Here is a 57671-nt window from a genome sequence, read left to right as displayed (position 1 = left end):
CTAGCAATATCAAGAATGTCACCAATGAGATCAAGCAGACTATGTGCCGAGTTCGACGCCACCTCCAGCGCTTTGCGATCAATTATGCCTTGATCTGACTTCTTTTGTGCCAATTCAAGCATTCCGAGGATAGCGTTCATCGGTGTGCGGATTTCATGGCTCATCGTCGCGAGGAACGTCGTCTTGGCCCGATTGGCACTCTCTGCCGCGTCGCGCGCTTCCTGCTCAGCCTCGAGCAGATTTTTGCGTTCACTAATATCAATCCAGCCACAAATGATGCCCTCCATCACGCCGTCTGAACTACGGTAGGGCAATACCCATTGGTAGATGGTCAAGACTTCACCTTTGGACAGAGTCAATTGACGATCCCCTACATCTGGCTCACCGCTAGACATCACCCTTTGATAGATAGACTCGTAGTTTCTCGCCTCGTCAAGAGACGCCAATACGCCGTCACCTACATTATGACCAATCACATCTTCCCTACGTACATTGAGTCGCTCTAGATAGCTGGTATTGCATGACACTAGCCGTCCTTGGCGATCACGTACGTAAATGGGATGGGGCGTGCCATCAACCAAAACACGCATAAATTCCATCTGGTCACTCAAGGCCTGCTCGGCCTGGATACGGCTACGAATTTGACGACGTAGCCAATATACCCACACAAGTACTGTTCCTAGTGCTATGCCACCACCGACTAATCCTTTGAAAATCAGGGCGCCATGGCGCGCCCAGTAGCTCTCAGAAATCACGACCTCGCCATTCCAGCGTCGGGTCAGATCGGCCATCTCAGAAGGAGAAATACTCAATAACGCCTTATCTAGAATTGTAATCAACTCCAAAGAGCCTCGCGCAGTAGCAAATGCAGCTTGGCCAGGAACAGTTCCTATGGTAGCAGTGATACGTAATTTCCCTGAATAACGCTGAGAGATTAAATAGCGAGCACCAATTAACGTGTTAATCGTCGCATCGGCACGATCTTCTGCAACCATCTCCATGGCTTCAGCAGCACCGGCAACCTCAACAATCTTTATATGTGGAAAGTTTTTGCGAAGATATTCATATAGGTAGCTGCCACGAACTAGCGCCAAAGTCTTCCCCGCCAGATCATTAAGGGTTACCTGACCAGACGAAGTACGGCAGACCAACACGAATGCGGAGGTAAAGTAAGGGCGAGTGAGGCTTAGTTTCCCCTCATTTTCTATACTGGAGGTGAAGGCTGGTAGCAAATCTGACTCTCCCCGAGCAACATGGGAGGCTATCTCCTGCAGCGTGCCAACTCGGTTGACTTCAAAATGAATCCCTGTGCGCTGGCTAATCCGTTCTAATACATCCGCGCTGATTCCACGTAAGTTACCGTCTTCATCAAAAAATGTGAAAGGCAGAGCAGTTTCGTTGATTGCCATCGTCACTACCGGATGCTGGTCAATCCAATTTTGCTCAATACGGGTCAATTGTATCCGGTTGCCCGGGATGCTGGATCGGTCAGCATCCCAACGTCGCAAGATAAGCATCCGCTCACGCTCAGGAATAGCCTCTAACGCCTGGTTCACTACTCGCAACAATTGCGTATTGTCTCTATTCAGCGCGAAAGCGAAGGGCGCAGTATTGATGCTCGCAAAATTCACCAAACGAATATTGTTTAGGTAGCTGCGGTTTATCAGGTAATCGGTGGCAATGGCATCTCCCAAGTAAACATCTGCCTGACCGAACGCTACCGCTCCCATCGCAGCTAGCGTTGATGGGTAGAGTTGCAGTCGAGCCTTAGGGTAGTGAGTCCGCACAGACGCTTCGGATAGATAGTGGTAAGCCATTGCCAAACGTACACCGCTTAATTCTGGAACCTGTGCGGATTCATCGCCCGACCTCGCGGCCAGTACTGGCTGATCTGTAGCATAGGGCAGCGAAAGTACAACACCTTCAGAGGTATCGTATTCATTGGCAGTGGACAGGAGATCTATGCTCTGCTCTTTCAGGGCTTGAAGGGCCTCCTTACGCCCTTCAAAAAGCCTCAACTCTATACGTACATGTAGCAATTCGCCAAGCAACTGAGCGTAGTCGGCTGTTATACCTTCATAATCACTCTGGTTGCTCAGTACATCCAATGGTGGATAGTCTGGTGTCGTGATACCAAGGCGCAATACTCGACGTTCGCGCAACCAACTCCAATCTTCGCTACTGAGCTCTGCGCGATAGCCATCGACTGAGGAACGACCAAATAAGCGCAGCTCTTCACCACGTGCTGTGGCAAGTGTAAGAATCAATATGCAACCGAGCAATAACAGGTTGCAGAAGCGCTGAATCAGAGAGAGCACCAAGAGCGACCCCATTTGGCTATTCAAATCAAACCGTTGCGTCTTGCTAAGTCCACCAGATCTACCAGGGTTTTGACATTGAGCTTCTCAATTACTCGAGCCTTATAGGTGCTTATGGTTTTATTACTCAACAAGATAGCATCGCCAATTTCCTTATTACTAAGGCCTCGAGTCAGATACTGCAGGATCATCAGTTCTCGATCAGATAGCAAGGCGATGCGGTCTGCCTCGCTAGAGTTCATATCGGTACGGCGTACAGAATTGACGGCAACCGCTGGAAAATAGGTATATCCCGCCATAACCGCCTTGGCTGCTCGAACTAGCTCACTAAGATCACCGGATTTCGAGACGAAACCCGACGCACCGGCTTTCAAGCAGCGAGGCGCGAAGCACTCGGCTGACTGAGAGGTCAGCGCCAGCACTTTGATGCAAGAAGTAACACCGTTAAGCCGACCAATTACCTCCAAACCATCCAGGCGCGGAATAGAAATGTCCAAAATGATAAGATCCGGCAACAACTCTCGAGCCATCCGCACGGCAGAAGTACCATCGTCCGCCTCACCCACCACCTCAAAGCCTTCCTGGTTCAGAACCAACCTCACCCCAGCACGTATGAAAGGGTGGTCATCAACGATCAGAACTCTTGACATTATACTTCTGCTCCGTATGCAGATATCGACGACGTACTTACAAGGTGTCATCACAACAAATTTATCAGTCAAAGTCCTCCCGGGTGACCGCCATACAGACCTGCCGACACAAAATGCGCTGCATTCTCAGTGAATGACGCCGAAGATCCCATAGCCTTTTTCTCTATAACCCGTAGGAAAATTCCTAGAGATTTTAGTCGCTAACGCCGCAAGGACGCTGCGAAGACATCGCCATACGTCCGATATTAAAGCATCCCTACCCGAGCTTTAAGACTGGCTATCGTAGCCACGAATGATTGATATCCTATTTGACGCTGGCTAGTAATTACAGGGGCTTTTCGTTTCGCCCAGCGGTCTGGGTAATGATCATTGCCAAGTGTTGTAGGTTCGCATGATGCACACTGTCCAGAGTAGTTTAAGTTATTGTCCGCCGAGATTTGCACAAAGGTACGGCAAGCGAGCTCATCCTGTACCCAAGCGTGCTTCAGCCGCAAGGTCCGATTCGGCGCAGAGCGACCTGGTAATGAGTCGAAGCGCGGTGCCTTGCAGACGAGCGCCTCAATTGACTTGGCTTGATGGTGAGCCAAATGGGATCAATGCGGATCATCGCGGCAGGTTTCGAACAAAGGTTCGCCCATTTTTGGTTGGACAGCTCACTTGACGAGGTCAAGCAGGGCTGGATATCAACGTAGACTTTTTATGTAGCTGCGGGTGAAATTGCTTAGACCAATGGATGGGTAATAGGTGAATACTGATTGCAGCGTCGTGCTTCTCTGCGATTCCCCTAGGGAAACTCTGAAGAAGACTTCCTGATTTTGGCAAAATACCCAGACGTCACCCGACGAGTTTTCGATGAAGCAAATGACTTTTGCCGACGCCGAGTACGCCGGCAAATGCGAGCAGATCTGTAAAGAGTTGCTCCTGATCGAGATGGATCGGGTGGTGCCGTGGTAGGTTTTGATTACTCTGATCGAGCGGCACTACCCGAAGGATGATGGTGGCCGTCCGCCCTATCCGCTAATAGCGATACTAAGTGTCCATCTGATGCAAAACTAGTTCGACTACAGCGATCCAACGATGGAAGAGGCACTGTATGAGACGACTATTCTGCGCTAGTTTGCTGGGCTGAGCCTGGAGCGCATTCCCGACGAAACCACCATCCTCAACTTCCGTCGTATGTTGAAAAAGCACGAGTGCCGGCAGGGTTCTGGGCGTGATCAATGGGCTACCTGGGTGATCGCGCCCTGTCGTTGCGCCAGGGCACCATCGTCGATGCCACACTGATTCATGCGCTGAGTTTCGACCAAGAACGAGGACCGCAAGCGCGCCCCATAAATGCACCAGGCCAAGAAGGGCAATCAATGGTACTTCGGCATGAAAGCCCATATCGGTGTGGATGTCGAGCCGGGCCTGGTGGATAGCTTGGTGGACGCGGCGCCCAATATGGCAGATGTTACGCAGATCGATAGGATACTGCACAGCGACGAAACGTGGTCTGTGCCGATGCCGGCTATACAGGAGTGGAGAAACACTCCGAGCATGAAGCTCGCGAGTTCATCTGGCAGATTGCCGCCCGGCGCAGCACCTACCAAATACTAGGCAAACACCGCATCCTGTACAAAGCCAAACGCAAGATCGAAAAGCTAAGGCGCAGGTAAGGGTGAAGGTCGAGCAGCCGTTTCGGGTTGTCAAGCGCCAGTTCGGTTGTGTGAAGACGCGCTTCCTTGGTCTAGCCAAGAACACGGCACAGTTGGTGACGCTATTTGCGCTGTCGCCCCTGCTGGGTTGAGTAAATGGCTTGGTCCGACGTATACGGCAGACGTTTCACCTATGGCGTGAGGAACAACCCTACAACTTTTAGAGACGTTTCCTCCTGACTGTTTGAGTTGGTACTCGCACAATTCAAGTGATTTTTGAGGCAGTCCCTTTGCAGTTTCTTTCTTTTCTAAAAGGGGGGCTTAACCGCTGAATGCACCTTCATAGGCGGTCTGTGCTAGGAGCGTTCGACGTAAATGCTGTAGATAGGACGGAGATGAACGTGCCAAAAGTTCTGGTTGTGGATGACCATCCCTTCATGCGGGCCGGTATTAGGATTATGCTGAATCAGGAAGGATTTGACGTTGTAGGAGAGGCGGAAAATGGATTGGCTGTGGTGGAGATGGCACATGAATTGTTACCTGATCTGATTATATTGGACCTCTTGATCCCTGGTCTAGGTGGCTTGGAAGTGCTTGAACAGCTGAATATCCCAGCCTCAGGTCGCAAGGTACTAGTAGTGACTGAATTGTCGGCCGAAGGTTTTGCAAATCGGTGTATGTGTGCTGGCGCTTTGGGTTTTGTCGCCAAAAGTGGTGGCCTAAGTGATCTGACTGATGCTGTTTTAGCTGTAATGAATGGATATACCTATTTTCCATTTATTGCCTTCAATCCTACCCTGGATGCTGCCGCGGAAGTCAGTGAGGCTCGACGTATTGCATCGCTCTCTGTTCAGGAGCAGATGGTTTTTCAGCAATTGCTTAAAGGTCTTTCTTATAAGGAGATCAGCGAGACTGCAAAGCTGAACTGCAAGACTATCGGCACCTACAAATCTCGAATTTTCTCGAAATTGGGAGTAGGGTCGTTAGCTGCCATGATGAGTATGGCGCATCGTAATGGTATGTTCTAATCGTTACCATTTCGATTTTTTCGATTAATGACATTTAATGGTTTGCAGGTGAGTCGGAGATTCACTCGATGAATTACAGATGTGTTCGAAGCTGCTGGGCTACGGAGACCGTTATTACGGCGGCGTACCCTGATATGACTGGAGTCCCCCTCTCTCCTACCTCGCCCATATCCTGATGGAGGACATTTAATTAGTGATCCTTGTATGACTTGCATTGAACGAGGGGTGGGTTAAGCAAATAGAGTGCACCGTACGGCCTCGCTAGTGGGATCTAGTGTGTTTTGAGCTAAGAATGATAGACCCTCTTGAACCCGACGCCGCGCACCACGATGATATCGATCCCGTCCTGCTCTGGCAGACGCCCATTGTGGATGTCTTTATAGATCCTTTTGAGAATCAACTCATCAGAGGGGCCTTCTACCAATACCACCTTCCTGGAGAGCGCAACACGCAGCGTGTCGTAGCTTGGCAGCCGCTTCAGCGTCTTTACCACCCCCTTGTCCAGGAGATGCAGTCGCTTGTATGTGTCATGCAGCAAGCAGATTTTATCTGTGCTCAGTTTGTTAAGCACATAAGAACTGTGGGTGGTCAGAATAGCTGCTTGCCGTCTCGCTGGTCCCCAATGTCCTGCACCAACTTGCTCAGTTCGACATGCGACAGGTGATTTTCCGGCTCCTCCATCATTACCAGGTCGATGTCTTTTGACTTGTTGTACAGGGCCAGCTTGATTTGCACCTTGCTCTGCTCATCCTTACCGTTCATGTGGAACGGCACGGCATTTACTTCAAGTTGCAGACCATTCTGGCGCCGGCGGGCATGGTGTTGGCGGCGATGGTCAGCTTCTTTTCCGTGATCCTGTTATCGGAATCCAAATCCTTATTGACGGTGGTGACTTCATCGGTATTGTTGAAGGATTGGAGGGTCTCACGGTAGTGCAGGCTCAGACGGTACTCTTCGTCCTTTCTGAGTGCGGTGCTCAGCACATTCGAGATTTACTGATTTTTTCCGAAAGTTGGATGAATACGAGTGGGGTCAATGTAGAGCGCTCTAAATTGCTTGGTCATCGGCTTAATAACATCTCAGGCAAAATCCATCCATTCGACTTAGTAGAATTCCACTGGGATGCTGGCTATCGCGGCACCGGATACTAGGTAATCGTTGCAGGCATCAGTAAAATCTGGATCAAAGCTGGCTTTGATCTGCCCCCCCCTGAGCATCTTTCTTCAGGCTGTTGTTCGCACCGCGGTAGTCGGGCACGTTCTTCATATACGCCTTGATCACGAGGATCGGTAAATCTGCAGGCACTTTTGGCGAGGCGCGGAACGCAGCGACTGCCTCTGCGTTGAATAGATCAGGGGAAAATTCGCTATTGAATGGCCGACCGCGATGCTGAAAATTGAGCACGATCTCCAAAGCTTCCAGGATCATGCTTTTGCCTGCGTTGTTATCACCCACGAAAATATTCACATCTTCGTTGAAGTCAAAAGTCTGATCCTTGAACTTTTTGAAGTTGATCAGGCGTAGCGAATCTATGAGCACGTTTCAAATCCTTATGAAGTTGCGGCGACCAGTGTGGCGTAAGGCCATTGCGGTTCACGCTATAGGGACGTGGGCACCCTGTCCAGTGAGAAGACGAAGCAGCGACGGCGGCCTTGCGAGGCAGAGTAAGAGGGTCCCCCTTCAGTAGCGCCAGCGATCGGCAGCGCAGCATCAATGAGATGCTCTTCGGAATCTCGTTCGGCCACGTCGATCAAGCTGCAGCGGCCAGTGACCTGGTGGTCGGTCGTATTCCGGTTTCGGGTACCGATACTCGCCTGTAAGCTCCTGAATACCAATACCACTTTGTAAATAGGAAAACCTTATGACGATGCCTCACGAGCGTACTAGGGCGGTGATTGCCGCCGGATTGTTTTTGCGAGAAATTTCGCAAGACATTACTCTGAATTCTGAGTTGCGTGATATGGCAGATCAAATACTTCGCCACTACCCCAGCAGGAGCGAGGTTTTGATGCAAGGACAATTCGAAGCAGGCTATCCAGAGACATTTAGGGTATCGCCATTCTTCAGCCCAGCGTAAGGCTGAAATAGCTACCTAGACGTCTTTCACGAGCCTTCGAAAATGAACATTCGGGGCGTGAGTGTCGGTTGATGACTATAGACAATAAGGGCATTCCGGCCATTAACAGGCATTGGCGAACGGCAGCAATGGGCCGATTCTGTTGAAAAAGTCGGATCTTCCAGACTGCAAGCCTGCTGACGGCTGAAAACGCCTTTTTTGCGTGCCGCTACGCGAAATCTGAGCTCGGAGTCTTCTGCTCAAAGCGAAGATTTCAAACTCAAGCGCGTACTTTTCTGCCGTGGAAGCTATGGTCGACTTTTTCAACAGAATCGGCCGTTTTCTGCCGGACACATCAGAAAGAAAAGTGGCGGCATCTGCCCGTCGTTGCCTGATGGAGATCCAGATCTCCTCCACCGCCGTAGTGCATTCGGCTTCTGACGTTCTGTGCAGTCGTCTTCTGAAAATGACATCAGAAGAGCGTGAGGATGGTTACACGAGCTTCAGACGGGAAGTATTTCAGCCCACAAAGCACGCGTGACCGACCGACTTCTTCAACGACGACATTGAACTTCAACGTGCCATCCTCTTTGGAGCGCCCCATGCTGTAAATATAGCCAGCACGAAGCTTTTTATTGACCTTTATGGCCAGTTCATCGGCTGTAATTTCGGCTAATCCAGCATGTATTAGGGCGGGTGCGTGTTGATCGCGAAGGTAAGTCAACTTTTTCTCGTCTATATCCAGTATGCAGTTTTTGATGTGTGCGGGATAAGGCGTTATCGAGTTTAGAGACATTGCCACGTCATGTTCATGCTGTAAAACGGGTCGCTCGATTTTGTAGGACAGAAACATACGGTATAGCGAGCTTTCTATGCTCTTCACTGTGAATCCGAACGCTTTGAAGTCCCAAGGTAAATAGCCTTCGTTGTGGTGTGTGCCGAGGCCATCGTCATGGGTATCGATGATGATGTTCTTATGCTGAACGAAAGCTCTTATCAACATCGTGGAAATCATTGCTTTCATGAGCGTTGTATAGGTTAGATCCAAGGCCCCCATGTACGCGGGATGATTTGAAAAGGACTGCACGAGTGCCTGCTTGCTCGTAGGCGTCAAATTGTTTACATAGTAGAGAGCCACAGTATCCCTGAGCCAAGCGTTCGGAAACCGAGCCTCCAAGTCCGTTTCGCCATAGCACTTCTCGTATACGCGAGCAAACGAACCTGTTGCTCCTATCCAGTCTCCATACAGGAGGCTCCGAGCACCGCCTCGATCAAGTTTGGGCAAAAGCATGTCCATGACCTCGTGGCCATAGAAGTCACTGCTGAATTTTGTCCAGTCGAAAAGAAAAGCCGTTTCTATCTTTTTTCTAGTCAACGGAATGAGTGCATTCTTCAGGTCTTTGTAGTCGATTCCCTTTGCATCGAGTTCAGCACGTAACGCCAAATAGGAGCCCCAAATAGTTCGATGCATCTGTTCGGTATCCAGCTGCAAAACGCTCTCAAGGATCTCCAGCGTGGAATCGCTGCGAGCCTCCAAGGTATGAATGTAATCAAATTCGTGTGCCATGCCTGCTAGCCAATAGGGACTGTCCTTATGATCATAGCCGCATAGAACGTCATGGCCGGCAGCTATGGGTCCAGGCTGTGTGAAAACGCACTAAATACGTCGAAAGCTGAGAGCTACGGGCGTTGCCTGCGAAACCAGCAGATGGGAGCGCGAATTGCCCTAGTCAGCTACATAGGCGTTCGTAAATGCTGTTTGGGCCGCGCGAGCGGCCCAAACAGTTGCACACGGACGATCCAGCGACCGGATTCACGCCCTGATCGCTTCAAGCAACCCTGCGATGCCGAAGATGCTCATCATTCGTTTGAGGTTGTAGGCGAGCACGTGAAGGCTCATTTCGGTGCTTACCCTTGGTAGGGTTTTGGTCAGGAAGTGGGTACTTCCCATCCATTATTTGAGCGTTCCAAAAGGATGTTCAACGGTCTGTCGGCGACGCCTCATCATCGTTGGATCATGTTCCAGCCGAGCCTGCATCGCATCGACGGCGATTTCATGTTCCCAGCGCTTTACCCGGCGCTCCTTACCGGTCGTACATTGCTTGTGCATTGAGCAGGATTGGCACCCCGAGAAGTAGTAACAATGCAATAACATGCCGTCTTCCACTGAAGAATGCCGCCGGGTCAGCAACTGTCCCGCTGGGCATCGATACGCGTCCGATGCAGCAACGTAGATGAAGTCCTGCTTACCAAATCGGCCTTCGGCTTTGCTGCCTGATGTCAGGGGTTTCGGTACGAAGGTGGTGATGCCTGCCTGCTCGCAGGCAAGGATTTCCAACCCCTTGTAATAGCCTCGGTCGGCCACCACCGTCAGCGACTCAGCGCCAACCTCTTCACGCGCCTGGTTCGCCATATTGCTGAGCTGCGTCCGGTCATTGCCAACGTAGGTCACCTCATGGGCAATGATCAGATGGTGCTTGTCGTCAACGGCTGTTTGTACGTTATAGCCAACCGTTCCGGTGCCTCGGCCACTCGTGGCCATTGAGCGTGCATCTGGATCGGTAAGAGAGATTTGTTGGTCTGGACTATCGTGAAGCTGCGCCTCGATTTCCTTGAGTTTCTGCATCTGTTTTTTCAATGTTTCGATTTTGTCTTTCAGGCGCTCAGCCTTGGCTTCGACTACTTCGGGCGTTGCCCGATCCGCCGAATCCATCGCCGCTAGATAACGGTCAATGCTCTGCTCGATCTGTTGCTGCGCGCCTTCACTTTGCCCTGGGTGAAGTTACGGTCGCGGTTGTTGACGGCTTTGAATTTGCTGCCGTCGATGGCGATGATCGATTGAGAGAAGAGATTAAGGTTGCGACAAAGCACTACGAATTGCCGGCAGACGCTGCGAATGGCTTTGCCGTTGTCCTTGCGAAAGTCGGAGATGGTTTTGAAGTCAGGAGCCAAACGGCCCGTCAGCCACATCAACTCGACGTTGCGCTCGGCCTCACGTTCAAGCCGGCGACTGGACTGAATCCGATAAAGATAGACGTAGATATAGATCTTCAGCAAGACCGCTGGATGGTAGGTCGGACGGCCCTTTGCAGCAGGATCAACACCTTCAAACTCAAGTGCACCCAGGTCGAGTTCATCGACGAAAACGTCGACCACTCGCACTGGATTTTCCTCAGTAACATAATCGTCCAGGCACTCCGGCAGCAACGTGACTTGCGTCCGAGCTTCACCTTCAATGAATCGCTTCATGATCGTCCCCGCCACGATCTAGACGATCAGAAGATTAGACAATCGCAGGCGTTTTCACACAGCCTGGGTCGAAAGTGGACGGTTTCCGGGGATCATCTGAAGCGCTTCAAAGCAAGCCTGGCAGTGAGCCGCGCATAATATATGCTTTAACCGCGCAGCACTCCAGACTCTATCGAATATGCAATACTATATCTACGATGCGTAGATTCTCGCCCCCTCGAAAAAATACTCTCGTTATCGCTTACAGAAATCTGACGCCTGAAAAACAAACGCCATAAACCCTTCACGTTGCCGCAGGTTATTACTACCATAACTTCGGAAACAAATATTCAATTATATTTGGTGAAATGAAGGCCTTGTAGTGACCCTTATCATTAAGCTTTATCAGTCTTTCAACCTCCAACTGCTTCAAAGTCGCCCGTAGGGACTGCTCCGACTTTCCGAGGTAGGCACAGATGCTTGATTTACTCTGCGGCCCTCGATCCAGAAGATGCTTATAAATATCTCTCGCTGCTAATTTAAGAAGAGGAAGTTCTTCTCCTGGAGCCCCGGGAAGCGCACCTTTTTCGCGCATCTGAAAATAGATATCTATACGCAAGTTAAGCTTTTTGGGCTCCAAAAGCTCAGAAAAATATGAAATTTGATCCAATGCAGTATCAATAAAAAATTTTGTAAAGTGGGCTAGCCCAGCATCTGAAAGAACCCCGCGCCCATCAGTCAATCCTTGACGTGGTTTATCAGCCTGAGCAAGTGCTTCGTAATAAGCACTAGTATCTCTTCCGAAGCCACGAGTAATGGACCAAAGTCCATAACCTCCGAATCCTGAATGGCGCATATAGCAGTCGGTCAGCAGCCTAATCACGCGTCCGTTACCATCAAGGAATGGGTGAATCCATGCAAGCCGGTGATGCAAGGCTGCAGCGGCAATGACTCGATTAGTTCCATATATCTTATCTAAAGCAAAGCTTTTCTGTAACCAATTCATGTAAGAGTTAAGCTCAGACGCCGGCGGCGGTTCATGGCTACCCACAATCACAGGGTGAATTCTGTACTCACCAGGTACGATAAGAAGCGGTTTGCCATCAACGTCAAGCACATCGTGATCAGCTTGATTTTTCACATGCAACTGGTCTACAGGCAGGCCTTGATAGAAAGACCTGTGCAACCCTTTGATAAAGTCTTGACTCGAAATATCAGCCGCCGCAGTTTTTCGATGTTCCAGTCTCAATTGCACTTCTAGGTGGGCAAGCATTTCTTGCACTGCACGAGACCTAGTAGCTGTAATATTGCTACTAATTCCAGTTTGAGGATTTTGCGCTCTAAGCAACTCTTTTGGATGAGTTGGATTCCCCTCAATACGGTTGCTGTAATAGCAATTAACCTGCCTCAAAAGCCACTCGACAGAATTTCGTATGGAGTCTGGAACACTTTGATTAAGATGCGAATCGATTTGGTAAAGATGAACTAGCTTGTCTTGATATTCACCAAGCTTTATTCCGTCAAGATAAGGAGTGATCTGAATCATGCGAATTCTCTACCGAATATTATAGGGTAGTATAGCGTGGACAAATGACCGCTTACCATGGGTATAAAAAAACTGGATCAGTTGTGCTGCACTAAAACGCGTACACCTGTTTGTGGCATGGAGCATCGGGATGTAGCCCGACTCAGGATTTCTCGGTGCGACTTTTTTGGGTATAGGGCACCCTTTTATGGCTCGTTTACCAAATAGATCCGGAAGGTGTTTGGCATACTCCCCAGTAAGGACTCACCATTTAATCGCGGATGAGGCGAACATTCGTAGAAATCGGCACACGTAAGAGCGACTTCGAACGGACAGCGGACAGCGGACAGCGGACAGCGGACAGCGCATTCAGGCACAATGTGCTATGGACATGCCTAGCTCAAATCCAATCTAAAACCCATTCAAACCATAGACATCGCGCCCTTCCATATTAACATTGAAAATCAGGTAGTTAGGTGGATGTCCATGGCTAATTATTGGTAGGTACGGCTTCAACGTGTAAGCCATACGCACAAGAAAAAGCCGCGTTTGATACGCGGCTTTTTTGTGAGAATTTCAAAAGATCGCAGCCTTCGGCAGCTCCTACAGATGATCGGCGTAGGAGCTGCCGAAGGCTGCGTTCTTTTAGCTCTATGCCTTTTTGGTACGGGGCAGGAAGATCGCCAACACCCCGAACAACGGCAGGAAGGAACACAGGTAATACACGTACTCGATGCCGTGAATGTCCGCCAGATGCCCGAGCAACGCCGCGCCAATCCCGCCAAAACCGAACATCAAACCGAAGAACACCCCGGCGATCATCCCGACATTGCCCGGCACCAATTCCTGGGCATACACCACGATGGCCGAGAACGCCGAGGCGAGGATGAAGCCGATGACAACGCTGAGGATGCTGGTCCAGAACAGGTCGACATGGGGCAGCAGCAATGTGAAGGGTGCAACACCGAGGATCGAGAACCAGATCACCGCCTTGCGCCCGATCTTGTCGCCGATCGGCCCGCCGAAGAATGTCCCCGCCGCGACCGCGCCGAGAAACAGGAACAGGTGCAACTGCGAACTGGCCACCGACAGGTCGAACTTCTCGATCAGGTAAAAGGTGAAGTAGCTGGTGAGGCTCGACATGTAGAAATACTTGGAGAACACCAGCAACCCGAGTACCACCAGCGCACTGGTGACTCGGCCCTTGGACAGGCCGTGAGTCGCAGCCTGGCCCTGCTTGAGCTTGAACAGGTTCAAGTGGTTGGCGTACCAGCGGCTGATCCGGTAGAGCACGAACAGCGCAAACACCGCGAACAGGCCGAACCAGGCTACGTGCCCTTGACCGTAGGGAATGATGATCGCCGCCGCCAGCAACGGGCCGAACGCAGAGCCTGCATTACCGCCGACCTGGAAGGTCGATTGCGCCAGCCCGAAGCGTCCGCCCGAAGCCAGGCGCGCCACGCGGGACGCTTCCGGGTGGAAGGTGGAAGAACCGATGCCGATCAGCCCCGCCGCCAACAGGATTAACGGGAAACTGGCAACCACCGACATCATCAGAATGCCTACCAGGGTGCAGACCGTCCCCGCCGGCAACAACCACGGCTTGGGATGGCGGTCGGTGTAGTAACCGACCCATGGCTGCAGCAGCGAGGCCGTCAACTGGAATGTCAGGGTGATCAGGCCGACCTGGGTGAAGGTCAGGCCATAGTTGGCCTTGAGCATCGGATAGATCGACGGCAGCACCGACTGGATCAGGTCGTTGATCAAGTGCGCCAGCGCTACGGCGCCGATGATGCGCATCACCAGGGGACTGCTTTGGGGCGTTGCGGACGCCGGCACTGAGCCGGACTGGGCGTTGCTGATAGCCATGGGAATTTCCAGACAACAGGAGGTACAAACGTGCAGGTGCGTCAATGTGCCATTTTTCAGTGCAGCAACGCCATCCCCTTAGCCTGCTAACGACTTCGATTTTTCATTTCCACCTCCTTGATGGCGCAAAGCCATGGTCTGAATCTTGCCTTCCTTGTCTGCTTGAACGCGGCCTCCTTACAAAGGAGACCGACAATGGGAAGTTTCGCTACAGAGTCGGCCTACAGAGCGGACAAGGGTGAACTTTCGAGGCCTTTTTAGAGGGCACGAGTCGGAGTCCACAACCTCCGACGCACGCCAATAGTGCGTGGTGTCCAGAGGAGTCTTGGGGCATGCAGGCTTTTTTATCACCGGGGATCGGGCTGCTGGGGCGTTTTGGCTTCGCACGTAAATTCCAGCTGTTGTTTCTGCTATTTATCCTGCCGCTGGCCGGTAGCCTGTGGATGATCGGCCAGGACTATCGCGACAAACTCAACCTGATCTCAGGCGAACGCGCCGGGGTGCGGCAACTGCTTGCGCTCGATGCGCTGGATGACCTGCTCGCCGCCCAGCGTGATCGCGCCGCCCGGTGGCGCGCCACGGAAACCAATCGCCAGCCAACGCCGGCCACCCTCGCCGCGATGGCCGCCTTCGATGCCGTTCAGCCCGCCGTCAGCCAAGCCACTGCCGAGCTGGGCAATGCCCTGCAAAAAGAAAACGCCGAGGGCGAAACCCTGTCGCGTTACCAGGCCCTGCAAACCGCCCTCGATGGCCTCGACTCAAAAAGCCTGAGCAATGTCGGCTGGTGGCCGGATGGTTATGATCGCTTCACCAACGCCTTGAGCGCCCTGCAAGCCTTGCGCGAGCAGATCGCCATGGACAATCGCCTGACGCTGGCACCGTGGCTGGAAACCTACTTGCTGACGCAGATCTCCACCCAGCATGCGCCAGACCTGATCGAACGGGTCGGTCGTCTGGCGGCGGTAGGCCAGGCCTCGGTGGTGTCCGGGCAGTTCACCCTGCAAAGCCGCTTGCAACTGCGCGATTTGCGCAGTCGCATCGGCGATGCGCGCGAGCAGCTGGTGAAGACCGCAGGCCTGCTCGAAGCGCGCTTGCCCAGCGCCCTGCAAACCTGGGCCGGGCAGTACCACGACAGCCTCAAGCGCCTCGATGCGGGCCTGAAGGTGCTGGATGACGGCGTGTTCGGCGGCAGCATCAACCTCAAGCCGGAGGATTTCGAACGCAGTCTCGATGCCCTGCTCTCCGACCTCGCTTCGTTGCGCCAGCAGTCGCTGGTGTCGCTGGATCAGCGCCTGGATTACTACCACGACTCGGCGATCCGCCAGTTCGTTATGGTGGCCGCCGTGTTGGGCTGCCTGCTGTTGGCGGCACTGTATCTGTTCATCTGTTTGCAGGCCTCGATCCGCCGCAGCGCCAGCGGCATCACGGTGCTGGCCGAGGCCTTGCGCGATGGCAATCTGAGTCTGCAAGTGCCGGTTCAGGGCCGGGACGAACTGGCGGTCATCAGCACCGCGCTGAACGTCGCCGTGGTGCAACTGCGCAGCAGCCTGCAAGGGGTGGATCACGAAACCCTGCAACTGAGCAACGCGGTGCAAACCCTCAACCATCACTCCAGCGATGCCCTGGGCGAAGTCGAAGCCCAGCAGTTGCAGATCAGCCAGATTGCCGCTGCGGCGACACAACTGGCCGCCACCTCACAAGGGGTGGCCCACAGTTGCGAACAGGCGTCCGGCAGTGCCCAGCACACCCGACGCATTGCCGCCGACAGCAGCCGTGACAGCCTGCGCACCACCGCGAGCATCCAGCAACTCAATCAACGCCTGAACGAGACCGCTGCGGCGCTGGGCCGGGTCAGCGAGCAGGGGCAGCAGATTCAACTGGTGGTCGACACCATTCGCGGCGTCGCCGAGCAGACCAACCTGCTGGCGCTCAATGCCGCCATCGAGGCGGCTCGGGCGGGCGAGCAAGGGCGTGGCTTCGCGGTGGTAGCCGATGAAGTGCGCAGCCTGTCGCAACGCACGCAATCGTCGACCGCGCAGATTGCCGGCACGGTCGACAGCCTGCGCAGCACCGTGAATGAGGCCGTCAGCCTGATGCAAGCCGCCTGCAGTCAGGCAGAGAGCGATGCACAAGCGGTCACCGGCCTCGGTGAACGGCTCGGTGAAATCGCCAGTGCGGTGCAGAGCGTCACCGATACCCTGGCGCAAATCGCCACGGCGGTTGAAGAACAGGCCAGTACCGCCGACGAGGTCAGCGGCAATATCCAGCAGGTCGATCAAGCGGCGGTGCGCCTTCTTGAAGGTGCCCGCGCGGTGAACCAGGCAGCGGACACCCTGAGCCACGGCAGCAAGGCCCTCAGCGCCAACACCGGGCGTTTCCGCTTGAGTTGAATCCGCCAGGACTTCTCAGGCGCGGATCACCGCCTCCGGGAAGTCCTGCTCCAGTTCGCTCTTTAGCCAGTCGATAAACCACGCCACGTCCGCCGAGAGTTCGGCGGACGGCGTCAGCACCCGATAGCTTTCCAGCTTCACTTGCGCGTCCACCACCCGCACCAGCTTGCCGCTATGGAGCTCTTCGCGCACCAGCACTTCGTTGGCCAGCGCAATGCCCTGCCCGCTCTCGGCCACCGACAAGGCGTGGTCGTTGTTGACGTAGAGCATGTCCGAATTGAGGTGGATGTCGAGGTCATTGGCGGCGAACCACAGGTTCCACCACTCGCCGTCATCGACGTGGATCAGGTTGTGCTTCACCAGGTCCGCGGGACTGTCGATGGGCTCGACGCTGGCCAGATAATCGGGGGAACAGATCGGAAACACCCGAGGACAAATCAGGCTGGTGCGCGAGTGGGCATATTGGCCGTCCAACCCGTAGACGATGCCCAGGTCAGCGCTTTTGCCATCCACCTCGGTGAAGGTCGAATTGGGTTCGATGGCGAATTTCAAGCCCGGACGCAGGTGCCGCATAGCCTCGATGCGCGGCATCAGCCAGCGCTTGGCAAACCCCGGCACCACCATGATGCGCAGCCAGCGTTCGGCGTGCTTGGGTTGCGCCTCTTTTCCGGCCTCGATGATCAACTGCAAGGCGGCGGTGATCTTGCGGTGGTACTTCTCCCCCGCCGTCGTCAGGTTGACCCCGCGAGAGGTGCGCTCGAACAGTTGGATGCCTAGCCAGTCTTCCAGCAGTTTCACGTGGCGGCCGATGGCCGGCTGGGTCACGTGCAGGGCCTTGGAGGCTTCGACATAGCTGCCCAACCGGGCCGCGGCATCAAAGGCACGCACTGCGTTGAGCGGCGGCAAACGGTGGTCAGGCATGGTATTAGGGCGCCTTCTGCTGTTAAATTTTTTAACAGCCCCTATGTTAAAATTGAAGTTTCGCCCCCGCAACCCCTCGCTGATAATCGATCCACAGCAAAACAAAAAACAGCTGGTTACAACACCCGAACGCAATCTCGATCCTGCCCAGAAAAATAATATCCATGGCCCGACGACACAGCTGTTTTCAGCACGTGCGCAGGCGATGGGGGAATCGGAGGTAACGCATGAATGCCCTGCATTCGCTGCAAACGCTGGCGGTGTCCATCCGCTCAGTGCGCAAAGTCTACGGTGATCCAAAGACTGGCCCGGTGGCGCTCAAAAGCATCGACCTGGACATTCGCGACAACGAGTTCTTCACCCTTCTCGGCCCATCGGGCTGCGGCAAAACCACGCTCCTGCGGATGATCGCCGGGTTCGAATTCCCTACCGAAGGCGAGATTCTGCTCTACGGCGAAAACATCGCCGACCGCCCGCCCTTCCAGCGCCCGGTCAACACGGTGTTCCAGCATTACGCGTTGTTCCCGCATATGACCATCGCCGAGAACCTGGCCTTCGGCCTTGAGTCCCACCCGATGGGCAAAGTCCTGAACAAAACGCAATTGGCCGAACGGGTGCGCGAGATGCTCGCCCTGGTGCAGATGGAACGCTTTGCCAACCGCAAGCCGGCGCAACTTTCCGGCGGTCAGCAACAGCGTGTCGCCCTGGCTCGTGCATTGGCGCCGCACCCCAAAGTCTTGCTGCTCGACGAACCGCTCTCGGCGCTGGACCTCAAGTTGCGCCAGGCCATGCGCGAAGAGCTGAAAACCATTCAGGCCCGCACCGGCATCACCTTCATCTTTGTCACCCATGACCAGGAAGAAGCCTTGACCATGTCCGACCGCATCGCCGTGTTGTCCGAAGGCGAGGTGCAGCAGGTCGGCCGTCCGGAAGACATCTACGAACGCCCGCGCAATCGCTTCGTGGCGGATTTCATCGGTGAAACCAACTTCATCGAAGGCACGGTCACCCGCATCGAAGACGGCCTGGCCTGGTTCGCCGGCCCCGCCGGTCATCCATTGCCTGCACAGCCGTGCAGCGATGTTCGAGTCGGGGCCAACGTCGCACTGTCCGTACGCCCCGAGCGTTTGCATCTGGTGCCGGGCAATACCGAATGTGCCTTGCCATGCCGAATCGAAGCGCAGATCTACCTCGGCACCGACCTGCAATACCAGGTCAGCCTGAGCGACGGTTCGCGCCTCACCGTGCGCACCCCCAACTGCGTCGACCAGAGCAAACGCTTCGCCGTCGGCACCCAGGCCGGTCTGTTGTTCGACCAGGGCAGCGCCAGCGTCCTGCACGATTGAGCACGAGGAATCGCCATGCACGCTTTACCGATTGCCAATACCCTGGAACGTCGGCGGGCCTTCCAGAGCTTTCTCGGGGTCAGCCCGGCGCTGATCGCCATCGGCCTGTTCCTGATCGTGCCGATCCTGATCGTCATCGGTTACTCGTTGATGGAGGCCAACCCCTACGGTGGGGTGAACAAGGTATTGAGCAGTGACGCCTACACCTCGTTGCTGTTCGAACGACAACTGGATGACAGCCTGGCCTTCGCCGACTCCTACCTGATCATTGCCCTGCGCTCCATCGGCATCGCCGGGCTGACCACCCTCATCACTTTGCTGATCGGTTTTCCGGTGGCGGTGTGGCTGGCCATGCAGCCGCCCCATCGTCGTGGTCTGCTGATCTTTCTGATCACCGTGCCGTTCTGGGCCAACCTGTTGATCCGCACCTATGCGTGGATTCTGCTGCTGCGCAATACCGGGGTGATCAACAACAGCCTGATGGGCCTCGGAGTGATCGACCAGCCGCTGCAACTTCTCTACACCGACGGCGCGGTGCTGCTGGGGCTGGTTTACACCTACGCGCCCTTCGTCGTACTGCCGATCTACGCCACCCTGGAAAAAATGGACATCCGCCTGCTCGAAGCGGCTCAGGACCTCTACGCCGGACGCATTCGAACCTTGCGCAAGGTGGTGTTTCCGATCGCCAGGCCGGGGATTCTCGCCGGCGCCATTCTCACTTTCGTGCCTTGCCTGGGCGCGATGATCGCCCCGGAACTGCTCGGTGGCGGCACGCGGATGATGCTCGGCAACCTGATCTTCCGGCAGTTCAGCGATGCGCGTAACTGGCCATTCGGCGCGGCCCTGTCGCTGGTGCTGATGGCGGCGGTGATGTTGGTACTGACGGTTTATGCCCTGCGTGCCGAGCGCCAGCGCATCGCCAAAGGAGGTGCGTGATGATCAGCCTGTTCAAACGCAACACGCTGGGTGTGCAGGATTTCCCGGGCTTCGGCGGTTTCAGTTTTCTGTTCTACCTGTACCTCTACGCGCCGATCGTGGTGCTGGTGGTGTTCTCGTTCAACGCCAACCAGTCGGCCACGGTGTGGACCGGTTTCAGCCTCGACTGGTATCGCGCGGCCTTCGCCAACCAGGCCCTGCGCCAGGCGGCCGGCAACAGCCTGTTGATCGCGGTCTGCGCCAGCATGGTCGCCACGGCCATCGCCACCCTCGCCGCCCTCGGCACTTCACGGGGTGCGAAGTTCAAGGGCCTGCAACTGTCCATGGGCGCGATCATGTTGCCCCTGGTGCTGCCGGAAATCGTGGTCGGCGTCGCCACCCTCGCGCTGTTCTCCACCATCGGCCTGTCCCTGGGCTACGGCAACCTGATCATCGCGCACACCGTGTTCTGCATTCCGTTTGCCTTTCTGCCGATACGGGCACGCCTGAACGACATGGACCTGTCCCTGGAACAGGCCTCGGCCGACCTGTATGCCGGCCCGTGGCGGACCTTCCGCAAGGTCACCCTGCCGCTGCTGATGCCGGGGATTTTCTCCGGGCTGATGCTGGCCTTCATCGTGTCGCTGGATAACTTCGTGATCTCGATGATGGTCTCCCAGGCCGGCACCACGACCTTGCCGATCTTCATCTTCGGCCTGTTGCGCATGGGCGTGACACCGGACGTCAACGCCGTCTCGACCCTGATCCTGGGCGTCTCGGTGCTGTTCGTCACGCTCTCTTATCTGCTGGGCAAAAAGAAAACCTGAACCTTCTACGTACTGTGGGGAAATAGCATGAGCAAGTTGATTGCAAGCATCGGCACTTCGTTGTTCCTGACTTTACCGCTGACCATGGCCGGCAGCGTTCAGGCCTCGGAAAAACTCAACGTGGTGAGTTGGAGCGGTTACTTTTCGCCGGAGATTCTCGCCAAATTCCAGAAGCAGACCGGCATCGAAGTCACCGTTGACTCCTACGATTCCAACGAAACCCTGCTGGCCAAATTGAAGCAGGGGGGTGCCGGTTATGACGTGGCGATCCCGTCGCACCAGTTCGTGCCGATCCTGATCAAGGAAAAACTGCTGGAGCGTTTCGACCCGGTCAACCAGCCCTACTACGCCAGCGTCGTCGACAACCTGAAAAAACCCACCTGGGACCCGGAAGGCGCCTACTCCGTGCCGTTCATCTGGGGTACCACCAGCGTGGTGCTCAACACCGAGCGCTACAAGGGCCCCACCGACAGCCTCAAGGTGCTTTACGAGCCACCGGCCGAACTGCAAGGGCGGATCAACATGTTCGACTCGGTCAGCGACGTGGTGGACATGGCCAGCCTGTACCTGAACATTCCGCTGTGCAGCGAAGACCCGAAGCAGATGCAGCAGGTTCTGACCCTGCTCAAGGCGCAGAAACCCTTCGTCAAGACCTATAGCTCAAAGGCCGGCTCGATCCGCGAAAACCTCGCCTCGGGTGAAATCGACATGTCGACCTTCTGGGGCGGCTCGTCGATGCGCGCCCGGGAGATGAAACCGAGCCTGAAATACCTGTACCCGAAAGAAGGTGTGCTGGCCTGGGTCGACAACATGGTCATCCCGACCGGCAGCAAGAACCCGGCGAACGCCAAGGCCTTCATCGCGTTCCTCAGCCAGCCTGAAAACGCGGCGATGACCCAGAACTTCCTCAAGCACCAGAGCCCGATCAAGGGTGTGGAGCCGTTCCTTGATGCGAGCCTCAAGGACGCGCCGGAACTGCACATTCCCGAAGGCACCAACGTGGTGTTCAGCAAGACTTGCGGCGAAGGCGCGATCCGCCTGGCCGACCGTCTCTGGACCAACCTGATGCGTTGATCTCTACCGCCCCGACGCGATGGCGGGGCGTTTTTCCAGCCGTCTGAAAGGCCGCTTGCAATGAACTCTAATAACATCAGCGAACTGGTCCTGTTGCAGGCCCACGAGCTCGCCGAACGCATCCGCCTGCGCCAGGTTTCCTGCCGGGAAGTGATGCAGACTTATCTTGCCCACATCGAACGCTTCAACCCGCAGGTCAATGCGCTGGTGAGCCTGCAAGCGCCAGAAGACCTGCTGGCCCGGGCCGATATCCGCGATGCCGAACTGGCGAAAGGCCAATACCGTGGCTGGATGCACGGCCTGCCCCACGCCATCAAGGACTTGTCCCTGACCCGTGGCATCCGCACCACCCTGGGTTCGCCGCTGTACAAGGACTTCATCCCCGAGCGCGACGGCATCATGGTCGAGCGGATCAAGGCCGCCGGCGCGATCATCATCGGCAAGAGCAACACCCCGGAATTCGGCCTCGGCTCGCAAAGCTATAACCCGCTGTTCGGCGCGACCGGTTGTGCCTACGACCCGAGCAAGACCGCAGGCGGAAGCAGCGGTGGCGCGGCGGCGGCGCTGGCCATGCACCTGGTGCCGGTGGCCGACGGCAGCGACATGATGGGCTCACTGCGCAACCCGGCGGCCTTCAACAACATCTTCGGGTTCCGTCCGTCCCAGGGCCGCGTGCCCTTCGATGACAGTGCCGACCTGTTTATCGACCAACTCGGCTACGAAGGCCCCATGGCTCGCAGCGTGCGCGATGCGGCGTTGCTGTTGTCGGTGCAGGCCGGGGCCGATGCGCGGGCGCCACTGTCCATTGCCCAGCCCGGCAGCGTCTTTGCGGCACCGCTGGATCGAGACTTCAAAGGCACGCGTCTGGGCTGGCTCGGCGACTTCAACGGCTACCTGCCGATGGAGCAAGGCATCCTCTCGCTGTGCGAGAAGGCCTTTGTCGACTTCGAAAGCCTGGGTTGCCACATTGAACCGGTTCAGTCCGAATTCGCGCCAGAGAAGCTGTGGAGCAGTTGGCGGACGTTGCGTCACTGGATGGTCGCCGGTTCGTTGGGTGCGACTTATGCCGACCCGCAAAAACGTGCGCTGTTGAAACCGGAGGCCTGCTGGGAAGTGGAAAACGGCCTGAAACTCTCGGCCACCGACGTGTTTGCCGCCTCGGTGACGCGCAGCGACTGGTATCGGGCGATCTCCAGGCTGTTCGAAAAATACGACTACCTGCTGCTGCCCAGCGCCCAGGTGTTCCCGTTCGATAAAACCCAACCGTGGCCCGCCGCCATCGAAGGCGTGACCATGGACACTTATCACCGCTGGATGGAGGTGGTGATTCCCGGCACCTTGTCCGGCTGCCCGGTGGCCAACGTCCAGGTCGGCTTCAACGCCAGCGGCCTGCCCATGGGCCTGCAAATCATCGGCCGGCACCAGGCCGACTTCGCCGTCCTGCAACTGGCGCACGCGTACGAACAGGCCAGTCGCTGGTTCCAGCGCTGCCCTTCACCCCTGCTCAAAGGATAGATTTTGATAAACGGTTGAAAGCGCAGAGAAATATTTTAGATTTATGCTTGACGCATCCCCGTTACCGGTGAATAATGCGCGCCACTTGGCTACATAGCTCAGTTGGTTAGAGCATAGCATTCATAATGCTGGGGTCCGGGGTTCAAGTCCCTGTGTAGCCACCAAGTACTAAAAACGGCTTACCGCAAGGTAAGCCGTTTTTTTATGCCTCGAGAAAAGTACGCTACGGCGACAGGAAATCCTGTGCCGCCGTATTGAAGTTGTCGCATCGGATTTCGAATGGCTGCCAAGGCAGACAGGGGCAGGCCCCTACGCCCGTTGGCCGCAGAAACGTCATTGTCCGCGAAGGCGCTCGATGAAACCTGCGATTCGGCCGCACGCATCACTGAGCGCTGCGTCGGAGACCGTGAACGAGATGCGTACGAAGCCCGTGGTACTGGCGCCAAAAGCGCTGGCATCGAGTACGGCAACACCGGTTTCACGGAACAGTTGCCAGGCAAAGTCCGTGCTCGACAAGCCCGTCTCCCGCACATCCACCAGCATGAACATGCCCGCCTCAGGCACCTTGCACTTGAGCAGCGGCACGTGGCGCAATCCTTCGACCACCAGGTCTCGGCGCCGACGGTAAAGAGCCCGCCCTTCCCCGACCACTTGCTCATCCAGCTCCAGTGCCTTGAGCGCGGCGGCCTGAATGAACCCCGGCAAGCCGTAGAGCATGCACAGCAACAGGTTATCGAGGTGGCCGATCAGCTCTTGCGGTCCCACCACCCAGCCTACCCGCCAGCCGGTCATGGCATGGGATTTGGACAGACTGTTAAGCACCACGGTGCGCTCGGCCATGCCCTCAAGGGTGGCCACACTCTGGTGCGGACGGTCATAGGTCAGCTGACCGTAAACCTCGTCGCTGATGACCCACAGGTTATGGCGTTGAGCAATCAGCGCAACGGCCTCCAGCTCCTCGCGGGTGTAGACGTTGCCGGTGGGATTGTTCGGCGTGGCCAAGGCGATGCCACGGGTCTTGTCGGTCACCACCGCTTCCAGCGCGGCCAGGGTCAGGCGGAAGTCTTCTTCGGCCGGCTGGGCAATCGGCACCAGGCATGCACCTGAAGCCTGGATGCTCGCCGCGTACGTCAGGTACATGGGTTCCGGCACCAGCACTTCATCGCCTTGTTCGAACAGGCACATGGCCGTGGCATACAAACCGTTCTGTGCGCCGGCCACCAGCGCCACGTTGTCGGCGGACACCGGCTGGCCGAGCAACGCCGACTGCTTGGCGGCAATCGCTTCGCGCAGGGCCGGGCGACCGATCACGTGGGTGTAATGGGTGTCGCCCTCATTGATTGCCTGAACCGCTGCCGCGCATATTTCATCGGCAGTGGCGAAATCCGGATCGCCGATGCTCAACACGATCGCATCTTCACCGCGAGCCTGTGCATCACAGGCTGCGTAGTGAATGTCCCAGGCGGTGACGGTTTCGCCACTGATGCGTTTGACCATGGACGAATATTTCATATGACACTCCTTATGAGCCCTTGGGCCGATGTGTCCATCGACCTTGAAGTCAGGCCTGACGTTGCGGCGTTTTGCCTATCCGGGCAAAACCTTGCTCAATGACAATCGCCAGGATGATGTAGATCACCGCCACCACCAGCAGCGGCTCATAGACACGTAATGTTTGCGAACGTACCAGGTTTGCCGCGCCCAGCAAGTCGGTAACCGCCACGGTCGAGGCCAGCGCCGTGGCCTTGAGCAGCATCACGCTTTCCCCGGCCAATGTCGGGCGCAGCATCTGCAAGGCGCGCGGCATCCACACCCGGCGCAACACCAGCCAGGGGCGCATGCCATAGGCCCGCGCGGCTTCCAGTTCGCCACGCGGTACAGCGCGCAAGCCACCGCGCAACACTTCACCGACGTACGCGGAAACGCTCAAGGTCAGCGCGAACGCCACGTACCAGAAGCCTTCTCGCAAGTACGGCCAGAACATGCTGCCGCGAATCAGCGGGAAGGTCGCAAAAACACTGCCCACGCCGTAGTACAACACGTAAATCTGCACCAGCAGTGGCGTCCCCCGCAGCACGCTGGTGTAAAAGCGCAGGCCGTTGGACAGCAAGCGGTTCTTCGACAAGCGCCCCAGCGCCACGAGCACCGCCATGAAAAAGCCGATAACCCCCGAGATCAGCAACAGCTGCAGGGTCAGTCCGGCGCCCTTGACCAGCTCCTGGTAAAAATTGCCCAACCAATGAAAGTCCATGCTCGCCCTCCCCTTATGCGTGCCGTGGCATCCAGCGTTCGAAGCGCACTTCGACCCGCCGGAAGACCGAGCTGGAAACCAGCGTGATCAAGTAATAGAACGCTGCCACGGCGAGGTAAAACAGCAAATAGTGCTTGGTCGATGCCGCCGCCTGGCGACCCGCTGTCAGCAATTCGCTGTAACCCACGACGCTGATCAAGGCGCTTTCCTTGACCAGCACCAGCCACAAGTTGGATAACCCGGCGATCGCGAAGGGTAGCATGCACGGCAGGATCACCCTCCTCACCAGCAAACTGCGGGAGATTCCGTAGGCGCGCGCCGCTTCAATCTGACCGTGGGGGATGGACTCGATCGAACCGCGAATGATTTCCCCCGAATAGGCACCCTGCACAATGCCCAGCACCACCACGGCAGCCATGAACCCGTTGATCTCGACGCTCGGCTGGCCGAATGCGGCCAGCGTCAGGTTGATCAGATCGGCACCGGCGTAGTAGAGCAGCAGGATCAGCAGCAATTCCGGCACCGCGCGGTAGAGCGTGGTGTAGCAATTGGCGCAAACGACCATCCAGCGCGGCCCCTTGAGCTTGACCATGGCCACGACCAGGCCGATGGCCAGCCCCAGGACAAAGGCCCCCAGGGAAATCCCCAGGGTCTTGACCATCCCCTGGGCCAAGGCCTGGAGCCAGCCATCGCTGAAGAACAGCCGGGAAATATCAGAAAGTGTCATGAGCACACCTGCGTTGGGTTTGCCGGAAGAAGCTGATTACTCAAGGGCCGAGATATCAGACTTGAAGTAGCGCTCACGGATCTTTTCGTAGCTGCCGTCGGCACGCAGCGATTGCAGCGCCACGTTCAAACGCTCGCGCAGGGCATCGTTGCCTTTGCGCACACCCGCGCCCACACCATCGCCAAACAGCGGGTCAAGCGGAGCCACGCCCTTGCTGGCGAGCATTGAGTTGTCGGGGTTGTCCAGCAGCGGCTCAACCACCAATTGGTCGGCCAACATGATGTCGACGCGACCACTGCGCAGGTCCGCGAGGATGTCGTCCTGGTCGTTGTAATAACGGATGGTGGAGGTTTCGCCGTAGTACTTTTTGACGAACGCGGCGTGGGTGGTCGAACCCTGCACACCAATGATCTTGCCCTTGAGGCCGGCCGGGGTCGGCTCGAGCTCCATGCTGCGATCACCGATCCACAGTGCGCGGGTGAAGAAGTACGGCTGGGTGAAATCGATCACTTGCTGACGCTCGGGAGTGATCGACAACGAGTTGAGCACCACGTCAACCTGTTGCGACTTCAGGGCCGGAATCAGGCCGTCCCAGGACATTTCGTTAAGGCTGCAATCGGCCTTCATGCGCTCGCAGACTGCGGTGATCATCTCCGGTTCAAAGCCACTCCACTCGCCCTTGCCGCTCTTGAAGGAGAACGGCGGGTAAGGTTCCAGGGCGATACCAAACACCAGTTTGTCAGCAGCGAACGAGGTGCTGGCGATGCCGGCCAGCAGGCAGGCTTGCAGGGTGATCAACAGAGTTCTCTTCATGTCTTGATGCCTCTTTTCAGGTTGTAGTTATCGAGGTGAAAACATCAGTGCGGGTTATCCGCGATTGTCCTGGGCCATCACGAATTGACGGCAACGCTCACTGCGTGGATCGAGCAATACCTGCTGCGGCGTACCTTCTTCTTCGATCCGGCCTTGATGCAGGTAGATGACCTTGCTCGACACATCGCGGGCGAAGGCCATTTCGTGGGTGACCAGAATCATCGTCCGCCCCTCTTCGGCGATGCCCTGAATCACCCGCAACACTTCGCCCACCAGCTCAGGGTCCAGGGCCGAGGTCGGCTCATCGAACAGCATCACTTGCGGGCGCATGGCCAGGGCCCGGGCAATCGCTACGCGCTGTTGCTGGCCACCGGACAGAAACGAGGGATACACGTTTCGCTTGTCGATCAGGCCGACTTTTTCCAGCAAGTGCTCGGCATGCGCCGTGGCTTCCTTGCGGTCCTCGCCAAGTACGTACACCGGCGCTTCGATAACGTTTTCCAGCACGGTGCGGTGGGGCCACAGGTTGAAACTCTGGAACACCATGCTCAAGCGCGTGCGCAGACGCTCGACCTGACGCGGATCGGCGATCTGCGCGACGCCACCACGCCCTGACTTCAAACGCACTTCCTCGCCGTTGATTCTCAGGCTGCCGCTGCAGGGGATTTCCAGCAGGTTGATGCAACGCAGCAAGGTACTTTTGCCCGAACCACTGGAACCGATCAACGAGACCACCTCGCCCTCTTTGGCGCGCATCGAAATGCCCTTGAGCACGTGGTGATCGGCATAGCTCTTGTGCAGGTCATCGATGGCAACGACTGCGGTGTCCGTGTGTGACTGGGGGATATTCACGTGGGTGAGTGCTTGCACGTCTGGATCCTCGAATTCTGATTGTTCAGGCAGGCCGGGCAACGCCACGACTATTCGTCGTCGCGCGCCGGGATCCACCACTCTTCACCACGTACGGTGCGTATGTACTCCGGCCAGCGGAAGCGATGAGGGGCTTGAAAGTCGGCCGGCAATAGCGGCGCCTGCCAGTGCTCGCCACCGATGCCGCCGCCGGTGCGCTGGTTGAACTCGTCCGTGGCAGCCTTCAGCAGGTCTTCGTTGCAGAACAGGTCGAGCAAGGTGTTGGCAATGGTTTTCGCCGCCACCTCGATCATCGGGTCGATGGTCTGCGGTATGCCGCCCAGGGCATTGGAGACCCAATCCGGGTACACGTGGCCGGCGGGAGCGCTGAGCATCGGGCGGGCCACCAGCAGACGCACGGTCGGGCAATGCCAGGTGTATTCGGGGTAGTCGTCGGAGGTCAGGTACTTCTGCCATGCCGGCATTTGCAGGCGCATCTGCCGTTCGCATTCCTGCGGGTCGATCAGTTGTTCAGTGGCTGGCAGGAAGGGCTCCGCCATCGGTTCCAGGCCGAGATTGCTCTGGATCTGGCGGGCAATGTCACAGGCCTCGGCGCCCCAATGCGGTGCGCCGACGGCGGCCAGGTTGCTGTACGTCGCACGCGCCAGCACGTGGTTGGGCAGCCCCCCACGGGACTTGCAGACCCAGGTCTTTTTCCACTGGCAACCGGTGGCCATCGCTGCAGCGGCGGCGTTGTTATCCATCACCTGGGAAATGGTTTCGGCCTGCTCGATCGAGTCGCAACGCAGCAGGTACTGGATCTGTGACAGGTGCGGTGGCAGGTTGTCTGCGGTGGCCTGCCCGGCCGTCAGGATGGCCTCGTTGTAACTCCACAAACCGGTGAACGGCAGGGTCGAACGGCGCAGGCTTTCGTTGAGGTTGTAGAAGTGCATCAGCGCATCGTTGGCGCCCGGTGCCCGCGCAGCCAGGTGATTCTGCGGGATCGGACTATAGCGGTCGGCGGCAATCCAGTGTTCCGGGTCTTCGCAGGTGAAGCTGTAGATGTAGGCGTAAGCAATGCCGCAATGGGTATCCCAGGTGGTGGTGTTGTTCAGCGGCAACATGTAGGTGGGGTGAAAGCTGATCGCCGCATCCAAGTTGTCGTAGTAACCCTTGGCCGCGTGTACGGGTTTGGACGCACGGAGCTTTTCCGCCGGCTCACCAAAGAAACGAATGGTGCCCTCGATGCCGAACTCAAGCATCGCCGCCTTCGCCGCGAGCACCCCGCCCAACGCACTGATGCCGAGCGCAGAATGCGGGTCGGTGTGGCCAGGAGCGAATCGCGACAAACCTTCGCGGGGCATCTTGCGGGTGGTGGCAGCCTGGCAGTTACCGGGGACCGCATCGTATTCGGCGTAGGTTGCCAGCACCGGTCCCTGGCCATTACTGAAGGTTGCGCAAAACGCGGTGGGCATGCCGCCGCTGTTTTCTTCGACGGTGAAACCTTCCTTGCGCAACAGATCCACATACCAGGCACAGGACTTGTACTCGCGAAACGCTGGCTCCGCGTAGTGCCAGATGATCTGGTGCCAATCCGATAACTGCTGGCGATGCTGGTCGATCCACTTCAGGGCAAATCTCTTCTGCAATTCCATGCGGTTCACTCCTAACGGTTCAGCAAATGGCGGCTCAGGCAGACAGAAAAGCGGCGGCGTCCAGCTCCAGCAGAATCGGCTGACGGATGTGGGCCTGGCTGGCAAGTACCTCGCGCAACTGCTCAAGGCTGCTTATGGCGATGTGGGCGACGTGGCAGGACTTGGCCAACGCGGCAAAGTCCGGTGGCAGGATGTCCACGCCCAATGGGGGAATATCGCGGTTGGTCATGTAGTCGCGGATTTCGGCATAGCAGTGGTTGTTCCACAGCACCACGATCACCCCCAACTCTGCTTCACGGGCAGCGATCAGTTCGGCACTGGAGAACTGCACGCCGCCATCGCCGACCACCGCCACCACGGGACGATCGGGCGCGGCGAGCTTGGCGCCGATGGCCGCCGGCAAGCCGTAACCCAAAGTGCCAAAGCCGGTGCCGGCGTTGAACCAGCTGTTGGCTTGCGGGGCGCGATAACCCAGCGCGCCCTGATACACCGGCTGGGTCGAATCGCCGACCACGATCGGCGCGGGCAGACTGTCGCGCAGGGTGTCGAGCATCTGCTGCATGACGTTCTGCTTGCTGCTCCAGCCGGACCGTTCGGCAGCGTTGACCTGTGCCACACGCTGATAGGCCCAGTCGCTGGCGGCGGCTTCAGGCACTGCCGCCAGGAGCGCTTGCAGCCCTTGCCCGGCATCGCCCAGCAAGCCCACGTCGGCGCGAGCCGCCCCCAATATCTGCAAGGGATCGATGTCCAGGCGAATCAGCGGCGCATTGAGTGACAGCGGGCCCAGACCAAAGAAGTCGTAATCGGTTTCCCCCAATTCGGTACCGACTGCCAATACCACGTCGGCTTCGGCAAACAGTGCACGGCCATGAGCCGACGACTGCACCCCGTCGAGCAACAGCGGGTGCTCCGGCGCAAGCAGGCCACGGGCATTGGTGGTGAGGGCGACCGGCGCCTGCAACTTTTCCGCCAGTGCCTGCACCAGCGGGCCTGCGTCTCGGGCGCCGCCACCGGCGAGGATCAACGGCTTGCGCGCCGTCGCCAGCAGCTTCACCGCCGCCGCAATATTCGCGGCAGCCGGCGCCGGGGCTTGCGGCAAGGTACGTGGGCGCAGGTCGAGGTTGTCGGCCGGCATTTCCAGCACGTCCAACGGAATTTCGATGTGCACTGGACGCGGGCGGGCACAACCGAACAGCGCGAAGGCACGGGCAAGCACTTCCGGCAATTCCTCGGGCCGCTGCAAGGTATGGCTGAAGGCGCAGACCCCGGCAACCACTGCACGCTGGTCGGGCATTTCATGCAGGTAGCCATGGCCCAGGCGTTGATGTTCGCGGCGGCTGGTGGTGGAAATCACCAACATCGGCACCGAGTCGGCGTAGGCCTGGCCCATGGCGGTGAGGATGTTTGTCATCCCGGGGCCGGTAATGATGAAGCATACGCCAGGCTTGCCGCTGGCCCGGGCGTAGCCGTCCGCCATGAAGCCTGCACCCTGTTCGTGACGCGGACTGATGTGGCGCAGAGAACTGCCGTGCAGCCCGCGATAAAGCTCGACCGTGTGCACACCGGGAATGCCGAACACCGACTCCACGCCGTAGCCTTCAAGTAACCGGACGAGCGCCTGGGCACAACTGGTCATGCGAGCACCTCTTTATTCTTATTGGGAATGCCAGGCTCACAGAGACCTGAACCGAGGGCCCTAGTATTGGTGACGAAACGATTACATCAATCGAAATAAATTTGCGTCACTGTCAAATTTTATTGAACGGTCTTATGGCGCATTTCGGCGTGTCGCTGCCGGTCAATGGATCATTTTGCTCACCTGTGACGGGTAAATTATTCGATTGATGGGGCCACTCATTTTCATAAAGATGGAACCCTCGGCACTTGCCCCTCTGTCTCAAGGAACGCTTTATGCGCGTCGAGCATCAGCCCCTGTTGACCCGCAACCCCTGTACCCAGCGGCACCTGATCAGCTTCCATTACGGCCAGCCGGGACGCGCCGGCAAGGTTTATCTGCAAGCCAGCCTGCACGCCGACGAATTGCCCGGCATGCTGGCACTGCATCACCTGCGTGGAATGCTCGACAGTGCCGAGGCTCGCGGACAGATTCTCGGGGAGATCGTGCTGGTCCCCATCGCCAATCCGATTGGCCTCGAACAGACCTTGATGCACGACGCGATGGGGCGTTTCGATTTCAACAGCGGTGAGAATTTCAATCGCCGGTATCCTGATTTGGCCGAGACAATCAGAGATCGGCTGGCCCATGAGCTGACCGGGGATGCCGATGAAAACCGGCAGATCATTCGGCGCGCCATGGCCAGTGCCCTGAAACAGATCCGCCCGAGCAGCGAGATCGACTCGATGCGCCAGGCACAATTGCTGCTGGCCCACGACGCCGACTTCGTCCTCGACCTGCATTGCGATGCCCAGGCCGTGGTTCACCTGTACGGAGAAACGCCCTGTTGGTCGCAGATCGAACCGCTGGCACGCTACATCGGCGCACAGGCCAGCCTGCTGGCCAGCGGTACGGGCGCCGGTTCGTTTGACGAGGCTTGCGGTCAACCCTGGTGGCGCCTGGCCGAAGCGTTTGCCGGGCGCTTTCCGATCCCTTCCGGCTGCGTCGCCGCTACCGTCGAGTTACGCGGTGAAGCGGATGTCGATCATGCATTGGCCCGCGTCGATGCCGCCGCCCTCTACGCCTTCCTGCAACACCGGGGCATCCTCGCCGGCACACCGCCGCCGATGCCCGCCCTGCTCCAGCCCGCAACGCCCTTCGACGGCTCGCTGACCTTGCGCGCCCCCTGCGCCGGGCTCGTGGTATTCCTGCACAAACCCGGCGCGTGGATCGAGCGTGATGAACCGGTGGTGCACGTCATAGACCCCATCACTGGCGCTACGCAGGTTGTATGCAGCTCCATCCGTGGCGTGATGTACATGCGCAGTGCGATTCGCTTTGCGGCGGCGGGGGTTGAATTGTGCAAAGTGGCCGGGGCTACGGCACTCGAAGGCGGCGTAATGGTTTCGGCGTGATGGTGCCGCGGTCACAGGCCAGCCTGGACCGCGGCCATCGGCCACTGAGGAGGGTCAGTTGCGAACCGTCGGTAATGCCGACAACGCCCGCTCCCAGATCTGCCAGGTGCGCAGCCAGACCATCGCCTGCCAATCGGCGTCGGCGGGATAGAACTGCTCAAGCAGATTCAGCTTGATCTCGCGCCCCGTTGCGTCATTCGGGTTGCCGTGCAGATGCAGCCAGTGATCATCGCGCAGATGACGGTGAACGTCCGGTCCCGGATAAGTCCCGCACTCAATGACAAACGGCATCAGGCGCACCTGCGGCAGTGCATTGATCAGCGCCTGCGAGGTGTAGCCGGTGGCCGTTGCCGCCACACCGGTTTCGCTGACGGTGTCGGCGCCGGTTTGCAGGCTGAAGAGCCACGGGCCATAAATCGCCTGCGCATCCGACAACGCCGGATAGGCGGTCTCGGTGATGGTCAACAACATCGGATGACCGTACTCGCCAGCGCCGGTGTGCAAGTCGAAACACATGGCGACCTCGGCATGGGCCACGTGCGTTTGCACGATCTTGTGCAATGTGCGGTTCGACCAGCTCGGCGCCAGCCCGCCGAAAAACAGGCCGTCGGGATGAGCATGCTGACCGCCCTCGACAATCGACATGACTGCCGGCCAGCCGTGCAGGTGAATCTGCTCGTCGAGCAAGGCATCGGCACGATCACGATCCGGGCCGTGCAGCTGCGGGCAGGCATAGATTTCATGCAGGGCGTTGTAGGCCTGGTTGTCTGGCAGCGGTCGCTGGAAATCCAGGTGATTGCGGTTCAGATCGATGTTGTCTTCGTTGACCCGGCGCAACCACGCCATGCCCCAGGGGTTGATGGCATGGATCATGACCACGGCGACATCCGTTGGCAGGGAGCGCTTGCCCAACTCCTGCAGCCATTTGATCTGGCAGCCCGAACCATAGAAGCCTTCGACCCCGTGAGTGCCGCTCAACGCGATCAGCAGCCGCTTGGCGCCCGGATCACCCAGTACCGCCACATCGGTGCTCAGGGGTTCGCCGAACGGCCCTTTGAGTGGGTGTGGATACTCCGTCAGCGTTGCGCCTGCCGTGGTCGCCGCGGCCAGGAATTGTTCACGCTGGGTGCGATAGCTGGAATGGGTGGGGAACTCGGTTTGCATGTCTGCCTCTTGTTGATTTACCGGCCTGCCTGTTGGCAACGACCCTACAGAAAATTCCGCCATTGATGAAGGACAAAAACATCGGTGCCGCCGGACCCGGTTTGCGTCCCTCCCGGTCGGCCGATAAAGTCCACTGATCGTAGATCCAACGGACGGAGTACCCCACGTGTTCTCAACCTACCCTTTGCGCCGCTATCGCCTGCCAGCCCTGGTTCTGCTCGCCAGTACCCTGACCCTGACCGCGTGCAACAACGCTTCGGTGCCGACGCTGCCGCTTGCACCGGAAAGCGCTTCGGGCTTTCGCACCGACCTGAAAACCCAACACGCCGAGAAATACATGGCAGCGGCGGCCAACCCGCTGGCGGCCGAAGCCGGGCGGGAGATGCTGCGCCGGGGCGGCTCGGCCATCGACGCGGCGATTGCGATGCAAGCGGTGTTGACGCTGGTTGAGCCACAGTCTTCGGGCATCGGTGGCGGCGCATTGATCGTACTCTGGGATGGTAAGGCCGTGCGCACCTACGACGGGCGTGAAACCGCCCCGGCCGGCGCCACCGAGAAGCTTTTCCTGCAACCCAACGGACAACCGATGGGGTTCACCCAGGCGCAGATCGGAGGCCGCTCGGTGGGCACGCCCGGCGTATTGCGCGCCCTGGAACTGGCCCATCAAAAACACGGACGCCTGCCTTGGGCGCAGCTGTTTGAACCGGCCATCCGGCTCGCCGAGCAAGGTTTTGCCATTTCACCTCGATTGCACCAGTTGATCGCTGCGGATTCGTCCATGCCGCGCTCACCGGAAATGATGGCTTACTTTCGCAATGCCGATGGCAGCCCAAAAGCCGTCGGCACAAACCTGAAGAACCCGGCCCTGGCCGCCGTGTTCAAACGCATCGCCCATGAAGGCCCGGATGCCCTGTACAAAGGCCCGGTCGCCGAGGAAATTGCGACCAAGGTTCAGGGTCACACCAACCCCGGCAGCCTGTCCCTGACCGACCTCGCCAACTACCAGGCCAAGGAGCGCGCGCCGCTGTGCACCGACTACAAGCGCTGGCAAGTCTGCGGCATGCCGCCGCCGTCATCGGGCGGGATCGCCGTGGCGCAGATCCTCGGTACGCTGCAAGCCCTGGAGACTCGCGACAAGCGCATGGCGCTGGCACCGCTGAAACCGGTCAAGACCACCGCCTCGGCCGGTATCGAACCCGACCCGCAAGCCGTGCACCTGATCTCTGAAGCCGAACGCCTGGCTTACGCCGACCGCGCTCAGTACGTCGCCGATTCCGACTTTGTACCCGTGCCGGTCAAGGGCCTGGTCGACCCGGTCTACCTCGCCAGCCGCGCCGCCCTGATTGGCGAACGCAGCATGGGCACGGCCAAACCCGGCACTCCGCCGGGCATCCGGGTGGCCTATGCGCCAGACCGTTCGCCGCTGCGGATTTCCACCTCGCAGGTGGTGGCCGTCGATGACGCCGGCGGTGCCGTGTCGATGACCACTACCATCGAATCGGCGTTTGGCTCGCACATCATGGTTCAGGGTTTCATGCTCAACAACGAGATGACCGACTTCTCGTTCATCCCCGAGGAAAACGGGCAAAAAGTCGCCAACCGCGTCGAGCCCGGCAAACGCCCGCGCTCCTCCATGGCCCCGACCCTGATCTTCGACCGCCAGAGCGGCGAATTCCTCGCCACCGTCGGCTCCCCCGGCGGCTCGCAAATCATCGAATACGTGGCCAAATCCACCATCGGCCTGCTCGACTGGAACCTCGATGCGCAAGCCGCCATCAACCTGCCCAACTTCGGCAGCCGCAACGGCCCCACCGAACTGGAACTGGGCCAGTTCAGCCCGATGCTGATTCAGGCGCTGAAAGACAAAGGGCACAGCGTGAGCGAGATCGACATGACCAGCGGCACCCAGGCGATTGTTCGGGTCAAGGACGCCCAAGGCAAAGCGTCGCTGACAGGCGGGGCCGATCCGCGGCGTGAAGGGCAAGCGCTGGGAGATTGAGTCGTACGCGGCGTTTTTTTATGCCTTTGAATCAAAAGATCGCAGCCTGCGGCAGCTCCTACAGGGAAACGCATTCCAATGTAGGAGCTGCCGCAGGCTGCGATCTTTTGATCTTTGCTATTAGGCCGTCAACGAATAGATCAACGCCGTAATCGCCACCAGGCCCACCGCCGTCGCTCCCGGTCGTTCAAGCCTAACGTTGCAATGCAATGAGAAAGGGCTTACCGGTGGGTAGGCCCTTTGTTTATGAGCAAGTCGCTATCGACTGATCTTCAACCCCTGCCGAACCTGGTGCTTCTCCAGCGCCAGCTCGATCAGTCGCGTCACCAGTTCGCTGTAGGTCATGCCGGTGGCCTGCCACAGTTTCGGGTACATGCTGATGCGGGTGAAGCCGGGCAGCGAGTTGATTTCGTTGATCAGCACTTCACCGGAGTCGGTCAGGAACACGTCGACTCGGGCCAGGCCGGAACAGCCCAGGACCTGGAACGCTTCGACGGCCAGGGCGCGAATGCGCTCGCTGGCCTCGACGCTGATGTTGGCCGGCACCACCACTTCAGCCGCCGTGTCGTCGATGTACTTGCTGTCGTAGGAATAGAACCCGCTGCGCACCACGATCTCGCCGCAGCCACTGGCGATGGCGTCTTCATTGCCGAGCACCGCGCATTCAATCTCGCGGCCGCTGACGGCAGATTCGATCAACACCTTGGTATCGAAACTCAAGGCCAGTTCCACCGCTGCACTGTACTCGGCCTCGTTGGTGACCTTGCTCACACCCACGGAAGAGCCCTGGTTGGCCGGTTTGACGAACAGCGGCAAACCCAACTTGCCCCGCACCTCGGCAAACCCGGTGCGCGCCGCCATGGCGCGGGTCAATGTCACGAACGGCGTCACGGCCAGGCCGGCATCGCGCAGCAGGCGCTTGCTGATGTCCTTGTCCATGCACACGGCCGAGCCGAGCACATCGGAGCCGACAAACGGCAGATCGGCCATGCGCAGCAAGCCTTGCAGGCAACCGTCTTCTCCGAGGGTGCCGTGGACAATCGGGAAGATCACATCGACGTGACCGAGCATTTCCTGGCTGGAGGTTTCCACCAATTGCTGACTGGCTTTGCCCGGTACCACGGCCAGTTCGCGATTGGACTGATTGAGGGCGATCAGCGCCGGGTTTTCCTGGTTCAGCAAAAAGTTGGAGGGGTCGTTGAGGTGCCAGTGGCCTTGTTTGTCGATGCCGATCAACACCGGCTCGAAGCGTGAGCGATCCAGCGCATCGACGATGTTTTTCGCCGATTGCAACGACACCTCATGCTCGGCCGAACGGCCTCCGAAAATGATCCCCACGCGCAACTTGCTCATGACCTGGCCTCATACTGAAAAATAAACAACGACCTGTAGCGAATGCGCCCCACAGTGCAGTATTTGCCCTTGGTTTTCTAGCGGGCAAACCGCCATCCGATCAGAAGACAGCGAACCGTTGGCTGAGATACCGTGTTGCGCATCAAACTCAAGACGATCATCACCATGGCCAAGCGTCCGCCTAGCAATGACTGGTTCCTTCGCGCGCCCGATGTCGGCGGGCTGCAGCGTTTCGAGGCGTTTTTTGCCAGCCATGGCTATGATCTGCACCGCCACGACACCTATGCCATCGGTCATACCCTGGCCGGGGTGCAGAGCTTTCAGTATCGCGGCGGCTGGCGTCACAGCCTGCCGGGCGCAACGATCGTACTGCACCCGGACGAAGCCCACGATGGCGAAGCCGGCACCGAGTCCGGTTTCCAGTACCGGATGATGTACATCGAACCGGCGCTGATCCAGCAGATGCTCGGTGGGCAAGCGCTGCCATTCATCAAGACCGGGCTATCGAACGATCCCCGCCTGTTCGCCGCCACGGGCGCGTTGCTGCGCAGCCTGGATTACCCGCTCGATCCACTGGAAGAACAGGACGCGCTGTTCGATCTGGCGCAAGCCATGAGCACGGTTTCCGGCGCGGCGGGCAAACGCTCGGGTTTCGATTACGTGGCCGCGCAGCGTGCGCGGGAATACATCCACGGCGCCCTGGATCGCACCGTGACCCTGGATGAACTGGCGCAGCACAGCGGTCGGGATCGCTGGAGCCTGTCCCGGGATTTTCGCCTGTTGTTCGGCACCAGCCCCTACCGCTATCTGACCATGCGGCGCCTGGACCTGGTCCGTGCGCTGCTGATCCAGGGTCAGAGCCTGGTCAGCGCCGCGCTGATCGCAGGCTTCACCGACCAGAGCCACATGACCCGGCAATTTAGCAAGACCTACGGCCTGTCACCGGCCCGCAGGATCAACATGCAGCGCCGTTGAGCCACGCACAATCGTACAAGAAGCGCGTTGAGTCGCTGGCTATCGTGGGTTCACCAACCACCGCGAGAGCTGTTTCATGAATGCTTACGAAAGCCTGAACTTCGCTGAAAAAATCAGCCGGATCGATTCCCACTGGTCGCCCCGGGTCATCGCCGAAATGAACAACTACCAGTTCAAGGTGGTGAAGTTGCTGGGGGACTTTATCTGGCACGACCACCTCGATACCGACGAAACCTTCATCGTGCTCGAAGGCCGGTTGCGCATCGATTTTCGCGATGGTCACGTGCTGGTGAACGCCGGGGAAATGTACGTGGTACCCAAAGGCGTCGAGCACAAGCCTTGTGCCGAGCAGGAGGTAAAACTCCTGCTGATCGAACCCAAGGGCGTGCTCAATACCGGCAGCGAAGGTGGTGAGCGCACGGCCGAGAATGATGTGTGGATTTGAGCGCTGACCGACTCAAGCCTGCAAGGTCTTGCCGTCCACCGGCTCGCCAATGGTCAGGAAGTGCCCGCCCGCCACGTGGTGCAAGGTGCGCAAGGCATCTTGCCCTTCGAAGTGCCAGCGGCCTTCGCTGAACACACGTTCGTCTGCCTGGGCGGCAATCACTTCGGCCAGGAACAGATCGTACTGCTGGTGGTTGTTCGGCTCCGGCAACAGGCGACACTCCAGCCAGGCCACACAGCCTTCGAGCATCGGCGCATCGACCGACTCGCCGGTGAACGTCTGCAGGTCGTAGGTCTCAAACTTGTCGCGCCCCTGGCCCCGGGTCAATTCCAGGCCGGAGGTCGAACCGACGGTTTGCACAATGTCGGCCTGGGCGGCGCAGGGAACATTCAGCACAAAGGTGCCCGAGGCTTCCAGCAACTGGCGAGTCCAGGTGGACTTGTCCAGCACCACGGCAATTTTCGGGGGGTCGAAGTCCAGCGGCATGGCCCAGGCTGCCGCCATGATGTTGCGCTGGCCATCGTGGGCTGCGCTGACCAGCACGGTCGGGCCATGATTGAGCAGACGATAGGCCTTGGACAAGGGAACCGGACGGCGGTGGGAAGCGCTCATGGAAGTCTGCTCCTGGGGGAAAAGAGCCGATTGTAGCGCCCACGTAACCCTGTGGGAGCGGGCTTGCTCGCGAAGGTGTCAGTTCAGTCACAGTTGCGTTGAATGACACACCGCTTTCGTCGGAACGCCGCCCGGAGCAAGCCCTCTCCCACCAAGAGCGGATAGCAGGTCAGTTAGTGAGTTGATTGGCAAACTGCCCCACCGCATTGACCACTTTCTGCGCGCCGTCCTGGATCTCGACAATCACCGCCCCCGCTTCCGCCGCCAGCGCCAGGCCCTGCTCGGCCTGAAGCTTGCCGTCGGTCATCAGGGCCACGGCGTTGCGCGCCATGTCCTGGTTCTGCCGGACCACAAGGACGATTTCATCGGTGGCCTGGCTGGTGCGCGAAGCCAGTTGCCGGACCTCATCCGCTACCACGGCGAAGCCCCGCCCTTGCTCGCCCGCACGCGCCGCTTCGATGGCCGCGTTGAGCGCCAGCAGATTGGTCTGCTCGGCAATGCCGCTGATGGTTTTGACAATGGTACCGATCACCAGCGACTGCTCGTTCAGGGCTTCGATGCCATCACCGGCGGTTTGCATATGCCTGGCCAGGTCGCGCATCACGTCCACGGCCTGGGTCACCACGGCATTACCGCGCTGGGCGCTTTGGTCGGTTTGCTGCGAGGTGCTGTAGGCGATGTTGGCGGCCTCGGCAACGGCTTGTTCCTGATTGACCTGGTCGGTAATCACCGTGGCGAACTTAACCACCTTGTAGAGATTATTGTTGGCATCGACCACCGGGTTGTAGGACGCCTCCAGCCAGACCATACGACCATGGCTGTCGACCCGTTTGAAACGGTTGGCCACGAATTCGCCCGCGTTCAGGCGACGCCAGAAGTCCTGGTACTCGGCACTGTTGTAATCCGCCGGCTCGCAGAACATGCGGTGATGTTTGCCCTTGATCTGCGCCAGGCTGTAACCCATGCCACTAAGGAAGCGGTCGTTGGCGCTCAGCACATTGCCATTGAGGTCGAATTCGATCACCGCCGTGGAGCGCACCAGCGCGCCGATCAGGTTCTCGTGTTCACGGGAGGCCTCGATGGTGCGGGTCAGGTCGCTGGAGAAAATCGAAAAACACCTGATCCGCCCATCCGCCGAGCGCACCGGTTGCAGGATCGAACGCAGCCACGCCTCCTGGCCGGTACCGCGCAACAGGCGCACCGCGCCGGCGAAGTGCTCGCCACGGGTCAGCGCGTTTTTGAAACGCAGTTGGAATTCATCGGATTTCACGTGATCCGGGACCAGGTCGTCGATGTGCCGGCCAATCAGGTCGCCGCTCTTGTAATGCATTTCGCCAAGGAAGTTCTGATTGACCGACTGAACCCGTCCATCGCTGTCGAGGGTCAGCACCAGCATCTCGCTTTCCAGGCTGTCCTTCACTTGCTGGAGGCTGGAGAGTTCTTCACGAAGAGCCGACAGCTCCTGCTTCAAGCGTTTATTGAACATGGGAAAGCACCGATGGACAGGGGTAGAAAGCGATATGCAGCCTAACCATCGGCCTTGGAAACATTTACTTAAGCGTGTTTCAGGCTTGCCCTGTAAAAATAGTTACTACGCACACAATCAATGCGCGCCAGCCGCAGAACAGCCTGCGACTCTCGGCATCCGCGCACCGAAATAAGCCGCGCTGCCCACGCCCACCGCGCCCATCACCGCACTGAACATCACGCAGATCCATGGACTCCAAGGCATCAGGCCGATCAGCAAAAGCGGTGTGACACTCGCCCATGCGGCGTAGGCGATGTTGTAGGTAAAGGAAATGCCCGAGACGCGAATCCGCGCCGGGAACAGGCTGACCATCACCGATGGCACCGCGCCAACCACCCCGCAAGACAGCCCTGCCACGGCGTAGGCCAGGCCAACCCAGTCGCCGCCCATGATCAGGCTGGCATACAGCACGCCGATGCCCAGCGGCAGCAGCAGGCTATAGAACATCACCGTGCGCCAGGCGCCGATGCGGTCGACCAGCAGCCCGGCGAGCACGCAGCCGATGTTCAAGAACACGATGCCCAGTGCGCTCAAGGCGAAGGTATGGCTGGCGGTCATGCCAAAGGTTTTCTGCATCATGGTCGGGGTGATGACCACGAACACCACCACGGCCGAGGTCAGCACACAGGTGAGAATCATCGCTGGCAAAATGGCCAGGCGATGCTCGCGCAAGACCGTGCGCAGCGGCAGTTCGCCGGCCGCCTCCCGCTGTGTCTGCATGGCCATGAACACCGGGGTTTCGCTGAGCCAGCGACGCAGCCAGACGCCAATCACGCCAAACACGCCGCCCAGCAGGAAGGGGTAACGCCAGGCGTAATCGAGGATTTCCGTTGGAGTGAACGCTTGCGCCAGGAAGGTTGCGGTCAATGCACCGATCAAATAACCGAAGGTCAGCCCCGCCTGCAAGAACCCCAGGGCATAGCCGCGATGGCCGACGGGCGCGTGCTCGGCGACGAATACCCAGGCACTGGGCACCTCGCCGCCCACCGCCGCGCCCTGGAGGATGCGCAGGGCCAACAGCAGCAAGGGCGCGAAATAGCCGATTTGCGCGTAGGTCGGCATGATCCCGATCAGCAGGCAAGGTAACGCCATCATCAGGATGCTCAGGCTGAAGACTTTCTTGCGTCCCAGACGGTCGGCGAAATGCGCCATCAGGATGCCGCCCAGCGGTCGCGCCAGATACCCGGTGACGAAGATCCCGAAGCTTTGCAGCAGGCGCAGCCACTCGGGCATTTCCGGCGGGAAGAACAACTGGCTGAGGGTCAGGGCGAAAAACACGAAGATGATGAAATCGTAGATTTCCAGCGCCCCGCCGAGCGCGGCGAGCCCGAGGGTCTTGTAGTCCGAGCGGTTGAACGGCGTCGGGCGCGAATCGGTGTTGGCAGTCATGAAAAGAACTCTGGCACGGGCAAAAACCAAGGCGCCCATGGTCTACGTAAACGCACCGGCGGACAACCCGTTAGACCAAAGTCCCATAGCCACGAAACAGCCCCGCAAAAATCCTCCGCTTGAATTAATGTTGGCATCTGTCCAGACGGGCGGTTACCGCCCCGAAGACCACGACAAACATAAAAATCCGAGGTACCCCCGTGGCCGCTGATATCGAAGATAGCCGCTCCGCCCGCTTTGCCCTGCGCTGCTCAAGCTTTGCCGAACGCTGGTTTCCCGACTCCTGGGTGTTTGCGGCCCTGGCGGTGATTATCGTGGCCCTGGCCACCATGGCCATGGGTGCCAAGCCCACCGATGCCGCGATGGCGTTCGGTGACGGCTTCTGGAGCCTGATCCCTTTCACCATGCAAATGGCCTTTGTGGTGATCGGTGGCTACGTGGTCGCCAGTTCGCCACCGGCGGTGAAACTGATCGACCGACTGGCAAAACTCCCGAAAAACGGCCGCTCCGCCGTGGCCTGGGTCGCGCTGATTTCCATGGTCGCGTCGTTGCTGAACTGGGGCTTGTCCCTGGTGTTCGGCGGATTGCTGGTGCGCGCCCTGGCCCGCCGCACCGATCTGAAAATGGACTACCGCGCCGCCGGTGCCGCCGCCTATCTGGGACTTGGCGCGGTATGGGCCTTGGGCCTGTCGTCGTCCGCGGCACAGTTGCAGGCCAACCCAGCGAGCCTGCCACCGTCGATTCTGTCGATCACCGGGGTGATTCCGTTCACGCAGACGATCTTTCTATGGCAGTCCGGCGTGATGCTACTGGCCTTGATCGTCATTTCGCTGATCATTGCCTATGCCACCGCCCCTGGTCCGAACTCGGCGCGTGATGCCAAGGCCTGCGGCGTCGATCCGAGTTTCAACCTGCCGCCGCTGCAACCGCGCACCCGTCCCGGCGAATGGCTGGAGTACAGTCCGCTGCTGATGATCCTGCTGGTGCTGCTGGCCGGTGGCTGGCTGTTCCACGAGTTCTCGACCAAACCGGCGATCAGCGCGATTTCCGGGCTGAACACCTACAACTTCCTGTTTATCATGCTCGGCGCCCTGCTGCACTGGCGCCCACGCAGCTTCCTCGACGCCGTGTCCCGCGCGGTGCCGACTACCACGGGCGTGCTGATCCAGTTCCCGCTGTACGGTTCGATTGCCGCGCTGATGACCACGGTCAAAGGCGCCGACGCGCAGACCCTGGCGCACCACATCTCGACGTTCTTCGTCAGCATTGCTTCCCACGACACCTATGCGTTGCTGATGGGTGTGTACTCGGCGATCCTCGGCTTCTTCATTCCGTCCGGTGGTGGCAAGTGGATCATCGAAGCGCCGTACGTGATGCAGGTGGCCAATGACCTGAACTATCACCTGGGCTGGGCCGTACAGATCTACAACGCCGCCGAAGCCCTGCCCAACCTGATCAACCCGTTCTACATGCTGCCGCTGCTGGGCGTGCTCGGGTTGAAGGCACGGGACCTGATCGGCTTCTCGTTCGTGCAATTGCTGGTGCACACACCGCTGGTATTGTTGCTGCTCTGGGCGCTGGGGACGACGCTTGCCTATACGCCACCGGTGATGCCGTAAGCAAACGTCCAACTGCGTCACGATATGACGCTTTGGCTGCCTGATCCCCGCAAGAATGTGACGGGGCTCAGGCAGAAACACTGTCGTTTCATGAGTTCTAACGAACCGACAGGTTGAAAGCCCCCCTCTCCTACAAAACCTGTGGCGTTGTCCCACTCAATACAGGCGCAAGTCCTGACTCTTGCCGCCAGCAGTGTTGAATTAACCTGTCCCGGAGAATCAAACACCAAAACCCAAGGAAGACCCGATGACACCAATATCCAAAACACTGGAAGAGTTGATCAATGAAATTTACCAGGATGGCAACGTCTCGATAGCTGAGTACAAAGCTTTGCGAGACGATGCCGATCGCCGTATGAACGCGGTGGTGCAGGCGTTTGGTCAGCACAACAACGTGACGGCCTTTCAGAAAGCAGTGGATGTCACTATGCAACTCTTGCAAACCTCCGTTATCGATGCAAAAAAAGCCCGCCTGAACGACACCGGTGAAGCGATCGTCAGGGACGCGGTCACCGCACAAGTCGAATACCTGCGTGCCGGCAGCCAATTGGCACTGCGCCTTCTGTGATTGCCTGATATTTGAACCAGCCCGCAAAACACACGTTGCGGGCTGGATGCCACTGCTCCAAAAAAATGCCTGAGGCCTACTTTTTTGAGTCACTGAGTTGATCCAGTATGGTGTGTATCCGTAACGGGACCACGCTGAAAAGGATCTGAGCATGCTTAAACTCGCAGGACTTACCCTCGCAGCCCTCACCCTGAGTGCCACAGCCCATGCCGATATCAACCTGAAGCTGGGCAGTACCGAACGCGTTACCCGCCTCTTCGCCTATCCCAACAACTGCAACGTGATCTGCTTTCGCAACTGGACGCTAGAACAGACCGTCGAGCATTACCTGACCCAAAGCGTGCAGCGCGATGGCTACGGCGATGCGAAGGTTCTGGTCAAAACCGACAATGGTCAGCTCCATGCAGAAATCATCGGCGTGCCCGACGGCTATGAAAAACCTTTGGCCGCGCTGCTCGACGCCGGTGACCTGGCCTATAACGGCGCCAGCAAACTGAATGCCGATGGCAAGTGGGCGTATAGCTGGTATCTGTTCCTGCCGCTGGGCATGGCCCTGGAAAACCGCAAAAGCGTTGAGCTGCTGCACTTCCCGCCAGACTATTCGCTGACCCAGGCCCAGGATTACCTGAGGTCCGCCACCACGGATCGCTGGGCCACGCTGCTGACCGCCAACGGCATTCCGGCCGGGCAGACGCCGGGCTACCAGACAATCATCGACATCGCCCCGATTGCCGCGCCGTCCAACGCGGGCAAGGACCTCGAAGGCGTCTACGGCTACTTCAAGGATTACCAGAGCACCATGGTCAAGGAAGTCAGCCTGAACGCCAGCGGCGCAGCGCTGCCGATGGTCGCCTTCGGCACACCGGTGCGTAACTGGATCAAAGAGCAATACGGGCAGACAGTGAACGTGTTGAGCCTGGTGCAGATCACTCCGGACAACGGCGTGAAAGTCCCCGTATTGGGCTCCAACCACCCGAGCTACATTTGGTATGCCGCCGATCCGGCAAACTACACCGGCAGTGACGCCCAGGCCAAGGCCGATGCGGCAGGCCTGAAAGTCATGGGGCAGGATCTCAGTGCTGCGTGCTGGCAGGCCACCATGGGCCGCCAACCGGACAGTAATCCAGACCTTGAACTCAATACCTGCCGGCAAACCTGGCAAGTGGCCCAGAAAGAAAAAACCTGTGAGCTGTTCTACACCTCGATCCGCAACCTGTCGCCCCAGCAGGCTGCGGGCAAATGTGCGACAGCTTCGATCGTGACCCAGCTCAAGCAGCTCAAGGCCCCGGCGCCAGTCACGGTGAAGCCTGCTCCGCCGTTTTAACCCGATGAACGGCGGCCAGATCTGTCACTTATGACAGTAGACCGCCCGTTATAACTGCGAGAGGCTTGGGCTGAACTCATGTGCTGCTGTGCCAACAGGACCGTCGGCGCAAGGAAGTCGCAGCACCCAGCAGACAGGGATCGTTATGAAAGCTCACGCCCCTCGACGAAAAAACCCACAACCGCCGCAAGGTGTTTACCCCTTTTCGGAGCTACCCGTTCGCCTGGGATTTCCTTCCCTGGCCGACTTCGAAATCATTGAAAACGCCAAGGGCGAAGCCACGGCTATTGCCGCACGGCGTGAATTCCCGCGAATCACTCGTCTCTGCCGGGCATCAGGGCACTTGCTGCCCTATCGCTGCCGGCATACCCGCCAGCTCGCCCCGGGTGTGCACGTCTACGACCCGCGTTTCTGCGGACTGTTGCGACACTCCTGCGACCCCAATGTCTTTCTGGACTTGAGCGAGTTGTGGTTATGGGCGCTGAAGGACATCAACAAGGGCGACTGGCTGACCATGGACTTCGCCGCCAGCGAAGACAAACTGCAACGCCAGTTTGCCTGCCAGTGCGGCTCATACGAGTGCCGTGGCTGGATCACCGGCTATGATGAAGAGCCGAACGCCGACGGCCAGCTGTTTTTGCAGCAGTGGCGTCGGCGAAGCCTGTATTGAAAGGTTTTACAGAGGTTCGAACGGACGCAGGCGGTATTGCGGCGGCAGTTGCTCGAATCCGCTGATGGTCGCGTTCAGGCTCTTCCAGCGGCCATCCTTGATGCCGTAGATGCAGCCGTGGATCGACAGGCTCTGCCCGCGGTGCCAGGCGTTTTGCACAATGCTGGTATGCCCGACGTTCGCGACTTGCTGGATCACGTTCAGTTCGCAGAGGCGGTCGACGCGCTCCTCTTCGGTGGCGTATTTGGCCAGTTCTTCACGTTTTTCATAATAGAGATCGCGAATCGAACGCAGCCAGCCGTCGATCAGGCCGAACTGGCGGTCCTGCATCGAAGCACGCACACCGCCACAGCCATAGTGGCCGGTGACGAGAATGTGTTTGACCTTGAGCACATCGACCGCGTACTGAATCACCGACAGGCAGTTAAGGTCGGTGTGCAGCACGACGTTGGCCACATTACGGTGTACGAACAGATCGCCCGGCAGCATGCCGACGATCTCGTTGGCCGGCACACGGGCGTCGGAACAACCGATCCACAGGAACTCCGGGGTCTGTTGGCGAGCCAGCTTGGCGAAGAAGTCAGGATCTTCCTCCTTGATCGCAGCGGCCCAACGCTCGTTGTTATCAATCAGATCTTGTAATTCGTTCATGCTTTGAAGCCTCAAGAATGATGCGCAGCTTTGACTGACAACCGTCCGTCGGGGTCACGCGCGAAATGCAGATGCTCTCCTGATCCGGAACACGGGGCTCCATGCCGGTGGAATTCTCGGCAGCCAAGTAGGTCAACCGTAGTAAGGCCTACAGTATGAGGAATTACCATGAATGATTCACGACGTCCGTACGATGCGGTGCAGCCGGAACCCGTCGATGACAACGAAGACCGCATGGGCTCGGTGCGTGAGCTGGATTTCGACACCGAAGAACCCAGCGCCAGAATCGGTGACGAACTGCCGGAAAAGGAGCGCGAGCAACAGATGCCGCGCCAGCGCGGACGTGAAGCGGGCCTGACCGGTGCCTCGACCGGTGACCATCAACCTACCGACGACGACCTGAGCCCGGAGACCCTGATCCGTGAAGACGGCGCTCGGGATGCCCATGAGGCGGGCAATGATAGCCGCGCGGATTGGGACCTGAGCATCGTCGATGAGGACGATATTGGCGGTGGCAATGGTCTGGATGAGGCGGAACTGGCGCGGCGCGATCCTCTCGACAAAAGACGTTGAGCTCTACGGACATCCGTAGGAGCTGCCGAAGACTGCGATCCTTTGATCCTTGAAAAGATCGCAGCCTTCGGCAGCTCCTACAAGCTCAATCCACCAAAGTGCAGGCCATGACCACCGCATCTTCGCGCCCGCCCACCGCCGGGTAGTAATCCCGACGCCGGCCGATCTCGTTGAAACCATAACGTTCATACAGCTTGAACGCCGCGGTATTACTGTCGCGCACTTCCAGGAAACACTCCCGGGCGTCGGCCTTGTAGGCAATCGACATCAAATGCTCAAGCAATGCCAGCCCCAGGCCACGGCCCTGGTTTTCCGGCTTGACCGTGATGTTCAGCAGGTGCGCCTCATCGAGGATGATCTGCACCACACCGTGGCCGACCTGTTGCTGACCTTCGAACATCAGCCAGATCTGATACTTGCCCAGGCCATCGAGGAAAATCCCGCGGGTCCAGGGATGGCTGTAGGCCGCGTATTCGACTTTCAGTACGGTTTCCAGGTCCGCCTCGGTCATCGGGCGAAACGATACAGCGTTACTCATTCGATTCTTTCCAGCGCGCCATCAGCCGACGCATGGCTTGCCAGACATCAGCCTTACGCTGTGGCTCTTCCATTAATAATTCCAGGCCCGGTACCGCCCAGGCCGAGCCCAGGCCTTCGATCTGCAACTCGTGATTGAACGCCTCGGCATCCGCTTCGCCGGCAAATCGCACCGCAGGCAGGCCGATCAGCCACAAGCAGGCGCAGGGCGTTTCTTCCATGCGCACCGAGAGAAAACCCTGCACGAAGTCGCGGGCCGCTTCCGGGCCCTGATCCATCGTGCCACGCACCAGCAGCGGCCAACGCACCGGCTCACCGACGATCTGCGGGCTGTCCGGCAGACCGGCGGCGCGCAGCATGTCTTTGAGCAGCAGATAGGCAGGATCGCGAGTCTGGAAGGATTCACCTGTGGGTAACTCCACCAGCAGCAGGCAACGCCCGGCCCGCAGCAATTGCAGGGCGAAACGCGGCGGCGGCACGACCGGCGCCTTGATCACGACCGCTGCCTCTTCGGCCTCTTCCACCGGTTTGGCCCCGGTGCGCGTGCTCGCCAGCGATGGTCGCGGTACCTCGATCTTCACCCGCTCGGCCGGCTTGGCCACAGGCGCCACGGGCGTCTGAGCCACAACTGCGGGCACGACAGGCGCGACCACAACCGGCTCGGGGATCTCCTCCAGCAGCTCGGGCCGCGACGGCGCGGCAAAGGGCAATTCGGTGCGCGGCAGCCAGTTGACCACCTGCATGGCGGCCAGATAAGCGCGACGACGGGACTCGATAAGCAAAGGTCGGCCACTTGTGGATAACTAAAGTGCGCTGATTCTACCGCCGTTCGCTCAAGATCGCCCGCAGTTGATCGATGCACATTACCGAAAAGAAGGCGACAGCCTGTCCCGAGATTGAATCGGATTGCCCCCGATGCAGTACAATCGCGGCTTTTAATCGCCAACCAGCCGGCCATTCCGATGATCGAACCCAAGCGCGTCTTGCGCGCCCTCGCTGAACACTGGGCACTTCTGGAGCCACTGTGCGAGCACTTCGACCAAGGCACACTGAGCCTGAACGAACTGCGCACGCAACTGGCCGCCCAGCAACTCGACAGTACGCCGCAGGACATCACCAGCCTGCTGGATGTGTGGATTCGCCTCGATATCCTGGTTCCCGTGGCCAAAAGCCCGAACCGTTTCGAGCTCAATGCGCAGATTCACGACTTCCTTGCCTATCTACGCCGCGAACACCGGCTGGGCCTGTGCCTGGAAATCGAAGCCTACCTGCGCCACCTCGAGCGTCTGGCCGGTTATATCCAGGACGCATTCGATATCCGCGACGGCAATGATCTGGCCCGCCAGTTGCGCCTGCTCGACATGCGGGTTCGCGATGTACTGAAAAAACTCGATAACGACGAACAGGCACTGGTGGCCGTCGCCGAACGGGCGAAAACCAGCGATCGGCAGATTCCATTGCGCCAGCGTTACGCTGAAGTGCTGGCGACCTGGGACGAATACGTCGAGCCGATGATTGATCTGGTGAACGCCGACGGCGCCTTCGAACAAGGCGTGCGCAAGGTCGAAACCGTCCTGCTGAAGATGCTCAGCGAGCAGCAGCGCCTCGGCCACCTGGTCGACGACGACATGCTGCTGCGCACCCACGCGCGCATCCTCGAAATGCAGACCAGCGCCCAACTGACCCTGCGTCACGCCCGCGAGCTGTTGCTGCCGCTGCGTGAAGAAGCGCGCCGGCACAACGCCGTGACCCGTGGCGCCGCATTGGCCCTGTCGATGATCCGCCGCAAGGGCATCGACGCCGTGCCACAAGCGGCGATGCCGATGTTCACCCGTCCGCAGAGCACCTTCCTCGGCAGTGCCAGTCAGGTCGAAGCCTACGTTTATGCCCTGGCCCGTTTCGAACCGAAACCGGCGCGCTTCCCCAAGGCGCACAAGACCCAGAAAGGCGAAGCGCCACGGGCACCACGCACCGTTCGGGAAATGCTCGAACGCTGCGAAGACGCCCTGCCGATGCCGGACCTGATGACCTGGCTGCTGGAGCAGGAACCGGACGGCGCCACCGACGAATTGCTGTACTGGTTCTCGCGTCTGTCGCGGGAAAAACGTTTCAAGCGCGAGCGTCTGGAACGTCGCCAATACCATACTCACGAGCATCAGGTCAGCCTGCGCTCCTTCGCCCTGCTCTCGGTCAGCGACACCCCCGCCGAGGATTCTGCGAGCACTCCTTATGCATCTTGATCTATCCGAACTGTCCCATCTGGCACCGATCTTTCGCGAGCTGTTCAAGGGTTACCACGTCAGCCGCCGCGATCCGGAACTGTACGCGCAGTTGTCGAACTTTCAGGACCAATACCGCACGCTGTTCAAGGCCCTGGGCTTTGAACTGGTCTGTGACACCCGCGGTTTCTACTACTTCGTGCCGGACCTCGCGGCGGCTGCGGTGAACAAGACCGCCCAGCGGCTTGCGCTGTTCACCTTCATCCTCGTCGAGCACCTGGCCGACCAGGGCCGCGACCCGATCTCCGTGCTCGATGGCGGCAGTCTCGGCCGCGATGAGCTGCCGTCGTTGCTGGAAAAGTACCGCGACCTGTTCATCCAGGCCGAAGTGCAGACCCAGGACGAACTGGAAGAAAAGATCATGCGCCGCATGACCCAGCTCGGCTTTGCCAGCGAAGAAAACGGCATCTACCGTTTCCTGCCGCCGATGCACCGCTTCCTCGATGTGTGCCTGTCGGTGCAGCAGGACCGCGACCTGGCCGCCAGCCTGCACAGCGTCCTGCCGTTGCCGGTGCCGGTACTGATCGACGAAGACAGCGACGAAAAACTGCTGCAGACCGACGATCCGCTCGATCTGAGTGAGTTCGAGGGTGAAAGCGAAGAAGATGCACTGGCCCGGGCCATTGCCGAAGAACAGGAGCTCGACGCATGAGCAAGGAACGTTACGGCATCCGCCGCTTTGCCCTTTTGAACACCGCTGGCTACAGCCTCGGCCTGTTCCCGCTGGAAGAACCTCTGTCGGTGTACGGCGCGAACAACCTCGGTAAATCCGCCTCGATCAACGCCCTGCAGTTCCCGATTCTGGCGCGCATGTCGGACATGAGCTTCGGCAAGTACAGCCTGGAACAATCCCGGCGCTTCTACTTCGCCTCAGACACCAGTTACATCCTGGTGGAAGTGAACCTGCCCCACGGCCCCCACGTGATCGGCGTGGTCGGCCGCGGCCCGGGCGGCGGTTTCGGTCACCAGTTCTTTGCCTATGCCGGCAAACTGGACCTGGCCCACTATCAGAAAAACGACACCTGCCTGCGCCAGAAAGAATTGTTCACCAACCTTGAGCGCGAAGGCCTGAAAGCCTACGAACTCAAGCCGGACGAACTGCGCCGTTTGCTGGTCGGCGGTCACACCTCGATCCCGCTGGACCTGACGCTGATTCCATTGCGCTCCACCAGCGAGCAGAGCCTGAAGACCTTCCGCGCGCTGTTCATCAACCTGCTGCACATGCGCGAAATCACCGCGGCCAAGCTCAAGCAGCTGTTCCTCGATGCCTTCGAACACAGCCTGCGCTCCGGCAGCGTCGACTACATCGCCGCGTGCGAAGAAGCGTTCCGCGATGTACGACGCATGGAGCAGGACTACAACTCGCTGGTCGCCGCCGGCCCGCTGGTCGAAGCCCTGGCCAACGGCGTGAAGCAACGCGACATCCTGCGTGGCAAGCTGCACCGGATCTCTCCGCTGCTCGACTCCTTGCTCGGCACCTGGTCGGACTATGCCAGTGCGCGCAAGGAAGAACTGACCATTCAGTCCGAACACTACCGCAACGAGCAGGATGCCCTGCAAAACGACCAGCGCGGCGGTACCCAGGAACTGATGCGTCTGGAGCGGGAAATCACCGGCATCCAGCGCTGGCTCGGCGAATTGTCGGTGCTCAAGCATCGCTTTGCCCTGGTCGATGACGTCAAGGTGCTGGAACAGCAACTGCTGGCCGCCAAGGACGCCCACGACGAACTGGCCGGTGCGCTGGCACAGTCCCGACAGTTCAGCGCCGAAGACCTCGAAGAGCGTCTGCGCGATCTGGAAAAACGCCTGAAGTCGGTCAAGCAGCAACTCGATCACGCCGACAACAACAGCTACGCCCGCCTGCGTGAAGAGTTCTCGCAACAGGACGTCGAACGCCTGATGCGCTTGTTCAACAGCGCGCTGTTCAGCCTGCCATTGGGCGAACACGGCATCACCCTCGATGAGAACGGCGACTGGGTGAAATCCGTGGAGCTGATCCTCGACGGCTTCAAAGGCGAACGCTTCGAAGTACCGGGGCTGTCCATCGACATTTCCCACATCGAGCCGCCGGCCCTGCAAGCGCTGGCTGACCGCGCGGCCCTGCGCGACCAGAAAGAGCGCCTGGACAAAGAACTCAAGCAACTCAAGACCCAGCAAGCCGTGGCCGCCGACCGCGCCGCGAGCAAGACCCAGACCGAAGCGCTGTACCAGCAAGTGCTGGATGCGCAGAAAGCCCTGGAAGATTTCCGTCGCGCGCAAACCCTGAGCGCCGAGGAAGGCGACAAGCTGGAACAGTTGGCGCAAATGGAAGCGGCCCAGGACGAGCTGAAGCGTTCCAGCGATGCCTTCACCGAACGTGTCCAGCAACTGTCGGCCAAGCTGCAACTGGTCGGCCGCCAGATCGGCGACATGGAAGCCAAGCAACGCACACTCGACGACGCTCTGCGCCGCCGTCAGTTGTTGCCGGCAGACCTGCCGTTCGGCACACCGTTCATGGACCCGATCGACGATTCCATGGACAACCTGCTGCCGTTGCTCAATGACTATCAGGACAGCTGGCAAGGCCTGCTGCGGGCCGACGGCCAGATCGAAGCGCTGTACGCTCAGGTGCGCCTCAAGGGCGTGGCCAAGTTCGACAGCGAAGACGATATGGAGCGTCGCTTGCAACTGCTGATCAACGCCTATGCGCACCGTACCGACGAAGCCTTGACCCTGGGCAAGGCTCGCCGCGCCGCCGTGACGGACATCGCCCGGACCCTGCGCAACATCCGCAGCGACTACGACAGCCTCGAACACCAACTGGCACTGTTCAACCGCGAGATCAACAAGCGCCAGGTCTCCAACCTGCAAAGCTTCCGCATCGTGCTCGCCCCGAACAAGGAGGCGCTCAAGCACATCGACCAGATCATCCACAGCGCCGGTCAGTACGAAGAAGGCGAAACCCTGTCGGTCTTTGACCTGAGCCAAAGCGCCGAGCAGGACAACAAGAACGAAGAGGCCAAGGAATACCTGGCGCGGCTGGTGGCGGCCAACCACAACCAGCTCGGCCTCAAGGACTTGTTCGAACTGGCGTTCGAGATCACCAAGGTCAATGGCCAACCGGTGATCCACACCGACATCGACGGCGCCGCTTCCAACGGCACCACCATGACCATCAAGGCGCTGACCAACATGTACTTGTTGCTGCACTTGATGGACCGTGACCAGGCCGGTCGTGTGCGCCTGCCGTACTACCTCGACGAGGCAGCGGACATCGATGAGAAGAACCAGGCCGCCTTGCTGGAAACCAGTCTGCAGCTGGGCTTCGTGCCGATCCTGGCGAGCGTGAAGCCGCAGGTCTGCGCCAGTGTCGCCATCGACCTGGAAGGCGGCAGCGGCCCGGCCGGCATCTACATCGACGAGGCGGACTGGAAGTACATCCGTCGTCACGATCAGGTGAAGGCGACGGTCAACGAGCAAGCGGATGAGCCGGAGCTGGATGCGGTCTGAGGCTTGAATCGAAGGCAATGAAAAAGGCCGCGGTCCAATGGATCGCGGCCTTTTTCATAGGGGTGTCATTTAGCTTTGCAGTGAACTTCAGGGCCTCTTCGCGGGCAAGCCCGCTCCCACATTTGATCGCATTTCTTCAGGAACAACCCCGGACTTGCCCCGGGCGGCGTTCCGAAGGCGTCATCACAGACGCCTGAGCAGTTCCAGACTACTTGCCGATGGAGATCTTCGGCGCCCAGCCCAGCCATTCCTCTTCGAACTTGTCGAACAACGCGAACGTCTGCTCCGGTCGTGCCGGACTGCCCATGCGCTCGCCATCCGGCGTGGCAAAGGCGACACCGCCCTGAATCATCGTCTCCAGCGATTCAGTGCGCACCGTTGCACCTTTGAACAGACCGACATCAAAGTCGAAACCGCTGGTGTTCCAGAACCGTGTACCGCTGCGTACCAGTGGCGCGTACTTCGGCTCGATCAGGATATGGATCAGGACGCGATCAGCGGTCTGGCCCAACTCATAACCGGTCACCTTGCCCACGGTGATTTCGCGATAGGTCACCGGCACACCGGCCTTCAGCGAACCACGACGAGCCGCGCTCAGCACCAGACTCAATCCCGCTTCCTGCTTGGCTGTTTCGGGCGCGGCGGCCAAAGCGACAAAGTTCTTCTGCGGTCCCAAGTTTTTTTGCGCCGGTTGCACCTCGATGTATTGCCCGGTCACCAGGGTTTCGAGGTTGGACGTCTTGATCAGTCCCAGTTCAGGCTTGACCACCCAGAACTGACTGCCGACCCGTGCTATACGCTCCGGCACTTCGGTAATCCGCGCGGTCAGCAGCACCGATTGCAGGTCCTCGCTGAGATCAACATCCTCCACCTTGCCGACATCCAGCCCCTTGAAACGAATCGGAGTGCCGGTATGCAGGCCATCAGCGCGATCGAGCTTGAGCGTGATGACTTCGCCTTTCTGCGTGGCGTCTTCATGGTTCGCAAACAGACGGAAACGTGGAATACGCTTCTGCAACGGGGCGTTGTCCTGCGGGGTCTCGAAGGCAATGCCGCCGGCCATCAAGCTCTGCAACGATTCGCTTTTAACCTGGACCCCGCCAGTCAGACCACCCGTGAGGGTGATGCCACTGGCGTTCCAGAAGCGCGTCGAGGCGTTGACCAGGCCTTCGTATTCCTTCTCGATGTGCACGCCAATGATCAGTCGTTTCTTGGTGCGCGAGAACTGATAGCTCTGTACGGAGCCGACTTTGACCTGCTTGTAGAGAACCGGGCTGCCGACTTCCAGCGAACCGAGGTTTTCCGTGAACAACACCAGGTGCAGGCCGGGTGCACGCAGGTCCAGCGGTGGTGCCTTTGCCCGTGCCGCAAACTCTCGCTGTGGCGCCGAACCCTTGTCGCCAGGCCGCACAGCGATGTAGTTGCCTTTGACCAACGCCTCGAGGCCGGTAATCCCCGCCAGGGAAATCGACGGTTTGACCACCCAGAACTGGGTGCCTTCGACCAAGTAATCCTCGGCCAACGGGTCCATCGTCAACTCGGCGGTCGCGCCGGACAGATCCGCATCGACCTTCAGCGTTTTCAGGCTGCCCACCTGAATACCCTTGTACATCACCGGTGTGCGACCGGCCTGCAAGCCGTCGAAATCACTGAGCTTGACCTTCACCCGGATACCGGCGGCGGCGGCATCAAAGTCTTCATAAAGCCTGAATGGCAGGCTCGGGTCGGTAGGCGGGCTGTCCTTGCGGTTTTCAGGTGTAGCGAAGGCAATGCCACCGGCGACGATGCTGGCCAGGGACTCACTGCGGACCTTCACACCCGACAGATTGGCGTCGATGCTGATGCCGCTGGCGTTCCAGAAACGTGTGTGTTTGCGCACCAGTTTGGCGTAAGTCGGCTCAATGAAGACTTTGAGCTCGACGGTGTTCTGGTCCTCGGACAACACATAGCTTTTGATCTGGCCCACTTTGATCTGTTTATAGAACACCGGACTGCCACGGTTCAGCGAGCCCAGGCGGTCGGCCTTGATGGTCAAGTGCAAACCGGGCTGGGCATCGGAGAGCGGCGGTTCCTGGGCCAAGGCCTTGAACTTGCGGACGGGCTCGCCTTCCCCCGGGCTGATGGCGACATAGTTACCTGAAACCAGCGTCTCGAGACCGGTGATCCCTGCCAGCGTAACGCTCGGCTTGACCAGCCAGAAACGCGTGCTGGTTCGCAGGTATGGCTCTACATCCTTGTTCATTTCGATGCTGGCAATCACACCTTTGGAACTGCCTTCGTCATCGAGCTTGAGGCTTTTGACCTTGCCGACCGACATACCTTTATAGACAACTTCGGTCTTGTTGGCCTGAATGCCCTCGCCACTCTCAAAACGCACCTGAATCTCGATACCGGTCTCACTATAGGCCCGCCAGCCGAGCCAGCCGCCGATGATCAAGGCGATCAGAGGCAACACCCAAATGGCAGACCAGTTCGAAGCCGGTCGGGTTTTCGCTACAGGCAAATCAGTCATGGTCGTCGTCCGACTCCGTATTATCCCAAATCAGTCGGGGATCAAAAGTTACTGCGGCAAGCATCGTCAGAATCACCACCGTGGCGAAAGCGATGGCGCCAAGATTGGCTTCGATGCTGGCAAGCCGCCCAAAATTCACGACCGCCACGAGGATGGCGATCACAAAAATATCGAGCATCGACCAGCGGCCGATGAATTCGATGAAACGGTACATCCAGATACGCTGGCGAGCCGAAAGGGGCTGACGGCGCTGCACGGAAAACAGCAGCAGGCCGATGCCCACCAGCTTGAAGGTGGGCACCAGGATACTGGCGATAAACACCACGGCCGCAATGGGGAACATGCCGTAGTGCACAAGTTCGATTACACCCGCCATGATCGTGCTGGGCGCACCTTTGCCCAGGGAGTTCACGGTCATGATCGGCAACAAGTTGGCCGGTATGTAAAGAATGGCGGCGGTAATCAGCAATGCCCAGGTCCGCACCAGGCTATTCGGGCTGCGGGCATGCACCAGCGCCCCGCAGCGCGTACAGACTTGCTCGTCGGTATCAGCTTCCTGCCTGTTCAATTCATGACATTCCTTGCAAATCAGAATGCCTGCATCAATCGCCCGCATGGGCATCCTCTCCTGATAACGCTTGCCAGATCTGGTGAGGCGACATTACGACCTCCAGCCAGACTTGAATCAGCAACATTCCAATGAAGCACACCAGGCCGAGGCCTACAGTGATGGCTGCCATATCTGCCAGCTTGACGATAGCCACCAGTACGCCCATGAAGTAAACCTCGAGCATCCCCCATTCGCGTATATGGTGATAAATGCGATAGAGCAACAAGCCGTAGCTGCGTCCAACATCGAAACGGATACTCAACAATACGGCCAGTTGGCACAGCAGCTTGAGCAGCGGGATCCCCATGCTACACAGGAACACAATCACTGAAACGCTTTGCATGCCCGTGTCAAAAAGGGCGACAACACCGCTCCAGACAGTGTCTTGCGAAGACTGCCCGAGTAGATTGAGCTGCATGATGGGCAAAAAATTCGCCGGAATAAACAACAACAAGGCGGCGATAACCAGGGCGAGACTGCGCTGTACGACGTTGTACCGATTGGCATAAAGCTCGTAGCCACAGCGCGGGCACAGGGCTTTTTCGCCATGGGCGAGTTCGGGTTTACGCATGAGCAAGTCGCACTCATGGCAGGCAACCAGATTTTCTAGTGGTAATTCTGACAGCCCTTGGGCGTCAACCGGATCCGGCATAAAGGCTCTGACTCTGAAAAAGTTGGACCTATTCTAGTGCCATGAGCTGAAAATAACTGTGCAAAATGTGCAACGAGCAGCTCTGTTTTTTTCACGCA

43 protein-coding genes, 1 tRNA gene and 5 pseudogenes (1 of these 49 running past the window's edge) are annotated in these 57671 nt (G+C 58.6%); 22 read left to right on the top strand and 27 right to left on the bottom strand.

Annotation, left to right across the window (positions count from 1 at the left end; genetic code table 11):
- Window positions 1-2318 carry the 5' portion of a transporter substrate-binding domain-containing protein gene (locus ACM6G4_RS07205; protein WP_414913363.1) on the bottom strand. The gene continues 1288 nt to the left of window position 1, outside the view, so only the first 2318 of its 3606 coding nucleotides appear in the window; its start codon is at window positions 2316-2318; its stop codon lies off the left edge, out of view.
- A 23-nt stretch (window positions 2319-2341) separates the two neighbouring features.
- Window positions 2342-2968 carry a response regulator gene (locus ACM6G4_RS07200; protein ID WP_414913362.1) on the bottom strand — a complete coding sequence of 209 codons (627 nt, stop codon included), beginning with the start codon at window positions 2966-2968 and terminating at the stop codon, window positions 2342-2344.
- An 852-nt stretch (window positions 2969-3820) separates the two neighbouring features.
- Here ACM6G4_RS07200 and ACM6G4_RS07195 point away from each other — a divergent pair.
- Together ACM6G4_RS07195 and ACM6G4_RS07190 are read left to right on the top strand one after the other, a co-directional pair.
- Window positions 3821-4757 (top strand): annotated as a pseudogene (locus tag ACM6G4_RS07195) (IS5 family transposase).
- A gap of 249 nt (window positions 4758-5006) precedes the next feature.
- A complete protein-coding gene (locus tag ACM6G4_RS07190; protein WP_414913361.1) occupies window positions 5007-5633 on the top strand; it encodes a response regulator in 627 nt (208 codons plus the stop codon).
- Between the two features lie 304 nt (window positions 5634-5937).
- Here the strand turns inward: ACM6G4_RS07190 and ACM6G4_RS07185 are convergent.
- A pseudogene (locus tag ACM6G4_RS07185) lies at window positions 5938-7172 on the bottom strand (ATP-dependent nuclease); the annotation flags it as partial.
- A gap of 322 nt (window positions 7173-7494) precedes the next feature.
- Between ACM6G4_RS07185 and ACM6G4_RS07180 the strand changes: the two are divergent.
- The gene (locus ACM6G4_RS07180; RefSeq protein ID WP_414913360.1) at window positions 7495-7710 is read left to right on the top strand and encodes a BPSL0761 family protein; all 216 of its coding nucleotides are present in this window, start codon (window positions 7495-7497) and stop codon (window positions 7708-7710) included.
- Window positions 7711-8161: 451 nt separating this feature from the next.
- On the opposite strand, the gene ACM6G4_RS07175 is transcribed toward ACM6G4_RS07180, so the two are convergent.
- The 4 genes and pseudogenes from ACM6G4_RS07175 to ACM6G4_RS07160 all read right to left on the bottom strand — a co-directional run bounded on the left by ACM6G4_RS07175 (window position 8162) and on the right by ACM6G4_RS07160 (window position 14311).
- Window positions 8162-9256 carry a hypothetical protein gene (locus ACM6G4_RS07175; protein ID WP_414913359.1) on the bottom strand — a complete coding sequence of 365 codons (1095 nt, stop codon included), beginning with the start codon at window positions 9254-9256 and terminating at the stop codon, window positions 8162-8164.
- A gap of 246 nt (window positions 9257-9502) precedes the next feature.
- Window positions 9503-10938 (bottom strand): annotated as a pseudogene (locus ACM6G4_RS07170) (IS1182 family transposase).
- 304 nt (window positions 10939-11242) lie between these two features.
- Window positions 11243-12463, bottom strand: coding sequence for a Fic family protein (locus ACM6G4_RS07165; RefSeq protein ID WP_414913358.1), 1221 nt, complete (start codon window positions 12461-12463; stop codon window positions 11243-11245).
- A gap of 630 nt (window positions 12464-13093) precedes the next feature.
- Entirely contained in the window at window positions 13094-14311 is a 1218-nt protein-coding gene (locus tag ACM6G4_RS07160) for an MFS transporter (protein WP_056726279.1), read from the bottom strand.
- A gap of 332 nt (window positions 14312-14643) precedes the next feature.
- On the opposite strand from ACM6G4_RS07160, the gene ACM6G4_RS07155 reads away from it, so the two are divergent.
- Window positions 14644-16701, top strand: a complete 2058-nt coding sequence (locus tag ACM6G4_RS07155) for a methyl-accepting chemotaxis protein (RefSeq protein ID WP_056726280.1) — start codon at window positions 14644-14646, stop codon at window positions 16699-16701.
- A gap of 15 nt (window positions 16702-16716) precedes the next feature.
- Here ACM6G4_RS07155 and ACM6G4_RS07150 read toward each other — a convergent pair whose 3' ends face one another.
- On the bottom strand, window positions 16717-17622 hold the full coding sequence (locus tag ACM6G4_RS07150; protein ID WP_056726281.1) for a LysR substrate-binding domain-containing protein: 906 nt from the start codon (window positions 17620-17622) through the stop codon (window positions 16717-16719).
- A gap of 227 nt (window positions 17623-17849) precedes the next feature.
- On the opposite strand from ACM6G4_RS07150, the gene ACM6G4_RS07145 reads away from it, so the two are divergent.
- The 6 genes from ACM6G4_RS07145 to ACM6G4_RS07120 all read left to right on the top strand — a co-directional run bounded on the left by ACM6G4_RS07145 (window position 17850) and on the right by ACM6G4_RS07120 (window position 23463).
- The gene (locus ACM6G4_RS07145) at window positions 17850-18968 is read left to right on the top strand and encodes an ABC transporter ATP-binding protein (RefSeq protein WP_414913357.1); all 1119 of its coding nucleotides are present in this window, start codon (window positions 17850-17852) and stop codon (window positions 18966-18968) included.
- Between the two features lie 15 nt (window positions 18969-18983).
- Window positions 18984-19904, top strand: coding sequence for an ABC transporter permease (locus tag ACM6G4_RS07140; RefSeq protein WP_414913356.1), 921 nt, complete (start codon window positions 18984-18986; stop codon window positions 19902-19904).
- Window positions 19904-20710: an ABC transporter permease gene (locus ACM6G4_RS07135; protein WP_056726284.1), complete on the top strand. Its 807-nt coding sequence runs from the start codon at window positions 19904-19906 to the stop codon at window positions 20708-20710. Before ACM6G4_RS07140 ends, ACM6G4_RS07135 begins: the two co-directional genes overlap by 1 nt.
- Window positions 20711-20737: 27 nt before the next feature.
- Complete coding sequence (locus ACM6G4_RS07130) at window positions 20738-21784, top strand: extracellular solute-binding protein (RefSeq protein WP_056726285.1); 1047 nt, start codon at window positions 20738-20740, stop codon at window positions 21782-21784.
- A 60-nt stretch (window positions 21785-21844) separates the two neighbouring features.
- Window positions 21845-23299, top strand: a complete 1455-nt coding sequence (locus ACM6G4_RS07125; protein ID WP_414913355.1) for an amidase — start codon at window positions 21845-21847, stop codon at window positions 23297-23299.
- A gap of 87 nt (window positions 23300-23386) precedes the next feature.
- Window positions 23387-23463 (top strand) — tRNA-Met (locus ACM6G4_RS07120).
- A 169-nt stretch (window positions 23464-23632) separates the two neighbouring features.
- Here the strand turns inward: ACM6G4_RS07120 and ACM6G4_RS07115 are convergent.
- The 7 genes from ACM6G4_RS07115 to ACM6G4_RS07085 are packed head-to-tail and all read right to left on the bottom strand — an operon-like array spanning window position 23633 to window position 31230.
- Complete coding sequence (locus ACM6G4_RS07115; protein ID WP_056726287.1) at window positions 23633-24811, bottom strand: pyridoxal phosphate-dependent aminotransferase; 1179 nt, start codon at window positions 24809-24811, stop codon at window positions 23633-23635.
- Between the two features lie 49 nt (window positions 24812-24860).
- On the bottom strand, window positions 24861-25550 hold the full coding sequence (locus tag ACM6G4_RS07110; RefSeq protein ID WP_056726288.1) for an ABC transporter permease: 690 nt from the start codon (window positions 25548-25550) through the stop codon (window positions 24861-24863).
- Between the two features lie 13 nt (window positions 25551-25563).
- On the bottom strand, window positions 25564-26277 hold the full coding sequence (locus ACM6G4_RS07105; RefSeq protein ID WP_056726289.1) for an amino acid ABC transporter permease: 714 nt from the start codon (window positions 26275-26277) through the stop codon (window positions 25564-25566).
- A gap of 36 nt (window positions 26278-26313) precedes the next feature.
- Window positions 26314-27090 (bottom strand): transporter substrate-binding domain-containing protein, encoded by a 777-nt coding sequence (locus ACM6G4_RS07100; RefSeq protein WP_056726290.1) that lies wholly within the window; start codon window positions 27088-27090, stop codon window positions 26314-26316.
- A gap of 54 nt (window positions 27091-27144) precedes the next feature.
- Window positions 27145-27960, bottom strand: a complete 816-nt coding sequence (locus ACM6G4_RS07095; protein ID WP_409078423.1) for an ABC transporter ATP-binding protein — start codon at window positions 27958-27960, stop codon at window positions 27145-27147.
- 50 nt (window positions 27961-28010) lie between these two features.
- Complete coding sequence (locus ACM6G4_RS07090) at window positions 28011-29594, bottom strand: amidohydrolase (RefSeq protein WP_414913354.1); 1584 nt, start codon at window positions 29592-29594, stop codon at window positions 28011-28013.
- A gap of 34 nt (window positions 29595-29628) precedes the next feature.
- Window positions 29629-31230: a 5-guanidino-2-oxopentanoate decarboxylase gene (locus ACM6G4_RS07085; RefSeq protein ID WP_414913353.1), complete on the bottom strand. Its 1602-nt coding sequence runs from the start codon at window positions 31228-31230 to the stop codon at window positions 29629-29631.
- A 275-nt stretch (window positions 31231-31505) separates the two neighbouring features.
- Between ACM6G4_RS07085 and ACM6G4_RS07080 the strand changes: the two genes are divergently transcribed.
- The gene (locus tag ACM6G4_RS07080) at window positions 31506-32624 is read left to right on the top strand and encodes a succinylglutamate desuccinylase/aspartoacylase family protein (protein WP_414913352.1); all 1119 of its coding nucleotides are present in this window, start codon (window positions 31506-31508) and stop codon (window positions 32622-32624) included.
- A gap of 54 nt (window positions 32625-32678) precedes the next feature.
- On the opposite strand, the gene ACM6G4_RS07075 is transcribed toward ACM6G4_RS07080, so the two are convergent.
- On the bottom strand, window positions 32679-33788 hold the full coding sequence (locus ACM6G4_RS07075) for a DUF2817 domain-containing protein (protein ID WP_223540954.1): 1110 nt from the start codon (window positions 33786-33788) through the stop codon (window positions 32679-32681).
- Between the two features lie 166 nt (window positions 33789-33954).
- On the opposite strand from ACM6G4_RS07075, the gene ggt reads away from it, so the two are divergent.
- On the top strand, window positions 33955-35787 hold the full coding sequence (gene ggt, locus ACM6G4_RS07070; RefSeq protein WP_414913351.1) for a gamma-glutamyltransferase: 1833 nt from the start codon (window positions 33955-33957) through the stop codon (window positions 35785-35787).
- A gap of 258 nt (window positions 35788-36045) precedes the next feature.
- On the opposite strand, the gene ddlA is transcribed toward ggt, so the two are convergent.
- The gene (gene ddlA / locus ACM6G4_RS07065; protein ID WP_056726296.1) at window positions 36046-37140 is read right to left on the bottom strand and encodes a D-alanine--D-alanine ligase; all 1095 of its coding nucleotides are present in this window, start codon (window positions 37138-37140) and stop codon (window positions 36046-36048) included.
- A gap of 165 nt (window positions 37141-37305) precedes the next feature.
- Here ddlA and ACM6G4_RS07060 point away from each other — a divergent pair, with 165 nt between their 5' ends.
- A complete protein-coding gene (locus ACM6G4_RS07060) occupies window positions 37306-38115 on the top strand; it encodes an AraC family transcriptional regulator (RefSeq protein WP_414913373.1) in 810 nt (269 codons plus the stop codon).
- A 76-nt stretch (window positions 38116-38191) separates the two neighbouring features.
- Entirely contained in the window at window positions 38192-38560 is a 369-nt protein-coding gene (locus tag ACM6G4_RS07055) for a cupin domain-containing protein (RefSeq protein ID WP_056726297.1), read from the top strand.
- Window positions 38561-38572: 12 nt separating this feature from the next.
- On the opposite strand, the gene ACM6G4_RS07050 is transcribed toward ACM6G4_RS07055, so the two are convergent.
- From ACM6G4_RS07050 to ACM6G4_RS07035, 4 genes and pseudogenes are all read right to left on the bottom strand, one after another.
- Window positions 38573-39172: a flavin reductase family protein gene (locus ACM6G4_RS07050; protein ID WP_056726298.1), complete on the bottom strand. Its 600-nt coding sequence runs from the start codon at window positions 39170-39172 to the stop codon at window positions 38573-38575.
- 169 nt (window positions 39173-39341) lie between these two features.
- Window positions 39342-39779 (bottom strand): annotated as a pseudogene (locus ACM6G4_RS07045) (methyl-accepting chemotaxis protein); the annotation flags it as partial.
- A gap of 150 nt (window positions 39780-39929) precedes the next feature.
- A pseudogene (locus tag ACM6G4_RS07040) lies at window positions 39930-40568 on the bottom strand (PAS domain-containing protein); the annotation flags it as partial.
- Window positions 40569-40775: 207 nt separating this feature from the next.
- Window positions 40776-42089, bottom strand: coding sequence for an MFS transporter (locus tag ACM6G4_RS07035; protein WP_414913350.1), 1314 nt, complete (start codon window positions 42087-42089; stop codon window positions 40776-40778).
- A gap of 200 nt (window positions 42090-42289) precedes the next feature.
- Here ACM6G4_RS07035 and ACM6G4_RS07030 point away from each other — a divergent pair, with 200 nt between their 5' ends.
- The 4 genes from ACM6G4_RS07030 to ACM6G4_RS07015 all read left to right on the top strand — a co-directional run bounded on the left by ACM6G4_RS07030 (window position 42290) and on the right by ACM6G4_RS07015 (window position 46270).
- Complete coding sequence (locus ACM6G4_RS07030) at window positions 42290-43708, top strand: short-chain fatty acid transporter (protein WP_056726301.1); 1419 nt, start codon at window positions 42290-42292, stop codon at window positions 43706-43708.
- A gap of 247 nt (window positions 43709-43955) precedes the next feature.
- Window positions 43956-44276, top strand: coding sequence for a hypothetical protein (locus ACM6G4_RS07025; RefSeq protein ID WP_414913349.1), 321 nt, complete (start codon window positions 43956-43958; stop codon window positions 44274-44276).
- Between the two features lie 151 nt (window positions 44277-44427).
- Window positions 44428-45600: a hypothetical protein gene (locus ACM6G4_RS07020; protein ID WP_414913348.1), complete on the top strand. Its 1173-nt coding sequence runs from the start codon at window positions 44428-44430 to the stop codon at window positions 45598-45600.
- Window positions 45601-45745: 145 nt separating this feature from the next.
- Window positions 45746-46270 (top strand): SET domain-containing protein, encoded by a 525-nt coding sequence (locus ACM6G4_RS07015; protein WP_056726304.1) that lies wholly within the window; start codon window positions 45746-45748, stop codon window positions 46268-46270.
- Window positions 46271-46276: 6 nt separating this feature from the next.
- Here ACM6G4_RS07015 and can read toward each other — a convergent pair whose 3' ends face one another.
- The gene (gene can / locus ACM6G4_RS07010) at window positions 46277-46921 is read right to left on the bottom strand and encodes a carbonate dehydratase (protein ID WP_008046121.1); all 645 of its coding nucleotides are present in this window, start codon (window positions 46919-46921) and stop codon (window positions 46277-46279) included.
- A gap of 168 nt (window positions 46922-47089) precedes the next feature.
- Between can and ACM6G4_RS07005 the strand changes: the two genes are divergently transcribed.
- A complete protein-coding gene (locus tag ACM6G4_RS07005) occupies window positions 47090-47494 on the top strand; it encodes a serine kinase/phosphatase (protein WP_414913347.1) in 405 nt (134 codons plus the stop codon).
- An 85-nt stretch (window positions 47495-47579) separates the two neighbouring features.
- Here the strand turns inward: ACM6G4_RS07005 and rimI are convergent, their stop codons facing one another.
- Both rimI and ACM6G4_RS06995 read right to left on the bottom strand, forming a co-directional pair.
- The gene (gene rimI / locus ACM6G4_RS07000; RefSeq protein ID WP_414913346.1) at window positions 47580-48032 is read right to left on the bottom strand and encodes a ribosomal protein S18-alanine N-acetyltransferase; all 453 of its coding nucleotides are present in this window, start codon (window positions 48030-48032) and stop codon (window positions 47580-47582) included.
- Window positions 48025-48774 (bottom strand): hypothetical protein, encoded by a 750-nt coding sequence (locus ACM6G4_RS06995; protein WP_056726307.1) that lies wholly within the window; start codon window positions 48772-48774, stop codon window positions 48025-48027. Before ACM6G4_RS06995 ends, rimI begins: the two co-directional genes overlap by 8 nt.
- 219 nt (window positions 48775-48993) lie before the next feature.
- Here ACM6G4_RS06995 and mksB point away from each other — a divergent pair, with 219 nt between their 5' ends.
- Genes mksB through mksF form a run of 3 tightly spaced genes read left to right on the top strand, consistent with a single transcriptional unit; the run spans window position 48994 to window position 53799 of the window.
- On the top strand, window positions 48994-50271 hold the full coding sequence (gene mksB / locus ACM6G4_RS06990) for an Mks condensin complex protein MksB (RefSeq protein WP_414913345.1): 1278 nt from the start codon (window positions 48994-48996) through the stop codon (window positions 50269-50271).
- On the top strand, window positions 50261-50962 hold the full coding sequence (mksE, locus tag ACM6G4_RS06985) for an Mks condensin complex protein MksE (RefSeq protein ID WP_056726309.1): 702 nt from the start codon (window positions 50261-50263) through the stop codon (window positions 50960-50962). Before mksB ends, mksE begins: the two co-directional genes overlap by 11 nt.
- Window positions 50959-53799, top strand: a complete 2841-nt coding sequence (mksF, locus tag ACM6G4_RS06980) for an Mks condensin complex protein MksF (RefSeq protein WP_056726310.1) — start codon at window positions 50959-50961, stop codon at window positions 53797-53799. Before mksE ends, mksF begins: the two co-directional genes overlap by 4 nt.
- Window positions 53800-54007: 208 nt before the next feature.
- On the opposite strand, the gene ACM6G4_RS06975 is transcribed toward mksF, so the two are convergent.
- From ACM6G4_RS06975 to ACM6G4_RS06965, 3 genes are read right to left on the bottom strand one after another with little or no spacing between them, the layout of a single operon-like run.
- A complete protein-coding gene (locus ACM6G4_RS06975; protein WP_414913344.1) occupies window positions 54008-56311 on the bottom strand; it encodes an intermembrane transport protein PqiB in 2304 nt (767 codons plus the stop codon).
- Window positions 56304-56927, bottom strand: coding sequence for a paraquat-inducible protein A (locus tag ACM6G4_RS06970; RefSeq protein WP_046043780.1), 624 nt, complete (start codon window positions 56925-56927; stop codon window positions 56304-56306). The genes ACM6G4_RS06975 and ACM6G4_RS06970 overlap by 8 nt, the downstream gene beginning before the upstream one ends.
- A complete protein-coding gene (locus ACM6G4_RS06965) occupies window positions 56914-57573 on the bottom strand; it encodes a paraquat-inducible protein A (RefSeq protein WP_056726312.1) in 660 nt (219 codons plus the stop codon). The genes ACM6G4_RS06970 and ACM6G4_RS06965 overlap by 14 nt, the downstream gene beginning before the upstream one ends.
- Window positions 57574-57671: the final 98 nt, after the last annotated feature.

The organism is Pseudomonas sp. IT-P258 (assembly GCF_949767825.1).
Classification (GTDB): domain Bacteria; phylum Pseudomonadota; class Gammaproteobacteria; order Pseudomonadales; family Pseudomonadaceae; genus Aquipseudomonas; species Aquipseudomonas monachiensis.
Note: the sequence above shows the minus strand (reverse complement) of the source record. Positions and strands in the feature narration are given on the sequence as shown.

Excerpts from the sequence above, each read along its gene's own strand:
- ACM6G4_RS07025 (WP_414913349.1), top strand. The coding sequence starts at position 43,956 with ATGACACCAATATCCAAAACACTGGAAGAGTTGATCAATGAAATTTAC.
- ACM6G4_RS07200 (WP_414913362.1), bottom strand. The coding sequence starts at position 2,968 with ATGTCAAGAGTTCTGATCGTTGATGACCACCCTTTCATACGTGCTGGG.
- ACM6G4_RS07005 (WP_414913347.1), top strand. The coding sequence starts at position 47,090 with ATGAATGATTCACGACGTCCGTACGATGCGGTGCAGCCGGAACCCGTC.
- ACM6G4_RS07130 (WP_056726285.1), top strand. The coding sequence starts at position 20,738 with ATGAGCAAGTTGATTGCAAGCATCGGCACTTCGTTGTTCCTGACTTTA.
- ACM6G4_RS07160 (WP_056726279.1), bottom strand. The coding sequence starts at position 14,311 with ATGGCTATCAGCAACGCCCAGTCCGGCTCAGTGCCGGCGTCCGCAACG.
- ACM6G4_RS07020 (WP_414913348.1), top strand. The coding sequence starts at position 44,428 with ATGCTTAAACTCGCAGGACTTACCCTCGCAGCCCTCACCCTGAGTGCC.
- ACM6G4_RS07060 (WP_414913373.1), top strand. The coding sequence starts at position 37,306 with ATGGCCAAGCGTCCGCCTAGCAATGACTGGTTCCTTCGCGCGCCCGAT.
- ACM6G4_RS06965 (WP_056726312.1), bottom strand. The coding sequence starts at position 57,573 with ATGCCGGATCCGGTTGACGCCCAAGGGCTGTCAGAATTACCACTAGAA.
- can (WP_008046121.1), bottom strand. The coding sequence starts at position 46,921 with ATGAACGAATTACAAGATCTGATTGATAACAACGAGCGTTGGGCCGCT.
- mksF (WP_056726310.1), top strand. The coding sequence starts at position 50,959 with ATGAGCAAGGAACGTTACGGCATCCGCCGCTTTGCCCTTTTGAACACC.
- mksE (WP_056726309.1), top strand. The coding sequence starts at position 50,261 with ATGCATCTTGATCTATCCGAACTGTCCCATCTGGCACCGATCTTTCGC.
- ACM6G4_RS07135 (WP_056726284.1), top strand. The coding sequence starts at position 19,904 with ATGATCAGCCTGTTCAAACGCAACACGCTGGGTGTGCAGGATTTCCCG.
- ACM6G4_RS07085 (WP_414913353.1), bottom strand. The coding sequence starts at position 31,230 with ATGACCAGTTGTGCCCAGGCGCTCGTCCGGTTACTTGAAGGCTACGGC.
- ACM6G4_RS07035 (WP_414913350.1), bottom strand. The coding sequence starts at position 42,089 with ATGACTGCCAACACCGATTCGCGCCCGACGCCGTTCAACCGCTCGGAC.
- ACM6G4_RS06995 (WP_056726307.1), bottom strand. The coding sequence starts at position 48,774 with ATGCAGGTGGTCAACTGGCTGCCGCGCACCGAATTGCCCTTTGCCGCG.
- ACM6G4_RS07075 (WP_223540954.1), bottom strand. The coding sequence starts at position 33,788 with ATGCAAACCGAGTTCCCCACCCATTCCAGCTATCGCACCCAGCGTGAA.
- ACM6G4_RS07055 (WP_056726297.1), top strand. The coding sequence starts at position 38,192 with ATGAATGCTTACGAAAGCCTGAACTTCGCTGAAAAAATCAGCCGGATC.
- rimI (WP_414913346.1), bottom strand. The coding sequence starts at position 48,032 with ATGAGTAACGCTGTATCGTTTCGCCCGATGACCGAGGCGGACCTGGAA.
- ACM6G4_RS07110 (WP_056726288.1), bottom strand. The coding sequence starts at position 25,550 with ATGGACTTTCATTGGTTGGGCAATTTTTACCAGGAGCTGGTCAAGGGC.
- mksB (WP_414913345.1), top strand. The coding sequence starts at position 48,994 with ATGATCGAACCCAAGCGCGTCTTGCGCGCCCTCGCTGAACACTGGGCA.
- ACM6G4_RS06975 (WP_414913344.1), bottom strand. The coding sequence starts at position 56,311 with ATGACTGATTTGCCTGTAGCGAAAACCCGACCGGCTTCGAACTGGTCT.
- ACM6G4_RS07175 (WP_414913359.1), bottom strand. The coding sequence starts at position 9,256 with ATGGCACACGAATTTGATTACATTCATACCTTGGAGGCTCGCAGCGAT.
- ACM6G4_RS07105 (WP_056726289.1), bottom strand. The coding sequence starts at position 26,277 with ATGACACTTTCTGATATTTCCCGGCTGTTCTTCAGCGATGGCTGGCTC.
- ACM6G4_RS07165 (WP_414913358.1), bottom strand. The coding sequence starts at position 12,463 with ATGATTCAGATCACTCCTTATCTTGACGGAATAAAGCTTGGTGAATAT.
- ACM6G4_RS07150 (WP_056726281.1), bottom strand. The coding sequence starts at position 17,622 with ATGCCTGACCACCGTTTGCCGCCGCTCAACGCAGTGCGTGCCTTTGAT.
- ACM6G4_RS07050 (WP_056726298.1), bottom strand. The coding sequence starts at position 39,172 with ATGAGCGCTTCCCACCGCCGTCCGGTTCCCTTGTCCAAGGCCTATCGT.
- ACM6G4_RS07100 (WP_056726290.1), bottom strand. The coding sequence starts at position 27,090 with ATGAAGAGAACTCTGTTGATCACCCTGCAAGCCTGCCTGCTGGCCGGC.
- ddlA (WP_056726296.1), bottom strand. The coding sequence starts at position 37,140 with ATGAGCAAGTTGCGCGTGGGGATCATTTTCGGAGGCCGTTCGGCCGAG.
- ACM6G4_RS07145 (WP_414913357.1), top strand. The coding sequence starts at position 17,850 with ATGAATGCCCTGCATTCGCTGCAAACGCTGGCGGTGTCCATCCGCTCA.
- ACM6G4_RS07080 (WP_414913352.1), top strand. The coding sequence starts at position 31,506 with ATGCGCGTCGAGCATCAGCCCCTGTTGACCCGCAACCCCTGTACCCAG.
- ACM6G4_RS07180 (WP_414913360.1), top strand. The coding sequence starts at position 7,495 with ATGACGATGCCTCACGAGCGTACTAGGGCGGTGATTGCCGCCGGATTG.
- ACM6G4_RS07015 (WP_056726304.1), top strand. The coding sequence starts at position 45,746 with ATGAAAGCTCACGCCCCTCGACGAAAAAACCCACAACCGCCGCAAGGT.
- ACM6G4_RS06970 (WP_046043780.1), bottom strand. The coding sequence starts at position 56,927 with ATGCGGGCGATTGATGCAGGCATTCTGATTTGCAAGGAATGTCATGAA.
- ACM6G4_RS07140 (WP_414913356.1), top strand. The coding sequence starts at position 18,984 with ATGCACGCTTTACCGATTGCCAATACCCTGGAACGTCGGCGGGCCTTC.
- ACM6G4_RS07125 (WP_414913355.1), top strand. The coding sequence starts at position 21,845 with ATGAACTCTAATAACATCAGCGAACTGGTCCTGTTGCAGGCCCACGAG.
- ACM6G4_RS07090 (WP_414913354.1), bottom strand. The coding sequence starts at position 29,594 with ATGGAATTGCAGAAGAGATTTGCCCTGAAGTGGATCGACCAGCATCGC.
- ACM6G4_RS07115 (WP_056726287.1), bottom strand. The coding sequence starts at position 24,811 with ATGAAATATTCGTCCATGGTCAAACGCATCAGTGGCGAAACCGTCACC.
- ACM6G4_RS07155 (WP_056726280.1), top strand. The coding sequence starts at position 14,644 with ATGCAGGCTTTTTTATCACCGGGGATCGGGCTGCTGGGGCGTTTTGGC.